Annotated in this window: 48 protein-coding genes (2 of these 48 only partly in view); 27 read left to right on the top strand and 21 right to left on the bottom strand. The window is 60.8% G+C overall.

The window, feature by feature from the left end; all coding sequences use genetic code 11:
- Positions 1–369 carry the 5' end (the start) of a S9 family peptidase gene (locus GYK42_RS17655; protein WP_166448559.1) on the bottom strand. The gene continues 1,800 nt to the left of window position 1, outside the view, so 369 of the gene's 2,169 nt are visible here — the first part of the coding sequence; its start codon is at positions 367–369; the stop codon falls past the left edge of the window.
- Between the two features lie 142 nt (positions 370–511).
- Here GYK42_RS17655 and dinB point away from each other — a divergent pair, with 142 nt between their 5' ends.
- From dinB to GYK42_RS17635, 4 genes are all read left to right on the top strand, one after another.
- Positions 512–1,696, top strand: a complete 1,185-nt coding sequence (gene dinB / locus GYK42_RS17650) for a DNA polymerase IV (RefSeq protein ID WP_277346630.1) — start codon at positions 512–514, stop codon at positions 1,694–1,696.
- 118 nt (positions 1,697–1,814) lie between these two features.
- Positions 1,815–2,711, top strand: coding sequence for a recombination-associated protein RdgC (locus GYK42_RS17645; RefSeq protein ID WP_035823026.1), 897 nt, complete (start codon positions 1,815–1,817; stop codon positions 2,709–2,711).
- A 103-nt stretch (positions 2,712–2,814) separates the two neighbouring features.
- On the top strand, positions 2,815–3,441 hold the full coding sequence (locus GYK42_RS17640) for a hypothetical protein (protein WP_166448558.1): 627 nt from the start codon (positions 2,815–2,817) through the stop codon (positions 3,439–3,441).
- Complete coding sequence (locus tag GYK42_RS17635) at positions 3,438–3,707, top strand: hypothetical protein (RefSeq protein WP_166448557.1); 270 nt, start codon at positions 3,438–3,440, stop codon at positions 3,705–3,707. The genes GYK42_RS17640 and GYK42_RS17635 overlap by 4 nt, the downstream gene beginning before the upstream one ends.
- A gap of 75 nt (positions 3,708–3,782) precedes the next feature.
- On the opposite strand, the gene GYK42_RS17630 is transcribed toward GYK42_RS17635, so the two are convergent.
- Both GYK42_RS17630 and GYK42_RS17625 read right to left on the bottom strand, forming a co-directional pair.
- Positions 3,783–6,551 carry a TonB-dependent receptor plug domain-containing protein gene (locus tag GYK42_RS17630; protein ID WP_166448556.1) on the bottom strand — a complete coding sequence of 923 codons (2,769 nt, stop codon included), beginning with the start codon at positions 6,549–6,551 and terminating at the stop codon, positions 3,783–3,785.
- Between the two features lie 521 nt (positions 6,552–7,072).
- Positions 7,073–7,558: an asparaginase domain-containing protein gene (locus GYK42_RS17625; RefSeq protein WP_071075044.1), complete on the bottom strand. Its 486-nt coding sequence runs from the start codon at positions 7,556–7,558 to the stop codon at positions 7,073–7,075.
- A gap of 139 nt (positions 7,559–7,697) precedes the next feature.
- On the opposite strand from GYK42_RS17625, the gene GYK42_RS17620 reads away from it, so the two are divergent.
- Positions 7,698–8,471, top strand: a complete 774-nt coding sequence (locus tag GYK42_RS17620; RefSeq protein WP_166448555.1) for an L-asparaginase — start codon at positions 7,698–7,700, stop codon at positions 8,469–8,471.
- Here the strand turns inward: GYK42_RS17620 and GYK42_RS17615 are convergent.
- Positions 8,459–9,472: a D-2-hydroxyacid dehydrogenase family protein gene (locus tag GYK42_RS17615; RefSeq protein ID WP_166448554.1), complete on the bottom strand. Its 1,014-nt coding sequence runs from the start codon at positions 9,470–9,472 to the stop codon at positions 8,459–8,461. The genes GYK42_RS17620 and GYK42_RS17615 overlap by 13 nt on opposite strands.
- Before the next feature lie 328 nt (positions 9,473–9,800).
- On the opposite strand from GYK42_RS17615, the gene GYK42_RS17610 reads away from it, so the two are divergent.
- Complete coding sequence (locus GYK42_RS17610; RefSeq protein WP_166448553.1) at positions 9,801–11,672, top strand: phosphoenolpyruvate carboxykinase (GTP); 1,872 nt, start codon at positions 9,801–9,803, stop codon at positions 11,670–11,672.
- A gap of 142 nt (positions 11,673–11,814) precedes the next feature.
- Here the strand turns inward: GYK42_RS17610 and uvrA are convergent, their stop codons facing one another.
- Entirely contained in the window at positions 11,815–14,664 is a 2,850-nt protein-coding gene (gene uvrA / locus GYK42_RS17605) for an excinuclease ABC subunit UvrA (protein ID WP_166448552.1), read from the bottom strand.
- Between the two features lie 381 nt (positions 14,665–15,045).
- On the opposite strand from uvrA, the gene ssb reads away from it, so the two are divergent.
- The gene (ssb, locus tag GYK42_RS17600) at positions 15,046–15,561 is read left to right on the top strand and encodes a single-stranded DNA-binding protein (RefSeq protein WP_034754418.1); all 516 of its coding nucleotides are present in this window, start codon (positions 15,046–15,048) and stop codon (positions 15,559–15,561) included.
- A 422-nt stretch (positions 15,562–15,983) separates the two neighbouring features.
- Here ssb and GYK42_RS17595 read toward each other — a convergent pair whose 3' ends face one another.
- On the bottom strand, positions 15,984–16,205 hold the full coding sequence (locus GYK42_RS17595) for a hypothetical protein (protein ID WP_166448551.1): 222 nt from the start codon (positions 16,203–16,205) through the stop codon (positions 15,984–15,986).
- A 400-nt stretch (positions 16,206–16,605) separates the two neighbouring features.
- Here GYK42_RS17595 and GYK42_RS17590 point away from each other — a divergent pair, with 400 nt between their 5' ends.
- The 11 genes from GYK42_RS17590 (at position 16,606) to GYK42_RS17540 (ending at position 27,649) form a co-directional block, all read left to right on the top strand.
- A complete protein-coding gene (locus GYK42_RS17590) occupies positions 16,606–16,800 on the top strand; it encodes a hypothetical protein (protein ID WP_166448491.1) in 195 nt (64 codons plus the stop codon).
- Between the two features lie 116 nt (positions 16,801–16,916).
- On the top strand, positions 16,917–17,519 hold the full coding sequence (locus GYK42_RS17585; RefSeq protein WP_166448550.1) for a hypothetical protein: 603 nt from the start codon (positions 16,917–16,919) through the stop codon (positions 17,517–17,519).
- Positions 17,516–19,621, top strand: coding sequence for a peptidase domain-containing ABC transporter (locus tag GYK42_RS17580; protein ID WP_166448549.1), 2,106 nt, complete (start codon positions 17,516–17,518; stop codon positions 19,619–19,621). Before GYK42_RS17585 ends, GYK42_RS17580 begins: the two co-directional genes overlap by 4 nt.
- Before the next feature lie 53 nt (positions 19,622–19,674).
- A complete protein-coding gene (locus GYK42_RS17575) occupies positions 19,675–20,412 on the top strand; it encodes a Yip1 family protein (RefSeq protein ID WP_166448548.1) in 738 nt (245 codons plus the stop codon).
- An 11-nt stretch (positions 20,413–20,423) separates the two neighbouring features.
- Positions 20,424–21,653, top strand: a complete 1,230-nt coding sequence (locus GYK42_RS17570; RefSeq protein ID WP_240943648.1) for an efflux RND transporter periplasmic adaptor subunit — start codon at positions 20,424–20,426, stop codon at positions 21,651–21,653.
- The gene (locus tag GYK42_RS17565; protein WP_205711446.1) at positions 21,650–22,351 is read left to right on the top strand and encodes an ATP-binding cassette domain-containing protein; all 702 of its coding nucleotides are present in this window, start codon (positions 21,650–21,652) and stop codon (positions 22,349–22,351) included. The genes GYK42_RS17570 and GYK42_RS17565 overlap by 4 nt, the downstream gene beginning before the upstream one ends.
- Positions 22,344–23,573, top strand: coding sequence for an ABC transporter permease (locus tag GYK42_RS17560; protein ID WP_166448546.1), 1,230 nt, complete (start codon positions 22,344–22,346; stop codon positions 23,571–23,573). Before GYK42_RS17565 ends, GYK42_RS17560 begins: the two co-directional genes overlap by 8 nt.
- A gap of 23 nt (positions 23,574–23,596) precedes the next feature.
- Positions 23,597–24,355, top strand: a complete 759-nt coding sequence (locus GYK42_RS17555; protein ID WP_166448545.1) for an ABC transporter ATP-binding protein — start codon at positions 23,597–23,599, stop codon at positions 24,353–24,355.
- Complete coding sequence (locus tag GYK42_RS17550; RefSeq protein ID WP_166448544.1) at positions 24,339–25,817, top strand: hypothetical protein; 1,479 nt, start codon at positions 24,339–24,341, stop codon at positions 25,815–25,817. The genes GYK42_RS17555 and GYK42_RS17550 overlap by 17 nt, the downstream gene beginning before the upstream one ends.
- 21 nt (positions 25,818–25,838) lie before the next feature.
- The gene (locus GYK42_RS17545) at positions 25,839–26,543 is read left to right on the top strand and encodes a thiol:disulfide interchange protein DsbA/DsbL (protein ID WP_166448543.1); all 705 of its coding nucleotides are present in this window, start codon (positions 25,839–25,841) and stop codon (positions 26,541–26,543) included.
- Between the two features lie 326 nt (positions 26,544–26,869).
- A complete protein-coding gene (locus GYK42_RS17540; RefSeq protein WP_166448542.1) occupies positions 26,870–27,649 on the top strand; it encodes an acetoin reductase in 780 nt (259 codons plus the stop codon).
- Positions 27,650–27,711: 62 nt separating this feature from the next.
- Here GYK42_RS17540 and GYK42_RS17535 read toward each other — a convergent pair whose 3' ends face one another.
- Both GYK42_RS17535 and GYK42_RS17530 read right to left on the bottom strand, forming a co-directional pair.
- Entirely contained in the window at positions 27,712–31,293 is a 3,582-nt protein-coding gene (locus tag GYK42_RS17535; RefSeq protein WP_166448541.1) for an ABC transporter permease/M1 family aminopeptidase, read from the bottom strand.
- A 9-nt stretch (positions 31,294–31,302) separates the two neighbouring features.
- The gene (locus GYK42_RS17530; RefSeq protein WP_166448540.1) at positions 31,303–32,199 is read right to left on the bottom strand and encodes an ABC transporter ATP-binding protein; all 897 of its coding nucleotides are present in this window, start codon (positions 32,197–32,199) and stop codon (positions 31,303–31,305) included.
- A 255-nt stretch (positions 32,200–32,454) separates the two neighbouring features.
- Here GYK42_RS17530 and GYK42_RS17525 point away from each other — a divergent pair, with 255 nt between their 5' ends.
- Positions 32,455–32,961 (top strand): GNAT family N-acetyltransferase, encoded by a 507-nt coding sequence (locus GYK42_RS17525; RefSeq protein ID WP_166448539.1) that lies wholly within the window; start codon positions 32,455–32,457, stop codon positions 32,959–32,961.
- Positions 32,962–32,967: 6 nt separating this feature from the next.
- On the opposite strand, the gene GYK42_RS17520 is transcribed toward GYK42_RS17525, so the two are convergent.
- The gene (locus GYK42_RS17520) at positions 32,968–33,816 is read right to left on the bottom strand and encodes a hypothetical protein (protein WP_166448538.1); all 849 of its coding nucleotides are present in this window, start codon (positions 33,814–33,816) and stop codon (positions 32,968–32,970) included.
- A 215-nt stretch (positions 33,817–34,031) separates the two neighbouring features.
- On the opposite strand from GYK42_RS17520, the gene GYK42_RS17515 reads away from it, so the two are divergent.
- Positions 34,032–34,778, top strand: coding sequence for a metallophosphoesterase family protein (locus tag GYK42_RS17515; protein WP_166448537.1), 747 nt, complete (start codon positions 34,032–34,034; stop codon positions 34,776–34,778).
- Here the strand turns inward: GYK42_RS17515 and GYK42_RS17510 are convergent.
- The 5 genes from GYK42_RS17510 to GYK42_RS17490 all read right to left on the bottom strand — a co-directional run bounded on the left by GYK42_RS17510 (position 34,771) and on the right by GYK42_RS17490 (position 43,396).
- Complete coding sequence (locus GYK42_RS17510) at positions 34,771–36,114, bottom strand: sigma-54-dependent transcriptional regulator (RefSeq protein ID WP_046683237.1); 1,344 nt, start codon at positions 36,112–36,114, stop codon at positions 34,771–34,773. The two genes, GYK42_RS17515 and GYK42_RS17510, sit on opposite strands and share 8 nt — an antisense overlap.
- Entirely contained in the window at positions 36,107–38,017 is a 1,911-nt protein-coding gene (locus GYK42_RS17505) for a sensor histidine kinase (RefSeq protein ID WP_166448536.1), read from the bottom strand. The genes GYK42_RS17510 and GYK42_RS17505 overlap by 8 nt, the downstream gene beginning before the upstream one ends.
- A 249-nt stretch (positions 38,018–38,266) precedes the next feature.
- Complete coding sequence (locus GYK42_RS17500; protein WP_166448535.1) at positions 38,267–39,259, bottom strand: porin; 993 nt, start codon at positions 39,257–39,259, stop codon at positions 38,267–38,269.
- Positions 39,260–39,367: 108 nt separating this feature from the next.
- Complete coding sequence (locus GYK42_RS17495) at positions 39,368–40,681, bottom strand: dicarboxylate/amino acid:cation symporter (RefSeq protein ID WP_166448534.1); 1,314 nt, start codon at positions 40,679–40,681, stop codon at positions 39,368–39,370.
- Between the two features lie 384 nt (positions 40,682–41,065).
- Positions 41,066–43,396, bottom strand: coding sequence for a catecholate siderophore receptor Fiu (locus GYK42_RS17490; RefSeq protein WP_166448533.1), 2,331 nt, complete (start codon positions 43,394–43,396; stop codon positions 41,066–41,068).
- 293 nt (positions 43,397–43,689) lie between these two features.
- Here GYK42_RS17490 and nudC point away from each other — a divergent pair, with 293 nt between their 5' ends.
- Entirely contained in the window at positions 43,690–44,523 is an 834-nt protein-coding gene (gene nudC, locus GYK42_RS17485) for an NAD(+) diphosphatase (RefSeq protein ID WP_166448532.1), read from the top strand.
- 78 nt (positions 44,524–44,601) lie between these two features.
- Positions 44,602–45,168 carry a GTP cyclohydrolase I FolE gene (folE, locus tag GYK42_RS17480; RefSeq protein ID WP_035822985.1) on the top strand — a complete coding sequence of 189 codons (567 nt, stop codon included), beginning with the start codon at positions 44,602–44,604 and terminating at the stop codon, positions 45,166–45,168.
- Between the two features lie 46 nt (positions 45,169–45,214).
- Here the strand turns inward: folE and GYK42_RS17475 are convergent, their stop codons facing one another.
- Positions 45,215–45,991 (bottom strand): AraC family transcriptional regulator, encoded by a 777-nt coding sequence (locus tag GYK42_RS17475; RefSeq protein WP_166448621.1) that lies wholly within the window; start codon positions 45,989–45,991, stop codon positions 45,215–45,217.
- 235 nt (positions 45,992–46,226) lie between these two features.
- On the opposite strand from GYK42_RS17475, the gene GYK42_RS17470 reads away from it, so the two are divergent.
- Positions 46,227–46,631 (top strand): hypothetical protein, encoded by a 405-nt coding sequence (locus GYK42_RS17470; protein WP_166448531.1) that lies wholly within the window; start codon positions 46,227–46,229, stop codon positions 46,629–46,631.
- A 130-nt stretch (positions 46,632–46,761) separates the two neighbouring features.
- Here GYK42_RS17470 and GYK42_RS17465 read toward each other — a convergent pair whose 3' ends face one another.
- Positions 46,762–47,127, bottom strand: a complete 366-nt coding sequence (locus GYK42_RS17465; RefSeq protein ID WP_046683244.1) for a hypothetical protein — start codon at positions 47,125–47,127, stop codon at positions 46,762–46,764.
- Positions 47,128–47,439: 312 nt separating this feature from the next.
- On the opposite strand from GYK42_RS17465, the gene GYK42_RS17460 reads away from it, so the two are divergent.
- Positions 47,440–49,086 carry a methyl-accepting chemotaxis protein gene (locus tag GYK42_RS17460; RefSeq protein WP_166448530.1) on the top strand — a complete coding sequence of 549 codons (1,647 nt, stop codon included), beginning with the start codon at positions 47,440–47,442 and terminating at the stop codon, positions 49,084–49,086.
- 16 nt (positions 49,087–49,102) lie between these two features.
- On the opposite strand, the gene GYK42_RS17455 is transcribed toward GYK42_RS17460, so the two are convergent.
- Positions 49,103–49,528, bottom strand: a complete 426-nt coding sequence (locus GYK42_RS17455) for a hypothetical protein (protein ID WP_166448529.1) — start codon at positions 49,526–49,528, stop codon at positions 49,103–49,105.
- 189 nt (positions 49,529–49,717) lie between these two features.
- Between GYK42_RS17455 and GYK42_RS17450 the strand changes: the two genes are divergently transcribed.
- Positions 49,718–50,416, top strand: coding sequence for a glutathione binding-like protein (locus tag GYK42_RS17450; protein ID WP_166448528.1), 699 nt, complete (start codon positions 49,718–49,720; stop codon positions 50,414–50,416).
- A gap of 7 nt (positions 50,417–50,423) precedes the next feature.
- Here GYK42_RS17450 and uraH read toward each other — a convergent pair whose 3' ends face one another.
- Complete coding sequence (gene uraH / locus GYK42_RS17445; RefSeq protein ID WP_166448527.1) at positions 50,424–50,834, bottom strand: hydroxyisourate hydrolase; 411 nt, start codon at positions 50,832–50,834, stop codon at positions 50,424–50,426.
- Between the two features lie 14 nt (positions 50,835–50,848).
- Positions 50,849–51,343 (bottom strand): GlcG/HbpS family heme-binding protein, encoded by a 495-nt coding sequence (locus tag GYK42_RS17440; RefSeq protein ID WP_166448526.1) that lies wholly within the window; start codon positions 51,341–51,343, stop codon positions 50,849–50,851.
- Positions 51,344–51,481: 138 nt separating this feature from the next.
- Here GYK42_RS17440 and GYK42_RS17435 point away from each other — a divergent pair, with 138 nt between their 5' ends.
- Both GYK42_RS17435 and GYK42_RS17430 read left to right on the top strand, forming a co-directional pair.
- Positions 51,482–52,192: a heavy metal response regulator transcription factor gene (locus GYK42_RS17435; RefSeq protein ID WP_166448525.1), complete on the top strand. Its 711-nt coding sequence runs from the start codon at positions 51,482–51,484 to the stop codon at positions 52,190–52,192.
- On the top strand, positions 52,189–53,607 hold the full coding sequence (locus GYK42_RS17430; protein ID WP_166448524.1) for a heavy metal sensor histidine kinase: 1,419 nt from the start codon (positions 52,189–52,191) through the stop codon (positions 53,605–53,607). The genes GYK42_RS17435 and GYK42_RS17430 overlap by 4 nt, the downstream gene beginning before the upstream one ends.
- Positions 53,608–53,677: 70 nt before the next feature.
- On the opposite strand, the gene GYK42_RS17425 is transcribed toward GYK42_RS17430, so the two are convergent.
- Entirely contained in the window at positions 53,678–57,016 is a 3,339-nt protein-coding gene (locus tag GYK42_RS17425; RefSeq protein WP_240943634.1) for a DEAD/DEAH box helicase, read from the bottom strand.
- A 190-nt stretch (positions 57,017–57,206) separates the two neighbouring features.
- Positions 57,207–57,370: the end of a methyl-accepting chemotaxis protein gene (locus tag GYK42_RS17420; RefSeq protein ID WP_166448522.1), read on the bottom strand. 1,543 nt of this gene lie beyond the right edge of the window; only the last 164 of its 1,707 coding nucleotides appear in the window; its start codon lies off the right edge, out of view; it ends in the stop codon at positions 57,207–57,209.

Raw genomic sequence — 57,370 nt, 5'->3', positions numbered from 1 at the left:
GTAGAAATTGCCCTGGCGCGCAGGCACGGACAGGTCCACTTCCTGCATGCGTCCCTTCACTTCAGCAGTCACCTTGTCGGCCAGCGGCTGGATCGGGGCCGTGACGGCGGCCGTGTAGGCGTTTTCCGCATTCAGGTAATCGATCACGGCGGGATCGGTTTTCTTTTGCAGCCAGCGGTAGTCGTCCGTGACGACCGTGCCGTGGCGCGTTTCCTGCCAGGCTGTCTTGGCGGCAATGGGTGCCGACATGGTGGCAACGGTGGTGGCGTCGGCGGCCAGCGCGGATGGCGCCAGGGTGGACAGCAGCAGGGCCGGCAGGATGGATAACCAGGCGGACCGGCGGCGCGCAGCGTGATGGGCGATAGACAAGGCGACTCCTTTGAATAGTTGTGTCAGGATTGTAATCTTGCTATTGAGAAAAGCAACCGCCTTGCGCGTGCGTTTCAACTTGCATCCACAGGCATTTCCAGCGATACTGTATATAACTACAGTATTCCGCCGCGAGGTGTCCTTGACCACATCTGCCTCCCCCCTTCCCGAGCCGCCCGCCGCCCGCCGCTGGATAGCGCACCTGGACATGGACGCCTTTTTCGCTTCCGTGGAACTGTTGAAATATCCGGAATTGCGCGGCGAAGCCGTCGTCATCGGCGGCGGGCGCTTGCAGCAGCCCGTGCTGCAGGAAGACGGCACGCGGCAGTTTGCGCGCATGCGCGACTACGTGGGGCGCGGCGTTGTCACCACGTCGACGTATGCGGCGCGTGTGTTCGGCGTGTTTTCCGCCATGGGCATCATGAAGGCGGCCAAGCTGGCACCCGACAGCATCCTGCTGCCGGCCGACTTCGAGGCTTACCGCGACTATTCGGCCCGCTTCAAGCAGGCCGTGGCCCAGCTTTGCCCCATCATCCAGAACGTGGGCATCGATGAAATCTACGTCGATCTCACCGAATACGGCGAGCAGGCGCCTGCCATGGCGGCGCGCCTGAAGGCGGCCGTGTTCGAGGCGACAGGCCTGTCGTGCTCGATCGGCCTGGCGCCCAACAAATTGCTGGCAAAAATCTGTTCCGACCTGGAAAAACCGGACGGCCTGACCATCCTGCACCCGGAGGATATCGAAACGCGCGTATGGCCCTTGCCGGCGAAAAAGATCAATGGCATCGGCCCGAAGGCCACGGCCAAGCTGGAAGCGCTGGGCGTCAATACCATCGGCGAACTGGCCCGGGCCGACATGGCCATGCTGCGCACGCAGTTCGGCGACCTGTACACGGGCTGGCTGCGCCAGGCGGCGCTGGGCATCGATGACCGCCCCGTGCAGACGAGCCGGGAAACCAAGTCCGTCAGCCGCGAAACGACATTCGAGCGCGACTTGCAGGTGGTGCGCGACCGCGCCACCCTGTCGGAAAAGCTGGAAAGCCTGTGCACGCGCGTGGCGGGCGACCTCGATAAACAGTCGCTGGCGGGGCGCACGGTGGGCATCAAGCTGCGCTTCGAGGATTTCAGCACCGTCACGCGCGACATCACCTTGCCCAGCGCCACGGCGGACGCCGCCGCCATCCTGCGCGCCAGCCGCGATTGCCTGCGGCGTGTGCCATTTGACAAGAAAATTCGCCTGCTGGGCGTGCGCATCTCGACCTTGTCCGATCCGACCGTCGTGACGCGGCAGGCGCCGGCCCAGGCGGAGCTGTTTCCCGCCCTGTAGCGGCATTTCCCATGCAGCAACAACACCGCGCCAGTCCGCGCTTTTGACGGCATTCCCGTGTCGAAAGTGTAGAATGGCGTTCCCCTGGCACTACTGAAACAAACGGAAGACAAAAACTATGTGGTTCAAGAATCTTCAGATTTACCGCCTGCCCGCACCGTGGGCTTACACGCCAGAACAACTGGAAGAGGCCTTGTCCTCGAACAAATTTACGCCGGCGACCAGCATGGATCTGATGCGCCAGGGCTGGGATACGCCACGCCCGAACGGCGGCCTGGTCCACGTGGTCAACAAACAGATGCTGATCCTGCTGGGCACGGAAAAGAAACTGCTGCCAGCGACCGTCATCAACCAGGTGGCCAAGGCCCGCGCCGCCGAGATGGAAGAGGCGCAAGGCTTTGCGCCTGGCAAGAAAGCCATGAAGGAATTGAAGGAGCGCGTGGCCGACGAACTGCTGCCGCGCGCCTTCAGCATTCGCAGCAACGTCTGGACGTGGATCGACCCCGTCAATGGCTGGCTGGTGGTCGATGCCGCCAGCCCGGCAAAAGCCGATGAAGTCATCAAGCTGTTGTTGAAAGCCGTCGACAAACTGCCGCTGGAAAGCCTGCGCGTGCAGCGCTCGCCGGTGGCGGTGATGACGGAATGGCTGCAAGCGGACGATGCGCCTGCCGGCTTCACGGTCGACATGGATACGGAATTGCGCGCCACGGGCGAGAGCAAGGCCACCGTGCGCTACGTGCGCCACACTCTGGAAGCGGACGACGTGCGCCGTCACATCGCGGCCGGCAAGCAATGCACGCGCCTGGCCATGACGTGGAACGACAAGATCTCGTTCGTGCTGACGGAGTCCCTGGCCATCAAGAGCGTCAAGCCGCTGGACGTGATCAAGGAAACGGAATCGAGCACGAAGAACGACGAAGAGCGTTTCGACGGCGACGTGATGCTGATGACGGGCGAGCTCGCCAAGCTGATGGCCGACGTGGTCGAAGCATTGGGCGGCGAAGCGACGGCGTAAGCATCAGCATGTATGCGTGACGGACGGCCCGCTGGCATTGCCCAGCGGGCCGTTTTGCATTGGGCAAAGCTGGCGCCTGCCCCTGATACAGGATGCCCGGCGCATGCGCGCCGATGATGGCGCCTATGTGCGTTCCGAAGTGCGCCTCCCCGGTGGCTCATGGCAGCCATTTGCGTCCGCCTCCGATGTGGGGGCCGGGCGCGACAAGGTGGAACGCGTATTCCTGATCGAGCCGGACGGCGAGCTGGATGGCGTCGTGCGCGTCGGCTGTTCGCTGCAGGGCGGCGTCGACACCTCCCTGTTGCGCGAGGCGCGTCCCGACATCGACGCCAGCGAGTATCCACCGCCGCCCAATGCCGCAGATGCGTTTGACAGTGCGCCGTTGCCGTCGCAGGTGTTGGCGGCGGCACAAGCTGCCCTGGCGGCGGCGCCCGTCTGGCAGCCACGATTCAAGACGCTACATTTTTCCCGGGAGTCGTCGACCCCGGGCAAGCCTGAGGAAAAGTCCGTGCTTGAGCAAGAGTGGCGCGTGCGCGATGGATTGGTCAGTTTGAGCGAGGATTACAACGTCTTTACCATGCTGCGCGTGAAGATTGCGGGCAACTGTTTCAGTTGCGGGCCGCAGAGAAGGGCGATGTCCGCAACGGTTATCTGGCCACCTCCAGCTTGTCGCTGTCGCTGTCGCTGCCGGCGAGTTTATCCCCAGGCACCCGCTTTCAGGCCAATATGACCACAACTAATGTGCCTGCCAAGCCGGGCGAGCGGCCAGAGCGCGTGACCACGCGGTGTGAAGTGCAGGATACGTTTCAGACCAGTACGATTTTCGCGAGTCTACAAGGCGAAGCGACCCGCTTTGTCTGTACCACGCAGGAAACTGCGTACGTGGTCGAGAGTGCTTTACTGCATGATCTGGGCGTCGCCGTGCAATTGCGTACGGTATCGAAAGATTACGGCGAGAGCCACTACCGTTATCTGGATGTCAAGGTGACGCAATAGCTGTGCGACAAAAGAAAACGCCTTGCACGATGAAGTGCAAGGCGCTTTCGAGACCCGCTAGTTCACGTTCTTATATTAGAACTTGTACGAGCCGGTGATGTAGAACGTGCGCAGCATCGGATCGGCGTAACGCGGATCGAAGCCAACCTGATGGCCCGACGAGGCACGCAGCGACAGCGGTGGATTGCGGTCGAACAGGTTCTTGATACCGGCACGGATCGACGTTTTGTTGTTGATCGCGTAGCGGCCTTGCCAATCGAAGGTGATGTGCGACGGCACGTTCAGGCGGAGCTTTTCCATGCCTTTGGTGTCGACGTTATACACCTCCGTCAGGGCATCGGTGTAGCCATTGCGGTAGTTCACCACCATCGTGTTGCTCAGCTTGCCGGTGTCCAGGGTGGCGGTCAGCTTGATCAGGTCGCGGAACGTCACGGCCTGGTTGATGCCGTAGATGTTCAGGCTGCTGGTCCAGTCATTACGAGTGCCTGGGACGGTGTAGTCTGCCTTGAGCATGTGGGTGCCGTTCAGGTTCACGGTCAGGTTGCCGAAGTCCAGCTTCTTGCGCGCCGTCATGTCCCAGTCGATACCACGGTTATGCATCTGGCCAATATTGACTGCCAACGATTTGAATGCATAGAACGCTTTTGGGCTGTCCACAGGCGTGATGAGGGTGAAGTAATCCTTGTATTTTTCCGGATCCGAGAAGGCCAGCGATTCGGCCACCGACGATACGGCATCAAAGATCTTCACATCCCACAGGTCGGCGCCGAACGAGAAGCTCGAGTTAGGCTCGACGCGGAAACCGGCCGTGAATTGCTTCGACGTTTCCGATTTCAGGTCAGGGTTGCCGCCGGTCATGCGGTTGTATTGCTTCTTGCTATCCTGGCAGCCTGCGGTACCCGGGAATGGGCAGTCATACGCGCTGGCCGTGAAGCCGGCGGTGTCCAGTTTCTGTCCCAGATCCAGCATGCTTGGCGCTTTGAAACCCGTGCCATAGGAGCCGCGGATCAGCAAGGACTGCACTGGTTGCCAGCGTGCCGACACCTTGTAGGTCGATGCGCTTTCGCTCTTGCCGGAGGTGGTATGGGTCAAGCCATTGTCGACTGCCGATACATTGTCCAGGCGTGCACCGATGGTCACTTCCACGGTCTTGGTGACGGGCGCCAGCAATTCGGCGAAGACGCCATACGTCTTGCGGCTCAGGTCATATGCCTTCTTGGTTTCGAAGCCATAGATGGTGTCCTTGTTGGCGCCGGCACTTGGCGATTGCTCATAGCTGTACTCGCGGTAGTCGCCGCCGATACCGATGTTGGCCATGCCGCCTGGCAAGCTGAACACTTCACGCGAACCGTGCGCATCGACACCGCGCAAGGTGGTCGACGCGGTACGCACGGAACCGTTGAATTGCGAGTCGTTGATCAGTTGTTGCACTGCAGCCGTTTGCTGGCCTGGCAGGGCGAAGGGATCGAAATCCTTATTGTTGAGCAAAGACGTGAAATCGCCGCGTCTGGCATAACCGCCAACGTAGCGCTCGTTGATCGAATTTTTCGACCAGGTCAGGCCACTGCCGTAGTTCCAGCCGGCAAACTCGCCTTCGACGCCCAGCACCAGGTGCTTGGTGTCGGTAATTGTCTGGCTGGCACGCGGCCCCCAGTCGACGAGGCGATAGTTGGCGATGACCGACGACAGGTTGTTTTCCTGATCCGTCGTCAGGCCAGGCTGGATGTGCTCTACGTAGCTAGGCAACATCGTGACCTTGCCGCTTTTTGCATCGCGGTTGAACACGGTCACAGGGACCGGGTTGGCGGCGATACGGGCCGTCAGGTCATAGTGCGACAAGGCGACTTCGGCAAATGCCGTCATGTCGTCCGAGACCTTGTAGGTGGCGCGGGTAAACAGGCTGTCGCGCTTCGATTGCGGCACGATTTCCACCATCGATGCACCGTCGAAACCGCATGCATTGGTATTCGTCGGCGTGACATAGTTTTGCGGCGCGCAATCACCGTTGGCCTTCAGGTACGGATTGTAGGTATAGCCCTTGTCGGCCTTGGTGTCGACGAAGGACAGCGAGGCATTCGCGGGAGCTGCCGACGAGCTCGTATTGTTGTAGATGTAGTTTTTACCGTTGCGGCTGAATGGGATGAAGCCGCTGCGGGCGAAGGAACGATCGGTCGCGCGCACTTTTTCTTGCTCGTCGTGACGATAGCTGACCAGCACGTTGTAGCGGTCTTCGTCCAGGTCACCGAAACCATAGGTGATGTTGGTATTCCAGCTATTACCGCCGCCGCTGTGTTCTGGCGCGGTGTAGGTCGCTTCGGCGGTGCCGCCTTGCAGGTTCTTTTTCAGGATGAAGTTGATTACGCCGGCGATGGCGTCCGAACCGTACAGGGCCGAAGCGCCGTCGGTCAGGATTTCGACACGTTCAACCGCGCTCATCGGAATGGCGTTCAGGTTGACCGTATTGTCGGCGCCTTGCGGCGCAATGCGGCGGCCGTTCAGCAGGACCAGGGTATAGCTTTCGCCGATGTCATGGATCGAGGCGCTGGTGCGGCCACCTGAGTCCGAGCCGGCTGCCGTGGCGCCGATCTGGAAACCTTGCATGGCGGGCAGATTTTGTACCAGGTCGGCAATCGTGGTGGCGCCGGTCTTGGCGATCGCTTCTTGCGACAGGCGCTGCACAGGCAGGGCGCCTTCGACAGCGATACGCTTGATGCTTGAACCGGTAATTTCAACTTTTTGAATTGCTTCGTCCGCCATGGATTGGCCGGAGAACAAGACGCTACCTGCCAGTACGGTCAGGGCCAGGCGTACGCTGCGTACGCCAATTTTTTCTTTAAATGCCATTGTAACAATTACTCCGTAGTAGTTTTAATAACGACAAGCAGTACACGAGCACCGCTCAAGCCATCGGATAGATGGCTTGCGGAGGCGTGTACGGTAGGCGTAACCACATCGGTGGGAGGTGGAAGACTACTTGGTGCAATATTGTTGTAAATGCACTTTTTTGCTTGTCGAGGCAAACATTATGTCTTCTCAGCAAGAAAAAATGCATATAAACCGTGTCAGATTTGGCAATAAATAAGGAATACTGAAGAATATTTTATATAAATGTTAAATGTGAAGTTTATATTTATAAATATCGTTGTTTTAAAAAATGATCAATGGTGTTTTTATGCAACATTAAATTAATGTATTGGCAATTTGATGTTTTACCTACAATAATTTGATGAAACCTAAGAAATCGCAGAATTTATGCCATGTGAAAAAACGTAAAAAAGCCCGTTGAAAACGGGCTGGTCGAATTGTGACAGAGTGTCAGTCAGGCCGTGTGCCGGTCTGCTCTTGCGCCCTGTCCCGCCATCGGCTTACAAGGGCTGGAATACGCCGGCGGCGCGGTTCTTTTGCACATTGTCCCAGGCGAAGATCTGGCCATTCATGGCCACGTACACGCCGGCTGGCAAGGTTTGCGCCACGCCGCAGGCAAAGCCCAGGTTGAACAGGGCATCGGAATTGGCGATTTCGTAGGGAATCATGGCACCCGTCAAAATCACCGTTTGCTGCAGGTTCGCCGCGCCCAGCACTTGCGCCGTTTCGCGCATGGTGTCGGTGCCGTGAATGATGACGATGGCTTTCTCCTGCGCCGCGCGGCACGAGGCCAGCACGCGCTGGCGGTCCGCATCCTGCATGTCGAGCGAGTCCAGCAGTGGCAATTGCTCCAGCGCCACGGGCGCCGTCATGCGCGCGCGGGCAATCGCTGCCGGCAAATGACTGTCGGAAAAGCCCAGAGTACCGTTCAATTCGTTGTAGTGCTTGTCGAAAGTGCCGCCGGTGGCGAGTATGCGCAAAGTCATGATGTGGTCACGATGTCAGTGGAGAATGACGCGCATGATATCGTGGATTGGCGCCCTTGCGTGAATGGCGCCGCATCTGGAAAATTTGGCCATCTGTGAGTACACTGGTTTCTTTGTTTGCCTGCCACCCCGACTCCGTATGAAAGCGCTCGCTCCCGGTACCGTCATTTTTCACCGCCACCGTGGTTACGGGGTGATCACGTCCGTCAATCTGCTGACGGGCTGGATCGCCGCCCGTTTCGGCAGCGAAGCGCGGACCTTGGACCTGAACCTGTCGACCGACGACGTGCAATTCGCCGATGGCGAAGCGATCCTGTTTCGCCGCGCGCCGCCCGACCGCATGCCGCACGCGCGCCTGATGGCCATGGTGCGCGAGCTGCACCAGGCCGGCTATCAAAAACTGTATTTGTATTCCTGGCCCAAGCCGTCGGGCCTGCACTGGCGCTGGCATTTGTTTACGGGGCCGCGCGACTGGATGCAGCGGCCCTGGCGCGAAGGTTGGTACGGCTCGGGCGCCGATTACAACGTCAACCCCGTGATGGGCTGGGGTGATTCCCCTGGCGCCTCCACTGGCGAGCTGATCGATGCCCTGGCCCGTTTCGACCCGCAGGGGCTGGCGCAGGCGCTGGGGCGCGACGACGACCATAGCGACTGGTTTGGCCGCGTCTGCGACGCCTTATTGCCCAACTATATGTACAGCCTGGACATGCAGCGCGCGGCAGGCGAGCCCTTGCAAGACATGCCGCCCGTGACGGTGGTGGCCGTGCGGGCCGGCGTGGCGCCGTATGCGGGACCGCAGATCGCCTGGCCGCCCGGCTGGGCCGGCCTGTGGCGCGGCCGGCACGAACTGCCGGCGCCCGCCATCCGCATCACGGGCGAGCCTGACTTGCTGAAGGGTTTTCAGCGCTCCTGAGGGCTTTGCCGCGCGTGCTGCAACGCTTCGGGATTGAGCAGGCGCGTGCATTGATTCTGCGAAAAATCGACGATGTTTTGCAAGGCGTAGCGGAAATACAGCTCATAGCTGTCACGCTCGACGTAGCCCAGGTGTGGCGTGGCCAGCACGTTCGGCAGCAGCAGCAATGGCGAGCCTGGCGGCAAGGGTTCATCCGTAAATACGTCCAGCGCGGCGGCGCCCGGGCGTCCCAGCGGCAGTGCCGCTTCCAGCGCCCCTTCAGCGATCAGTTCGGCGCGGCTGGTGTTGACGAACAGGGAAGTCGGTTTCATGCGCGCCAGGTCCTCGCTAGTTACCAGGCCGCGCGTCTTGTCCGACAGGCGCAGGTGCAAGCTCAGCACATCGGCTTGCTCGAAGAAGGCTTCGCGCGACTCTGCCGCCGTATCGCCGGCCGCCACGGCCGCCGCGCGGCTCGCTTCGCTGCCCCACACGAGGATGGTCATGCCGAAGGCGCGGCCATAGCCGGCGATCAATTGCCCGATCTTGCCGTAGCCCCAGATCGCCAGGGTGCGCCCTTTCAATACCGTACCGAGCGTATTGCGCGTTGGCTCCAGCGACGACGTCTGCCACAGCCCCTCCTGTAAATGTTGTGCGTACGGCACGATCTTGCGCTGCGCCGCCATGATCAGCGCCCACGTCAGTTCGGCTGGCGCCGTGGGCGAGCCGATGCCTTCCGCGATGGCAATGCCCAGCTCGGTGGCGGCCGCCATATCGATGTGGCCGCTGACCTTGCCGGTTTGCGAAATCAGTTTCAGATTCGGCAGTTTCGACAGCAAGGCCCGATTGAAACTGCTGCGTTCTCGGATCAGCACCAGCGCGTCGAACGGCGCTAGGCGGATCGCCAGCTGGCCCAGGCCCCGAGCCGTATTGCTGAACACTTTGACCTCGTGGCCGTCGAGCAATTGGAAGCAATCGAGGCCGCGCACGGCATCCTGGTAATCATCGAGTATGGCAATTTTCATGGTGGATGGCCGATTTTAGTAAGGATTTGGTAGGGAAATAACAGGATACGGGAAATGCTGAATAGCCTACTACATTAGTCAAGCTATTCTCCTACATTTTTGCGAGAATAGCTGTTTGGCGGGTGTACAATCGCCGGCACTTTTGAAGCTTCCTGATGATAGTGATAGCGCAAACTGTTCCTGTAGCCTGGGTGCATGATCCAGGTAAACGACACCAGAGCCCTGCCCGCGTGCACATGCCGCCGGCAGTGAGCCGCAGCCACCTCTCAACGATGCTGCCTGTCTTGCCGGAACGACCAGAATTTCTTTTATTGGTATTGGAGGTAATATGAATCAGCCCGTCATGGGTGGCGTCGCCGCACTCAACGTCCCAGCTTATATTAAACAACAGAAACTGATCAACTGGGTGGCCGACATTGCCGCGCTCACCAAGCCAGACCGTATTTACTGGTGCGATGGTTCGCAAGAAGAGTACGAGCGCCTGTGCGCCGACATGGTTGCCAGCGGCACCATGAAAAAACTCAATGCGGAAAAGCGCCCGAATTCCTACCTGGCCTGCTCCGATCCGAGCGACGTGGCCCGCGTCGAAGACCGCACGTATATCTGCTCGGCAACGAAAGAAGCGGCCGGTCCGACGAATAACTGGACCGAACCTGGCGAAATGCGCCACACCCTGAACGGCCTGTTCGATGGTTGCATGCGCGGTCGCACCATGTATGTCGTGCCATTCTCGATGGGCCCGCTGGGCTCGCCGATCGCGCACATTGGTGTGGAACTGTCCGATTCGCCGTATGTCGCCGTCAACATGAAGATCATGACCCGCATGGGCCGTGCCGTGTACGACGTGCTGGGCACCGATGGCGAGTTCGTGCCGTGCGTGCACAGCGTGGGCGCACCGCTGGCCGCTGGCCAGGCCGACGTGAAATGGCCGTGCAACAGCACCAAGTACATCGTGCATTTCCCGGAAACGCGCGAAATCTGGTCTTTCGGTTCGGGCTACGGCGGCAACGCCTTGCTGGGCAAGAAATGTTTCGCCCTGCGCATTGCCTCGAACATGGGCTACCAGGAAGCGCAAGCATCGGACAACAATCCGGGCTGGCTGGCCGAACACATGCTGATCCTCGGCGTGGAATCGCCAGAAGGCAAGAAGCATTACGTCGCGGCCGCGTTCCCATCGGCTTGCGGCAAGACGAACTTCGCCATGCTGATTCCGCCGGCAAGTTTTAACGGCTGGAAAGTGACCACCATCGGCGACGATATCGCCTGGATCAAGCCCGGTGCCGATGGCCGCCTGTACGCCATCAACCCGGAAGCGGGCTATTTCGGCGTAGCGCCTGGCACCAACGAGAAAACCAATTACAACTGCATGGCTTCCATGCGCGACAACACGATTTTCACCAACGTGGCGCTGACGGACGACGGCGACGTGTGGTGGGAAGGCTTGACCAAGGAAGCACCAAGCCACCTGATCGACTGGCAGGGCAAGGATTGGACGCCAGCGTCCGGCACCAAGGCGGCGCACCCGAACGCGCGCTTCACGGTTGCTGCCACGCAAAACCCCGTCATCGACGGGGCCTGGGACGACCCGGCCGGTGTGCCGATCTCGGCCTTCATCTTCGGCGGCCGCCGCTCGACCACCGTGCCGCTGGTCACTGAGGCGCGCAACTGGGTCGAAGGCGTGTACATGGCCGCCACCATGGGTTCCGAAACGACGGCCGCCGCCGTGGGCCAGATGGGCATCGTGCGCCGCGATCCATTTGCCATGTTGCCATTTATCGGCTATAACATGAGCGATTACTTCCAGCACTGGCTGGACATGGGCGTCAAGGTGGGCAAGGTCAACCCGGCTGCCCTGCCGAAGATCTACTGCGTCAACTGGTTCCGTACGGACGAGGCCGGCAAGTTCGTCTGGCCTGGCTTTGGCGACAACATGCGCGTGCTGAAATGGATGCTGGAGCGCATCGAAGGCAAGGCGGGCGGCGTGGAAAACCTGTTCGGCACGACGCCGCAGTATGGCGACCTGAACTGGGATGGCTTGCCATTCACGCAACAACAGTTCGACACCATCACCTCGATCGACAAGGCCGCGTGGGTGGAAGAATTGAAATTGCATACGGAGTTGTTTGAAAAACTCGCGTATCATCTGCCGCAAGAATTGGCAGATCACAAGGCCGCGCTGGAAAAGCGGCTGAGTGCATAAAGTTTAGTAGTGGGGGAGAAACACGCTGGCAAAGACTGGCGTGCGATAAATGACACGCCGGCAATGACTGGGGTGCTATCAAAAAGAGAAACGGCGCGGATTACATGAGCAATCCGCGCCGTTTTTTATTGCGCTGCCGTCGTTATTGCTTCAGCAGCGGCCCCAGGTATTTACCTGTCACGCTGGCCGGGTTCAGGGACACGTCTTCCGGCGTGCCCGTGGCGATGATCTGGCCGCCGCCGGCCCCGCCTTCCGGACCCAGGTCGACGATCCAGTCGGCCGTCTTGATGACGTCGAGGTTGTGCTCGATGATCACCAAAGTGTTGCCCTGGTCGCGCAGGCGATGGATGACTTTCAGCAGCAAGTCGATGTCATGGAAGTGCAAGCCCGTCGTCGGTTCATCGAGGATGTACAGGGTGCGGCCCGTGTCGCGCTTGGACAGTTCCAGCGACAATTTCACGCGCTGCGCCTCGCCGCCGGACAGGGTGGTGGCGCTCTGGCCCAGCTTGATGTAGCCGAGGCCCACGTCGAGCAGGGTTTGCAGCTTGCGCGCGATCAGGGGTACGGGCTTGAAGAATTCATGCGCCTCTTCCACCGTCATGCCCAGCACTTCCGTGATGTTCTTGCCCTTGTATTGCACTTCCAGGGTTTCGCGGTTGTAGCGCTTGCCGTGGCACACATCGCATGGCACGTAGACGTCAGGCAAGAAATGCATCTCGACCTTGATCACGCCATCGCCCTGGCACGCTTCGCAGCGTCCGCCCTTTACGTTGAACGAGAAGCGGCCTGCGCTGTAGCCGCGTTCCTTGGCCGTCGGTACCGTGGAGAACAAATCGCGGATAGGCGTAAACAAGCCCGTGTACGTGGCGGGATTGGAGCGCGGCGTGCGGCCGATAGGCGCCTGGTCGACGGAAATGACCTTGTCGAAGTGTTCCAGACCGCTGATCGACTCGTGTGGCGCCGGTTCCGTCTGCGAACCGTACAAATGGCGCGACAGGGCCGGATACAGGGTATCGTTGACGAGCGACGATTTGCCCGAGCCGGATACGCCCGTCACGCACGTCATCAAGCCCACCGGCAAGCTCAGCGACACCTTTTTCAGGTTATTGCCCGTCGCGCCAGTAATGACCAGTTGCTTTTCCGGATTGCTGGCATGACGCTTGGCTGGCACGGCGATTTTCAGCTTGCCGTTCAGGTACTGCGCCGTCAGCGATTTCTTGTTCTTGAGAATGTCTTGCAGGGTGCCTTCGGCGATGATCTCGCCGCCGTGCACACCCGCGCCGATACCCATGTCGACGATGTAGTCGGCCGTGCGGATGGCGTCTTCGTCATGCTCGACCACCAGCACGCTGTTGCCGATGTCGCGCAAGTGTTTCAAGGTTTCGATCAGTCGGTCATTATCGCGCTGGTGCAAGCCGATCGACGGTTCATCGAGCACATACATGACGCCCGTCAAACCGGAGCCGATTTGCGACGCTAGGCGGATGCGTTGTGCTTCGCCGCCGGAGAGCGTGTCGGCGCTGCGGTCCAGCGACAGATAGTCGAGGCCCACATTGTTGAGGAATTTCAGGCGCGAAATGATTTCCTTGACCACGCGGTCGGCGATCTCTTTCTTGGCGCCCGTCAGTTTCAGCTTTTCAAAGAATTCCAGGGTCTCGCGCAGCGGTTTTCCCGCCACTTCATAGATGGCGCGCTGCTGCTTGCCCGTGCCGACCTTGACGAAGCGCGCTTCCACGCGCAGGCGCGCGCCATCGCATGAAGGGCAGCATTTTTCATTGATGAACTTGGCCAGTTCTTCCTTGACGGCCATCGAATCCGTCTCGCGGTAACGGCGCTGCAGATTGTTGACCACTCCTTCGAACGTGTGTTCCTTGATGACGGTGCGGCCGCGTTCGTTGACATAGGTAAATGGAATCACTTGCTTGCCGGAACCGTACAACACGGCTTGCTGTGAATTCAAGTCCAGCTGCTCGAACGGCATGTCCAGGTCGAACTCGTAATACGCGGCCAGGTTCGACAGCATCTGGAAATAAAACTGGTTGCGGCGGTCCCAGCCCTTGACAGCGCCCGAGGCGAGCGACAGGTTCGGGAACGCGACGATGCGTTTCGGGTCAAAGAATTCAATGTGTCCCAAACCGTCGCATTCCGGACAGGCGCCCATGGGGTTGTTGAACGAGAACAGACGCGGTTCCAGTTCCTGCAGGGAATAACCGCACACATTGCAGGCGAACTTGTTGGAGTACACGTGCTCCTGGGCCGACTGCATTTCGTAGGCAATGGCGCGGCCATCGGCCAGGCGCAGTGCCGTCTCGAAACTTTCCGCCAGGCGCTGCTTGATCTCCTGGTTCACCTTGACCCGGTCGATGACGACGTCGATCGTGTGTTTTTCCGTTTTCTTCAGTTTCGGAAGGTCATCGACTTCATAGATCTTGGCCGCATGCGTGCCGCTCTGCACGCGAAAGCGCACGAAGCCCTGCGCCTGCATCTGCTCGAACAGGTCCACGTGTTCGCCCTTGCGGTTGGCAACGACGGGCGCCAGTATCATCAGCTTGGTGTCTTCCGGCATGGCCAGCACGGCATCGACCATTTGCGACACGGATTGGGCGGCCAGCGCGTTTTCCGGATGGTCGGGGCAGTACGGCGTGCCCACGCGCGCATACAGCAGGCGCAGATAATCGTGGATTTCCGTCACGGTGCCGACCGTCGAGCGCGGGTTGTGCGAAGTTGCCTTCTGTTCGATGGAGATGGCGGGCGACAAGCCTTCGATCAGGTCGACGTCGGGCTTTTCCATCAGTTGCAGGAATTGGCGTGCGTAGGCCGACAGCGACTCGACATAGCGGCGCTGGCCTTCCGCGTACAAGGTGTCGAAGGCCAGCGAAGACTTGCCGGAGCCGGATAAGCCGGTAATCACGATCAGCTTATTGCGCGGCAAATCGAGATTGATATTCTTGAGGTTATGCGTGCGAGCGCCGCGAATGCGGATCTGTTCCATGTGATTGCCTTGCTTTCAGTGAGTGGTGCGGCCGGCGCGTTGTGCCTGGGTGCAGATGAGGAGCCACAACGGGTCAACCTGTAACTATAGCCGGGTTTTGCTCTGCATGCCTGAGGCGTCCATGGGCGGATTGCGCCGCCAGGCGAACGTGCCCCGACAAAGTTTGATGCAGATGCGTACTGACGTTTGAATACTGTATATAATACCAGTATTCAAGTTTCTTGTTTTCCTCTGCCGTGAAAAAAACGTGCTGCCGCACGGGAGATGGCGTCCGCCAGAAAGCGGGTGCTTTGCGCCGCGTGGTCGCTTATAATCCTCGTTTAGTACACTAAACTAACGCGCGGGACACCGGCTCCCGCTGCAGTTCATCAGGAGTTATTCATGGCATCAGTCAACAAAGTCATCATCGTCGGCAATCTGGGCCGTGACCCGGAAATCCGCTACATGCCTAGCGGCGACGCGATCGCCAACATCGCCGTGGCCACTTCGTACAAATCGAAGGACCGCAACACGGGCGAACAAAAAGAATTGACAGAGTGGCACCGTATCTCGTTCTTCGGCCGCCTGGCCGAAATCGTCGGCCAATACCTGAAAAAAGGTTCGTCCGTCTACGTCGAAGGCCGTCTGCAAACCCGTAAATACACGGACAAGGACGGTGTCGAGAAGTACGCAACCGACATCATCGCGGAACAGATGCAAATGCTGGGCGGCCGTTCCGGCATGGGCGGCGACGCCGGCGGTGGCGATGACAGCTACGGTGGCGGCGGTGGTGGCGGCTACGACGCCCCGGCCCCGCGCCAGGCGCCAGCTCCGCGCCCAGCCCCGGCGCCAGCCCCACGCCCGGCACCGAAGCCAGCACCGAACTTCTCGGATATGGATGACGATATTCCGTTCTAAGACCGGTCATTTCCGGTTTATCAACAAAGCCCTGCAGATCATTGATCTGCAGGGCTTTTTTGTTTGCACAATGGTTTGCGGTATTGGTTTGGCAATCCGTTTTTGTAATCGGTAAATGAATGTATATAACTTGAGACTTCTTTACGTAACAGTGCTTCATCATTGACCTGCACGATATTCGGTAAAAACAAGCCGAGTGCGTACAGGCACGCGCATGCAAAGAGCCGGACAGCCGTTCCTGCAATCGCCATCGTCATTGACACCACTACCACTCAACGCTGGCATGACATCACGGTTGGCCTGAATTGCTTATCAGGCCATCTCTACGTGTTGCAATGCTCAAGCAACAGAGAAGAGTGCAGCATAGCTGCGGCAAAGGTAATTGGCGCGATAAAAATCTGCATCCTTCAATCCTCCATCTTTCAGAAGCGGACGCGGTTGGCAATATCGCCGGCATCGCGATTATTTGCCATGACTGCGGAAAACTTATCAGGAATTCCCTGGCCACATACTTTTGAATGAAATCGGCCAGCATCCGGTTGAGGCTGCATCGGATACTCTTCAACGGCAGCGACTCCGCTTAAAGGCCGATATCCGAGAGTACGGGCGATCAGCAGAAGGTAGGCGAAGAGGAAATCACGCATTCTGCCTATGGCATCGGATCTTGCTGAGGTACGCAAGGAAGGTGCGGTATCGTGTACCGCTATTCCTGAAATGCGATGGTCTTTTTTATGGGCATGGAAAAGAATTCCGGATTTGACGAGAAATAGTGAATGAATTCAATGGATGGGAAATGGCTGCCCGATCGCTAATGGCATAATTTTTTGAATTTGAGAAAATAATGAAACTTGGTCCATATTAATAAAAAGCATATCGTTATAAAAAAAACTCACTTGTTACTACATGGAAATGCCATTAATATCCAATTAACAGTTGGCAAAAGCAATAACAAAAAATTGAAGAATTTATGACTGGCCATCTGGTTGGTTATTAATCGGTGGAGACTTCCGTTTAAGTCTGGAACGTAATGAGATGAGGAAATTAATGGCAATTCGTGAATTGGCTGTAGAAGAGTTTGAGGTTGCAAGTGGCGCTGCTATGTGCAATGACATATATACCGCCTTCACTGGTGGATTCGGTGCGGCGCTTGGTGCCAGCGGCGGACCTGCTGGCGCTATCGTTGGCGGAACCGTCGGCGCCGCCCTCGGTGGCTGGCTTGGCGGGAAATTTTGTGGTTGATGCTCTGAATTAACATGATGGGTTGTTTTCTGATATTTCATCAGGGATCAACCCATTTGGGTAATTGATAACGCGATAAGCGCAATAGAATAATAAAATAGAAATTCTTGGAAATAATGGCGTCGGTCGCAGAAAAAAATACTTTTCGCGCTGAAGTCTTGTCGGGAAATAGCTCCGGCGACTTTGGTGAAATTCGCGTATTACATTCGATATCAGGCTGGGCCATCACGGCTGCCGCCATGAGCATGGCACTGGCGCTGTTGCTGCTCATCGCCTACGGCACGGTGGCTAAAAATGTCCCGGTCGCCGGCGTCACCGAAACGCCGGCATCCGGCCCGACAGGCGCTGCGGTCATGGCCACTGTGTTTGTCCCGGTCATGCACGCGGCAGCCATTACCCCTGGTCAACGCGTCAAGCTGCATTACGACGCCTACCCTTATCAAAAGTATGGTTTGCAGACCGGCATCGTGCGTACGGTTGACACCGGTTTTCTATACGCCAGCGGTTTACCGGCGGGCGTGCAGGCCAAACTGCGCAGCACAGCAAATAGCCGCCATCCCGACACCATCACTTACCGACGCATGACGCTGACGCTGTTAACGCCTGAAATGCGGGAAAACGGCCATGTGCAACAGATTCCTGCGGGGCTGTTGCTAGAGGTCAATTTGCCGCAAGCGCCTACCCCGCTATCCCGATGGCTGTTAGGAAATCGTACATGAAACAGCGCATCGTGCTACAGGGCGAATCCAGCGAGTGCGGTCTGGCGTGTCTGGCAATGATTTCCTCTTATCATGGGAAAATCTATGACATGCCCGGCATGCGGCGTCAATTCGTCACCAGCCAACGGGGTGCCAGTGCGGCAGAGCTGATCAGGCATGCCAGCACCCTGGAACTGGCCGCGCGCGCGCTGCGGCTGGAGCTCGAAGATCTTGCAGAATTGAAATTGCCTTGTATCCTGCATTGGAATTTGAACCATTTCGTGGTGCTGACACGCGTGCTGCGCGGTGCCCGCGGCGTCATCGTGTTCGATCCTGCGCTAGGAGAACGTCGGCTGTCGCTGGCACAGGTGTCAGCATCCTTTACCGGCGTCGCGTTGGAATTCACGCCGACCCCACGCTTCGAGTACGACGATCACACGACGTCGCTGTCGCTGCGCAGCCTGATCGGCCCGGTTCGCGGGCTGCGGCGCGCGACGTTGCAACTGCTTTTATGGTCGGCCGCACTGGAGTTGTTTGCCGTGGTGCTGCCCATCTTCAATCAAGTCGTCATCGACGAGGTCATCTTGTCGGGCAACCGCCCTTTTCTGACGACGCTGTTCTGCGCCTTTCTGCTGCTGATCGCGATCTATACAGCCATCGACTATGCGCGTTCCCGCTTCTTGATGCGCTGGAGCTTCGAGGTGAATCTGCAATGGGTGGCGCGCGTGTTTAGTCACCTGACGCGCTTGCCGGTCGCCTACTTTGAGAAGCATCACCTGGGGGATATCAGCTCGCGTTTCGAGAGCATCACGGTCATGCAAAACACCCTCACCAGCCTGATGCTGGAGACGGTACTGGACCTGATGTTGGCACTACTGTCGCTGACAGTCTTGTTCGTCTACTCCGGGCAACTGGCCCTGCTCACATTGGGATGCATGCTCGTGTATGGCGTAATGCGCGAGCTTATGCAGGAACCCTTGCGCAACGCCACCAATGATGGCTTGCTGATGCACGCCAGGGAGCGCAGCTATTTCCTCGAGACGCTACGCTCGATGACAGCGATCCGTCTATATGGGCAGGAAAGCGACCGCAGTGCGCGCTGGCTGAACCTGAAGCAAGATGCTGCCAATTGTGAGGCTCGGCGGCAACGCATCATCGCGCTGGCCAAGGTCCTCAACACGGCAATTTTCAGCGTGCAAGCGCTGGGGATATTCTATCTGGGCGCAGGTCTGGTGATGGATCAGGTCATGAGCGTCGGCATGCTGATGGCTTGCAGCATGTATGCCATGATTTTCTCGAGCCGTGCGACGCGCCTGATCAATCTGTTCGCGGATCTGAACGTGACCCGGCTGCATGCGGAACGCCTGAGTGGCATTGTCCACGAAGCAACGGAGCCAGCGCAGCCTGGACCCATCGACCTGAGTCAGGCACGCGGCGCCATCACGCTCAAGCAGGTGCGCTTCCGCTACTCGTTAGCCGACCCGTGGATTGTCGATGGCGTCGATTTGCACATCATGGCCGGCGAAAGCGTGGTGCTGACTGGGGCCAGCGGCTGCGGCAAGACCACGCTATGCAAAATACTGATGGGTTTGCTGGAGCCGACCGAGGGCGAGATGCTGGTGGACGGTGTACCTGTGACCACGCTAGGCCTGGCAAACTACCGTAAGCTCGTTGGCGCAGTCATGCAGGACGATACCTTGCAGCAGGGTTCGGTCGCGGACAACATCAGCTTTTTCGCCCGTGACGCCGAGCCAGAACGGATACGCGAGTGCGCACGACAGGCGGCGATTAACAGTGACATCATGGCGATGCCGATGACGTATCAAACACTGGTCGGCGAAACGGGGAATGTGTTCTCCGGAGGCCAGAAGCAGCGCATCCTGCTGGCGCGCGCGCTGTACAAGCAACCGCGTATCCTCGCGCTGGATGAAGCCACCAGCCATCTCGACAATGACAACGAGCGGCGCATTAGCCGGGTGGTTCGGCAACTGCGCTTGACGCGAATCATTGTTGCCCATCGCTCTGGAGCCATCGCTGATGGCGACCGCCTCTTCGAGGTACGCGGTGGCAAGCTGTACGAGCGCTCCCCAACGATCACCGGTCTGGAACCGGCCGCCAGCTAGGCGCCAATTGACCAGGCAGTTGCCCCATTTCTTTTTTTCCATGGACTAAACACATGACTACTTCCAATACCCGTACGCCGCTTTCGTTAACGCCGGAGCGCGCAACATTCAATGCCTTGTTTAGCCGGGCGATCACCGAACCGCGAAAATTGTTCGCGTCGCTGGACGCCTATCCTACCTGGCTGGCGCCGCTGTTGCTACTCACCTTGAGCACGGCGGCCGTCTCGGCCTGGTACTACAGCGTGGTGGATTTCGACTGGCTCAAGGAACAAGCACTGCTGAACATCGCCGACGTGAATGTGCGTGAAACCGCTCGCCTTGCCATCCAGCGGTCGATGCTGCTGACCAGCGCCTTGATGCACGACTTGCTGCTGATGCCGCTCGGATGGGCGCTGATGGCGCTCTACCTGTTTGGCGTTTCCAAACTGCTGTCGTTCAACCGCTCCTTCCGCCAATGGTTTGCCCTCGTGGTGTGGAGTAATATGCCGCATTTTCTGCTGCTGGTCTCCGGGGCGGCACAAATCCTGCTGAGTACCGATGGCCAGATCAGTACTTCCCAGGTGCATCCGCTTTCACTGAACCAGCTGGTGCTGCAACTGCAAAGCGGCCCGTGGATAGGTCTTGCGGAAGCGGTCGATGTGGGCCTGATCTGGAGCATCCTGCTGCTTGTGCTCGGTGTGCGTAGCTGGACGCGCCGTAACTGGCCAACCTGCCTGGCGATTGCACTGTTGCCGCCGTTCATCGTCTATGGCGGCTGGGCCTTGGTGATTTCGCAGGGCTTCATCAAGTGAAACGCGGCGTGATGATGACGGCCGTGCTGCTTGCCCTGTTTGCTGCGCCCTTTCTGACCCGGGTGCTGCGTCCGGCACATACCCAGTTGGTCACGCTGGAGCCCGCCGCGCCACGCCAGATCCGCGCTTCGGTACTGGCTTCCGGCACGCTGATGTACCAGCAGCAGGTGCAGCTGTCGTCCGAAGTGATCGGCCGCGTCACAGCCATCCTGGTCCAGGAAGGAGAGCGCGTCACGGCAGGGCAAGCGCTACTGCGCATCGATGATGCGCAGTCACGCGCCGAGGTTGCACAGCAGCAATCGGTGGTACGCCAGCAACAGATCAATATCGACAACCAGCGGCTCGCCTTGCACAATCAGGAAAGCCAGTTCCAGCGCAAACAAACCCTGTACAGTCACCAGATGATCGCTTCGTCGGCATTGGAAGATGCGCAGTATGCGCTCGACCAGGCCAGGATCCAGCTACGCAACAGCGCGGAGGCGCTGCAGCAGACGCAAGCAGTGCTCAAGCAGGCGGTCGACCGCGCCGCCAAAACTGTCGTGACAGCACCGCTGAATGGCACGGTCACGGCAATCGACATCAAAACTGGTGAGACGGCCGTGCCCAATCAGGTCGGATACCGCGGTTCCAGCTTGCTGACCATCGCCAACACCCGCACTCTCATGGCGGAAATCAGTGTCGACGAAGCTGATATCGCTCGCATTCGGGCCGGGCAGCAAGTGGCTATTTTTACGGCCGCACATCCAGACCGGGTATTGCACGGCGCGGTGCAATCCATTGCGCTTTCCCCGCAACGCAACGATGGCGCCGCAGGTAACGGCGCCTTGGCGCGCAGCTACCTTATCAAACTCTCGCTGACTGACGCCGCAGGCGTGCTCTTGCATGCAGGCATGAGCTGCCGCGCAGAAATCTACACGGCCAGCGCCGGCGCCGCGCTCAGCGCGCCGTTGCAGGCCATCCTCAGCCCAGCTGGCGACAAGAGCGATAGCGCCGAAGCCGCACTGGGCGAACGCCGCACCGTCGCATCGCGCCAGCGTGAAGCCGGCTCCGGCCAATATGTGCTGGTCGCGCGTGACGGCGTCGTCACGCGCAAGCCGGTGAAACTGGGGATTGCCGACGACGAACGGCAGGAAATCATAAGCGGCCTCCAGCTTGGGGATGCCATCATCACCGGGCCGTACAAAGTGCTGCGCCAACTCAAGAGCGGAGACCGTGTGGCGCCTTCCATGGAGGCATCGTGAGCGTGCTACTGGCATTGCACGACGTGGAGCGCAGCTTCCTCATGGGGGATGAACCGATTACCGCGCTGGACAAGATCAATTTGACGGTGGAAACCAACGATTATCTGGCGTTGACCGGGACCTCAGGCTCCGGCAAGTCGACATTGATGAACATCCTCGGTTGCCTGGACCGTCCAACGGCGGGACGTTACCTGTTCCGTGGTGCTGATGTGGCCGCCATGAGCGATGCGCAGTTGGCGTCGCTGCGCAGCCGCGAGATCGGCTTTATTTTCCAGAGCTTCAATCTGCTGACACGGGCCACCGCACTACAGAACGTCATGCAGCCGCTTATCTATCAAGGCGTGCGGCGAAGCGAGCGCGAGAGGATGGCACGCACGGCGCTGGCCAAAGTCCGATTGGAGCACCGCATGCAGCACCTGCCTAACCAGTTATCCGGCGGACAGCGTCAGCGGGTGGCGATTGCGCGCGCACTGTGCAGTGCGCCATCGCTGCTGCTGGCTGACGAACCCACCGGCAATCTGGACAGCGCCACCACCGCGGAGATCATGGCCCTGTTTGACGAACTGCACGCCGAAGGACACACGTTGATCGTCGTCACCCACGACCACCACATCGCAGCGCGCTGCCGCCGCCATGTGCGGCTGCTGGATGGCCGGATCGCCGATGCCCCCACGACTATGGAGGCGGTTGGTGCATAACCTACTCGACAGTTTTGGCCTGGCGCTGGCCAGCATTCGCAGCCATGGCTTCCGCAGTGTCCTGACCATGCTGGGCATTATTATCGGCGTCGCCTCGGTGATCGCCATCGTTGCCTTAAGCCAGGCGCTGGGTGACATTATCGCCAGCAATTTCAAGGGGCTCGGCAGCAACAGCATGAGCATACGTTCGCTGACCACGCCTGAACAAGCGCTGCAGGGCAGGTTTAACCGCCTCACCTTCAACGATTACCGCCATATTGTGCGCCACGTGGAGGACATCAGCGACATCGCGCCATCGTTTTCGCCCTTCGGTGATTACGGTACCGCGATCAAGCACGCTTCGACCACGGTGTTTGCCAGAGTCAGCGCCGTCACGCCCAACTATCAGCTTCTGAGCCAGGCCACACCGCAATATGGCCGCTATATCAGTAATGATGACGTCGCCACCCACCGGCGCGTCTGCGTGATCGGCAAGAAGCTGCGGGACAAGCTGCATCTGCCGAACAATCCGATCGGGCAATTTATCGAGCTGGGGGGACAGTGGTTCAAGGTGGTCGGCGTCACCGAACCCCACGCGGAAGCATTTGGCGGCGCCCAGGATGATCAGGCGCTGATTCCATTCTCGACCGGACAGTCGTTGGCGGCCGATCCAGCGCAAATCGATCTGGCGGTGACTTTCAATGTCATCGACAGCGAGCAGTTGGCGGCGGTGCAGGAGCGCACGGCCAGTCTGCTGCGCCAGCTGCACCGGATTCAGCCCGGCGACAAAGATGATTTCGAGATATTCACCGCCGTGCAACTGCAGGAAATCATGTCCCGCGTGGTGGGCTCGATGACGCTGGTGCTGACAGGGATTGTTGGTATTTCACTGCTGGTTGGCGGTATCGGCATCATGAACGTCATGTTGATTTCCGTCACTGAGCGGACGCGCGAAATTGGTATCTGCAAGGCACTGGGAGCACAGCGCCATCACATCCTCGTCCAGTTTCTGATGGAAGCGGCCATGCTGTCGCTGCTGGGCGGTGCCATCGGCGTGGTGGTTGGCTACCTGCTGTCACTGCTGGCGAGCGCGCTGATCCCCGCCCTGTCAGCGCCATCCATCCCGTGGTGGGCGATGACCGTTGCGCTGGGATTTTCCACCTTGGTTGGTTTGCTGTTCGGCATCCTGCCGGCCGCAAAGGCCGCCAACCTGGACCCGATCGAGGCGCTGCGCTTTGAATAAGAACCTTTTTCCTGGAGACAAACATGTCCGTCTTGAACAACCATGCCCTGGAACTGCGCGGGCTCAGCAAAAAATTTGAGCGGCCCGTCGTGGAGGCGCTGGACCTGCGCGTGCGGCGCGGCGAAATCTACGCGTTGCTGGGTGCTAACGGCGCCGGCAAGACCACCACCCTGCGCATGGCCACGGGGCTGTTAATGCCCGATGCCGGCAGTGTGCACATCTTTGGCGTCGATTTGCATGCTCAGCCAGAGGCGGCGAAACGCCCTGTGGCTTACTTGCCAGATGAACCTCTGCTGTATGGCAAGCTCACTGCGCTCGAGTATCTGGTCTTTATGGCGGGTCTGTGGAAGGTGCCTGCCGCCCAGGCAGCCGCCAGTGCGGAGGTGCTGCTGGCCCTGCTCGGACTCGCGCCTCACGCGCAGGAGCTGACGGAAAGCTATTCCCGCGGCATGAAGCAGAAATTGGCGCTGGCTGGCGCCCTGATTCACCAGCCCGAACTCATCGTTCTGGACGAACCGCTCACCGGACTCGATGCCCATGCTGCGCGCCAGGTCAAAGATCTGCTGCACCGCCATACGGCGGACGGCGGCACCGTCGTCATGACCACGCACATTCTCGAAGTGGCCGAGCGCATGGCCGATCGCATTGGCATTCTTCAACATGGACGCCTTATCGGCGAGGGCAGTCTTGATCAATTGCGGATGCAGGCGCAGCAGCGCGATGGCTCGCTGGAAGATGTGTTCCTGCGCCTGACGGAAGACAGTCATGCGACCACTGGCTGAGGTACTGTCGCTGCGCCCGGGAGGCGCACCCTGGCTGATGCGGCACGAGCTACGCCTGTTTGTCGCGGACTCGGCTGCAGCCATCAGCCGCACCCTGCAACGTGCCCCCAACCGGCGCGCGCTGCCGGGGGCCATTCTGGCATGGTTTGCAACGATCTATCTGGTACTGCACGTGGTCGCATGGAGCGCGCTACCAACCCTGCCTTACTGGAAGCCAACGGAGAGTATCGGACAACTCCATCTCGACGGTGCAGCCGCTGCCGTGCTGTTCATCCTGATGCTGTCGGCCGCGATGATACGCTGTGTACATGTGATGTACGGGCGCCATGACCTCGATCTCCTGCTGTGCGCTCCCGTGTCTGGCGCCACCATCCTGCGCGCGCGCCTGGGCGGCGTGGTGCTGGGTACGCTGGTGCTGGTACTGTTCCTGGTGAGCCCGATCATCCATATCGGCCTGTTGACTGGCCGGCCACGGTTGTTGGCACTGTATCCGGCGCTCGTTGCGATGGCCACTATCGCAGCCAGTTGCGGGATGATCATCACCCTCCAGCTTGCCCGCTTGATCGGCCCACGCCGCACCGCCATTGTTGCGCAAGTGCCAGGCACCGTCGTCGTCGTGGGACTGTATTTCATGCCCGCATTACGGCATACCATCCCTGTCAGTATCAAGACCGCGTTATGCCAACTGCTGGAGGACGGCGCCATGCTTGGACCGACAAGCCCGCTGTGGCTGCCAGTGCACGCGCTGCAGGGCAGTCCGGCTGCGCTGATGCTGTTTTGTCTTGCAGCGCTCGGACTGGCACATCTTGCCACCGTGCGCCTCCAGCACAGCTTCCTGCACGCATTGCAGCTGGGACGCGAGCTGCCGCGCCGCAGACCCGGCTTTGCGTTCGGCATACGCCTGCGCTTTGGCCACAGCATGGGCAAGCTGGCGTTGTACAAGGAGTGGCTGCTTATTTTGCGCCAGCCCATGTTATTGAGCCGATTGGCCGCCAAGTCAGCTTGGTTGGTGGTGGCCTTTGTGGCCGCCGGCACCCACAGCCTGCATCCCGTCATCATTGCCGCCATCATTGTGTATGCCACTGCCGCATTGGCCGGTATGCTGACGCGCCTGATTGTCTCCGGCGAACAGGCGTGGGACTTGCTGGCATCCTCACCGGCGGCGCCAGCCACGATCAGCGCCGCCAAGCGCTGGGCGGCTTTGATACCGGCACTGTTGCTGAGCCTGCCTGCGTTGCTGTGGCTGGGTGGCACCGATCCGAAGCTGGGGGCATGGACCGCCATCGCCCTGGCCGGCGCATGCTGCTCGGCCAACCATCTCAACAGTAGCGGCCGGACGCGCACCATGGCTGCAAACAAGCAGGAGCATGCCTCGGCCCTGCACATGGTGACCTCACTGAGGGAAGTGCTGAGCAACGCCGTATGGGTGCTCATGCTGATGATCGCCCACGCGGTCTTTTGAATCATCCAGGAACGATCACACATGTCCATACCGTTACGCCAATATCGGGCACTTGCCATCATCACCTTGCTGCTGGGCGCCTGCGCACCGACCGACCGGCCGGACAAGCAGGCAGGCTATACAGTATTAAACGCCGCCCCTGGCCACGCCACAGCGACGCGCGATTCCGTTGAAGTTGTCGAATTTTTCATGTATTCATGCAGCCATTGCCATGCTTTCGACGAACCCCTGAACGCCTGGTTGCAGGAGCGGCCGGCAATTCACTTTCAACGGTATCCGATAGCGTTCAGTGCACGCGACGTGCCGCTGCAACGTCTGTATTACGCGGTGCAGACGCTGCCCAATCCGGCACAGCTGCATCGCAGTATTTTTGCCGCGATCCATCAGCAAAAACTGACACTCGACAGCGAAGCCGCGATTGTGGATTACATGGTCCAGCTGGGCATCGAGCGGGGCGCTTTCCTTGCCGCCTATCACGCTCCAGCTGTGCAGCAACATATCGATCATGTGCTGGCGCTGCGCCACCGCTACGCGATCAGGGCGGTACCCACCCTGATTGTCGCTGACCGCTTTCTGACTTCGCCGGCCATGGTGGAAGGCAGCTCGCCGGCAGCAGACAGTTCACAGGCAATAGAACACGCCACCATCCGCATGCTCGACCAGTTGGTGGCGCAAGCGGAGACGGCCGTCACGCCGCCACAGGCAGGCCAGCATGCTTCACCATGATTGCCCGTGAGTGTGTATTCGGCCGTGGCGTAGCCCTTGATCTTGCCTTCGATGCCGTGCGCGGTTTTGCCGGCCGCCAGTGCCACGGTTTCTTGGCGGATGGGGGCGCTCCAGGCGGGCGTGATCAAGCAGAGTGGCGCCAGCAGCACGCTGGCGCGGATGGGCACGTGGCAGGGCAGCGCTCGTGCCGCGTGGGCCGATGCGCTTTTTTTCCATTTTTCTTGACCTGTGCGCTTTTTCCGGGCGCGCACGTTTCAATGCGCTGAAAAAGACGAAATTCAGGTAGGCTGAAGCGTCTCTTCTCACTACATTGAAAGGAACGCAGCATGGGTATTTCCGGAAAAGTCGCGCTGGTCACGGGTGCCGCGCAAGGTATCGGCAAGGCCATCGCCTTGCGCCTGGCCAAGGATGGCGCCGACATCGCGCTGGTGGATTTGAACCAGGAAAAGCTGGACATGGTCGCCGCCGAAGTGCGCGCGCTGGGATGCCGCGCCGTCACGTTCATTGCCGACGTGTCGCAGCTCGCTCAGGTGAGCGAAGCGGTGGCGTTTGCCGAGCAGGAACTGGGCGGCTTCGACATCATCGTCAACAACGCCGGCATCGCGCAGGTGCAGCCGCTGCTCGACGTGACGCCGGAGGAGGTCGACCGCATCATGCGCGTCAATGTGCAAGGGACGCTCTGGGGCATCCAGGCGGCCGCCAAGACCTTCAAGAAGCGCAAGCAGAAAGGCAAGATCATCAATGCCTGCTCCATCGCCGGGCATGACGGTTTTGCCCTGCTGGGCGTGTACTCGGCCACCAAGTTTGCCGTGCGCGCGCTGACGCAGGCGGCGGCCAAGGAACTGGCAGCCGACGGCATCACCGTCAACGCGTATTGCCCTGGCGTCGTCGGCACGGACATGTGGACCGAGATCGACAAGCGCATGGCCGAAGTGACGGGCGCCGAGCTGGGCGCGACGTATAAAAAATATGTGGACGGCATCGCGCTGGGACGCGCCGAGACGCCGGACGACGTGGCAGGGCTCGTCTCCTTCCTGGCTGGGCCGGATGCCGATTACATGACGGGCCAGGCGCCGCTGATCGACGGAGGATTGGTGTACCGTTGATGCTGCAATAAAACCGGGGTCAGACCCGGCGGGATTTGGCGTCCCCGTCTGACCCCAATCGGCTAGGGAATGCTGACCTCCTTGCGGTTGTCGCGCGGAACCCGGTCGATCATCTTGTTGTAGGGATCGACGCCCACTTCGAACGGTTTGTCCTTCACCGTTATCGTCACCACGGGGTCGCTGCCCGACAATATGCGCTTGTCCGTGAACAAGACTTTTTCATCCTTCTCTTTGCCGCCCGGCGGGCGCGCGAAGATGGCGATTTCCACCGGCTCGTCGTAGGCGCGCGCGCTTTCCTTGCCCTTGCCGTCGGATTCCAGCTTGGCCAGGTGCAGCTGCATGGTGACATCCCACTGGCCATCCGGGCGTTTCACAGCCGTCGCTTGCGTGACGCGGTTGTCGTAGAAGACGATCTTCTCGAACAGGTCCGTGATCAGCGCCTGCTTGCCCTGCGGCGCTTCGGCGCGGATGTAGGCCAGCAGTTCCGACGAGGTGGTAAATGGCGCCTGCTGGTAGCCCTTGTCCTGCAGATAGCGTTTCAGGGCACGGTTCAGGGCCTCTTCGCCGAGCTCGTCGCGCAGGCGGTAGAACACCAGGCTGCCCTTGTTGTAGTGGATGTATTGCTGTCCCTCCACGCGCGCCAGCGGCAGTTCCTCGATGGCTTCGCCGCCGCGTCCGCTCAGGTAGCGGTCCAGTTCATAGCGCAGGAAGCGGCGCATCTTGTCGCGCCCGTATTCCTTTTCCATCACCATCAGGGCCGAGTATTGCGCCAAGGACTCCATCAGCATGGTGGCGCCCTGCACGTTGGCGCCGATCACTTGATGGCCCCACCACTGGTGCGCCATTTCATGCGCCGTGACATAGAACACATAGTCGATGTCATCCTTGTCGCGCAGATCGGCAATGAAACCGATGCCTTCCGAATACGGGATCGTATTCGCAAACGACTGCGCAAAGCTCTGGTAGCCGGGGAATTCCAGGATGCGCACCTGCTTGTGCTGGTAAGGCGTGAACTCGGTGGTGTAATAGTCGAGCGACTTTTGCACCGAGGTAATCATGCGCTGCGTATTGTAGCCATGCTTTTTATCGAAATAAATTTCGATCGGCAAGCCGCGCCACGCGTCTTTCTTGACTTCCCAGCGCGCCGACAGATAGGCGAAGAACGGCATCATCGGCTGGTCCATCTTGTAGCGGTAATAGCGGCGGCCATCCTTTTCCCAGCTCTTCTGCAGATAGCCGGGCGCCAGGGCGATCTGTTCGCCGCTGGTGGACACCGTCGTGTCGAAATGGATCCAGTCCGCTTCACCGCCAAAGACCGTATTGCCATAGGCGGAGGTGTCTTCCAGCCTGGCCATGCGCTGCGGCTCGCCCAGGCCCCGCTTGCGGCGCTCATTGCGGTCCGTCAACTCCATTTCCTTGGCATAGCCGAAGTGCGGGAAATACGCCTGGTTGTTGAAGAAGCTGCCGTTCAGGTTGACCTGGTCCGGCGCGCCGCTGTTGGTAAAGCCTTCATGCGTGACGGCCACCGTGAAGTCCAGCGGCAGGGTGGCACCGGGCGCCACGGGACGGGCCAGCTTGAGGATGCTGAAGCCCAGTTCCTCGTCGTTCAGCGTCGCCTTGTGCTCAGGCAAGTTCAACCAGTGTGTGTCCAGGTCCGGATTGAGCTGGATGCGCAAGGTGTCGAGCGGCTGCTGCGTCTTGTTTTGCAGCACGTAGTGGCCCTTGATCAAGACTTTGCGTTGCTCGGGATAGATATCCACATCGGCCTGGATATCGGTGATCTTCAGTTGCGGCAAGTCCTTGTACTGTTTGTACAATTTCTCGTAGCGCGCCTGCTTGTCCATGCTGACATTCGCCGTTTCGTACTGGTTCAGCACATTTGTGTTGTAGAAGATCCAGCCGCCCGTGCCGGCCCAGCACAGCAGCACCACGGCCAGCGCGGCGCCAGCTTTGCCGCTCAGGCGCTGGCGCGCCAGACGCACGCGCGCACGCCAGTCGGCGGACAGGCCGCGCACCCAGAATGCCTGCGCCAGCATGACGAGGGCCACGGTGAACAGGCTCCAGTACAGCGCGAACCAGGACCAGCCGGCCAGGAAGTGGCCATAGCCATTCATGTCCGAATACTTGATGGCCGGCGTGCCGCCGAAGGCGTACAGATTGTGTTCGAAGTGCAGCATGCCCAGCACCATTTGCGCCACCATCAGCAGGATCACCAGCAGGTAGCCGATGAACTTGTTATTCGACAGCACTTGCAGGGTGAGGGCGCACAAGGCCATCAGCACGAAGAAGAGGGCGCCCAGCAGGGTACCTTTCAGGTACAGCCCCAGTTCCGCGGGCGCGCCGCCCTTGTAGAGCTGGAAACCGATGGCCGCGATGACGCCCACCAGCAGATAGCCGGCGATGACGCCGACCAGGGCCGTGCATTTGGCCAGCAGAGGCACCCAGCTGGGCACGGGCATGGCGTCGCTGACGTCGGCGATCCTGACCTGCCGCTCCTTGAAGATCAGTTCGCCCGCATAAAAGGTGACGATGATGATCAGCATGAAGCTGAAGCTGTTGTTGATATTTTGCAGCATCAGGTGCGTCATCGGATATACGGCCGTGCCGTACATGTTCTTGCCGATACTCGCCCCGGCGATCAGGTTGATCACGGCGAACAGCAGCATAACGAGGAAGGGCACGCTCTTGAACACGCCGACGGCGTCGAAGCGCAGGATTTGCCACCACTGGCGCCAGGCTGTCGCGGCGGTAAAGGCGGGGACGCTGCGCGGCAGGTGCAGCGGCGCCGTCACGGCGGGTGCGGCGGCCTCGGCCTTGTGCTTGCCGAACAGGCGTTTTCCCGTGCCCGTGCGCTGCGGCTTGAACAGGATCACGGTGGCGGCGAACAGCACCACCGTGATGGCCAGCCACAGCAAGCGGTTGGCCAGCAGGAAGCCGGAAAACGGCGGCAAGCCCGCGTTCGCTTCGGCGGACGTGAAGTAGCGCGTCATGCGGCCGAACGCGCGCATGCCGAACGGGTCGAGCAGGACGGCGATCCATTCGTTGTTGATGTCGCGCGTAAAGGCGCCAGCCATGCCCCACAGCACGAAAAAGCCCAGCACGCCCACGTAGACGAGCAGCATCGAGCGCGTGGTGGCCGCCAGCAGCATCAGCAGCGCGCCGATGAACAGCAGGTTCGGGATCACCATCACGCCAAAGCTCCACGCATACGCATGCAGCGAGAACGCGCCCACGCGCTGCGGGTCGACCCAGGGCATGAGGGGGCCGAGCATGATGGCCAGGGCGATGGCGGCAAAGATCACGAGGCAGGCGACGAAGCCGGCGGCGAAGCGGCCGAACAGGTAATCCCACTTGCGCATGGGTGTGGCGAACAGCATGTCGGCCATGCCCACTTCGCTGTCGCGCAGCACGGCGCCCGCGATGAAGATGGTGATGAGCAACATCGACAGCAGGCTGAACATCGTCAGCAGCTGCGCCACCACGGTGGGCGCATTGCGGTTGATGTTGCCGATGGCGCCGCCGACCTGGATCGAATCGCTGCTGCTGGCGCCAAACGCCATCAAGGCGAGGATGACGGCAAATATCCACAGCAGCGGCTGTTTCAGCTGATAGCCGAGGTCAAACTTGAAAAATTCCTTCCACATGGCGGCTCCTTACGCTGCAGCTGCGGCGGCGCCGCTGCGGGCGGCGTTGCGCACGTTCAGGAAGTACACGTCTTCCAGGTCCGGCGCGATCTGCGCGAAGCCGCTGTCGGGCTGGCTGTCGGCAAACACATTGATTTGCGGCTTGCCGCCCACCAGGCGCGTCGACAGCACATTCAAGGTTTGCTGGTACTGCGCCAGCTCGTCCATGCTGACGCTGCGGCGCCAGACCTTGCCGTGCAAGGTGTCGATGGCCGCCTGCGGTTCGCCCTGCACCAGCACTTGTCCCTTGACGATCATCGCCATGCGCGGGCACAGGTCCGTCACGTCGTCGACGATGTGCGTCGACAGGATGACGACCACTTGCTCGCCGATCTTCGCCAGCAGGTTCAGGAAGCGGTTGCGCTCGTCCGGGTCCAGGCCGGCCGTCGGCTCATCGACGATCACCAGGCGCGGTGCGCCCAGCAGCGCCTGGGCGATGCCGAAGCGCTGGCGCATGCCGCCCGAATACGTGCCCAGGTTGCGCTTGCGCGCTTCCCACAGATTGGTTTGCTGCAGCAACGCTTCCACGGCTTCCTTGCGCGGCCCCTTCTCCGTCAAACCTTTCAAGACGGCAAAGTGGTTGAGCAGGGTTTCCGCGCTGACCTTCGGATACACGCCGAAATCCTGCGGCAGGTAGCCGAGCTGGCGGCGCAGGCCGGCCTTGTCCTGCAGTACATCGACGCCATCGAAATGGATGCTGCCGCTATCGGGATCTTGCAATGTTGCAATGGTGCGCATCAGCGAGGACTTGCCCGCGCCATTCGGTCCCAGCAAGCCGAACATTCCGTTGGGAATGTCCAGGCTGACATTGTTGATGGCCTTGACGCCATTGGCATACGTTTTGTTCAGCTGTTTGATCGATAGCATGTGCAGCACTCTCCAGAGCTTGGGTATGAAAGCCGGCAGATGCATGTCTGCCGGTCTGTGGAAGGGGATCGCCCTTGTTTTGCAGCCGCGATGGCGGATGTTACTTAAAAACAATAATATATAGCCAATTGGGAGAAAATTAATGTTTTTGCGACCAAGGGTGGAAATACCGGGCTGGAATGCAGGAAGAAGCGATGAGTGACGTGGTGCTACACTCGCCAACTCAACGACGCCATGCGGCGGAAAGGCGGGACCATGCCGGTAGCACAGAACATGACATTGCGCGCCGTTGCGCCCGGTGAAGAAGGGGCACTGGCGCAGCTGTTCCAGCTGTACTGCTATGACAATACCGCCTGGAGCGGCGAGGACGTGCTGGCCGACGGCCGCTACGACGTGTGCGGCGCCGGGCTGGCCGAGTATGTGCATGCGCCTGGACATACGGCCGTCTGGATCGAGGTCGATGGGGCGCTGGCGGGCTTTTTCATCACGGAGCCCGGCATGGCCGGCAAGCTGCCGGTGCAGGAGTTCAGCGACTTTTTTATTTTGAAGAAGTACCGGCGCCGTGGCGTGGCGCTGGAAGTGGTACGGCGCATCCTGCTCGACAGTGCGCAGACGTGGATGGTGGCGACGTTCCGCGCCGATGCGGATGCCTGCGCGTTCTGGCGGCAGGCATTTGCGTGCCTGCCGTTTGCCAGGGTCGAGGCGTACGACGATCCGGACTTGCCGCAGTTCCAGCTGACTTTGCTGAAACCGGCGGCCTGAGCTGGATTAGAAGCGTACTTTCACATACGCCGACGGTCCCGTCAGGCGGATGTTCAGGTCGGCATCGCGTTCGCTGTCGCGGTGCAGCTTGATTTTCGAGATGCCGTAATCGGCCACGAAACCGATATTTTTGAACGGGAACCATTCCACGCCGACATTGCCGCCGTAGATGTGGCCATTGATGCGCCCGCCGTTTTTCTTGATGCCCGATGCTTCCGCATACATGCGCAAGTCTGGCGTAAAGGCGTGGCGCCAGCCCACTTCCAGCAGCGGCGCAAACGCGTGCTCGCCGATGGAATCGCGTGCCGTGGCCGTTTCGCCATTGACGATGCCGGTGGCCGTGCCTTTCAGGTTGGCATGGTAGTAGGCGGCGCCCAGGCCGATGCCGAAGGTGTCGTTGCCGCTGCCGAGCCACCATTTATAGGCCAGCTTGGCCAAGTCCAGCTTCAGGTCGGCATTCGCCGTGGCCGTGCCCGTGACGGGCTGGCCATTGATGATGGTTTCGCCCGTCAAGGTGGGCGTGTAGGATTTGTCGTAGCGGTAGTAGTCGAATGCCAGGCCATGGCGGTCGCCGATCAGCAAGTCCGCTTTAACGCGGGGAATCGTGGTGTGGCTTGGCTTCGATTCGGGCGCGTCGATGCGGCCAAACTGCGTGTCGGCGCCGATATTGATGCGCGGATCGGCGGAAAACGCGCCCACCGAGATGCTGACGCGGTCCAGTGCCGGCGACGGCTCGGCCCGCGCCGTGGCGGCCGCCGTGGCAATACCCAGCACGCCCAGCATCATGGCGCCGCGCAAGGCGAGGTGGTGCGGGCGTGGTGGGGACAGGCGGGTGGACACGGACATGGCAGACATGGGGCAACTCCTCAAAATAAAGTGAAAACTGTCGCGACGCTTTGGGCAACAGTGCAATGAGGAAATGGTAGCAATTGTTACTTTTAAATTACGTAGCCGCACGGCGCAAGTGGCCGTCGGACTTGTCCTACCGTGTGTAACAGCCGGTAAACATAAGGGCATTGCCTGCCATGCAGGACGCGGGCAGAATGGTGCGCACAAGGAGGAGACCTCGCATGAGAATTGCCGCCATATCCGATATCCACGGCAACCTGGACGCGCTTGACGCCGTGCTGGCCGACATCGCCCGGCGTGGCGTGGACGTGACCGTCAACCTCGGCGATATCGTCTCGGGCCATCTGCAGCCGCGCACCACGGCGGCGCGCCTGATGGGGCTCGGCCTGCCCACCATCCGCGGCAACCACGAGCGCCAGCTGCTGGGCGATCCGGCCCGCATGGGCGTGTCCGACGCCTATGCGCGCGCGCAATTGCTGCCGGAACAACTTGCGTGGATAGAAGCGCTGCCGGCCACCTTGCGCCTGCGCAAAGACGTGCTGCTCGTGCATGGTACGCCCACCAGCGATCTCGTATATTTTCTCGACAGCGTCACGCCGCAAGGCAGCCGCGCCGCTACGCCGCAGGAGGTGGCGCAGCGGGCAGGCGAGGTGGATGCGGCGCTGATCCTGTGCGGCCACACGCACATGCCGCGCCAGGTGCGCCTGGCCGATGGGCGGCTGATCGTCAACCCGGGCAGCGTCGGCTTGCAAGCCTATGACGACGATCACGGCTATCCGCACGTGATGGAAAACGGCACGCCGCATGCGCGCTATGCGATTGCCGCACAGGGCGCCGATGGCGGCTGGACGGCGCAGTTGCACGCCGTGGAATATGACTGGGAAAAGGCGGCCCGGCTGGCGCTGGCGAACGGGCGGCCCGATTGGGCCACGCCCTTGCGCACGGGCCGGGTTGGCGTACTTACCTGAACTCTTCCGCCACCAAGTTGTATTTCTGCATCTTGTGATACAAGGTCTGCTTCGGCAAGCCGAGCACCGCGCTCACTTCGCTGACGTTGCCTGCGTATGCGCGCAGTTCCTGCTCGATCAATGCGCGTTCGAAGCCGTTGACCTGTTCCGCCAGCGACAAGGGGCTGGCCTGACCGCTCGCCAGCAGGCTCGATGCGCCACCGGCGATGCCGAGCACGAAGCGGTCGGCGATATTGCGCAGTTCACGCACGTTGCCGGGCCAGGAATGGGCCATCAGGTTGCGCATCTGCGCGCTGGAGACGACGGGCGCGGCGCGGTTGTAGCGGGCGGCGGCAGCCAGCACGAAGTGTTCGAACAGGATGGGAATATCTTCGCGCCGTTCGCGCAGCGGCGGCAGGTGCAGCACGATCAAATTCAAGCGGTAGTACAGATCGCTGCGGAATTTCTGTTGCTGCGACAAGTCTTCCAGATCCAGCTTGGCAGCCGCGATGACGCGCACGTCGACGGGCGTGGGCACGTTCGAGCCCAGCCGTTCGATATAGCGTTCCTGCAGCACGCGCAGCAATTTCACTTGCAGCGACAGGGGCAGGCTTTCGATTTCGTCGAGGAAGAAAGTGCCCTGGTCCGCGTGCTCGATCTTGCCCACCTGCCGCTTGGCCGCGCCCGTAAACGCGCCCGGTTCGTGGCCGAAGACTTCGCTCTCGAATATGCTTTCGGGAATCGCGCCGCAGTTGACGGCGACAAAGTTATGTTTGCGGCGGTGGCTGAAATCGTGCAGGCAGCGGGCCACCATTTCCTTGCCCGTACCCGTGTCGCCATAGATCAGTACGTCAGCCGGTTCGTTCGCAACGTCGAGGATCAAACGCCGTATGTCGCGCATCGCCACGGAATTGCCCAGTAAGCGCGCTTCGATGCCGCCGCCGTCCTCGAGCTGGCGGCGCAGGCTGTGCACTTCCAGGGTCAGGCGCCGGGTTTCCAGCGCGCGCAGGATGACGTCGACCAGCTGGTCGGACGAATACGGTTTTTCGATGAAATCGTAGGCGCCCGTGCGCATGGCGTGCACGGCCATGGTGATGTCGCCATGGCCCGTGACGAGGATCACGGGCAGGTTGGCATCGAGCGTCTTGACCGCTTGCAGCAATTCCAGGCCGCTCATGCCGGGCAGGCGTACGTCGCTCACGACGATGCCGGGAAAATCCGGGGTCAGCAGTTTATAGGCCAGCTCGGCCGAGTGGAAGGCCAGCACGTCCAGGCCGGCCAGCTGTAAAGCCTGCTCGCTGCCTTCGCGTACGGTGGGGTCGTCTTCAACCAGCAAGACCTTCAAGCCGTCAAACATGTTTTTCCTCCTGCGTTGCAATCTGTAGTTCGATGGTGAAGATGGCGCCGCCGCCGGGGGCGTTTTCAGCGCGCAGCACGCCGCCGAACTGGCGCGTGATCTGTTCGGAAATGGCCAGGCCCAGGCCCAGTCCCAGGCCTTGCGGTTTGGTCGTGAAGAACGGTTCGAACAGGTGTTCATACACTTCCGTCGACAGGCCCGGCCCCGTGTCGGCCACATGGATCAGCACGTGCTCGGGAGTGCATTCGACGGACACGCGCAGGCTGCGCACGTCGCTGCCATTCATGGCGTCGAGCGCATTGGCGTACAGGTTGACCAGTACCTGTTCCAGGCGGTTGCTTTCGCACATGGCGAAGATGTCTTCGGGCGGCAGTTGCAGGGTGAAACGCACATTTTCCACCTGCAGCCGGCGTTCGACAAGGAACAGGGCGTTGCTGATCGCCGTGGGGATCGAGACGGAGGTCAGGCTGGTCGTCGACTTGCGCGCAAAAATCTTCAATTGGCCCGTAATAGTCCCCATCCTGGCCGCAATTTGCGATATCTTTGCCAAGTTACGCCGTGCATCGTCGAGCCGTCCCCGCTCTAGCAGGATGACGGCATTGTCGGACATGGTGCGCAGCGCCGTCAGCGGCTGGTTCAGTTCATGCGTGATGCTGGCCGACATTTGCCCCAGCACGGCCATCTTGCCAGCTTGAAACAGTTCATTTTGCGTGATGTGCAGCTTTTGCTCGGCCTTGCTGCGCACGTCGATTTCCTGGCTCAGGCTTTGCGTCATGGCATTGAGTTCCGACGTGCGTTCCTCGACCATGGCTTCCAAGTTGTCGTAGGCATGCTGCAGGTCTTCGCGGGCGCGCAATTTTTGCGCCACGGCCGCGCGGCGCTGGCGCAGGTAAAAGAACAGCAGCATGAAAAAGCCCAACAGCACGCACGAGAAGGCGGCCGCCGCGCGCGCGCTGGCCTTGGCCTGCGCCAGGTCGGACAAATAAATAAAAGTCCAGCCTTGCGGCGACTTGAGCTTGATCTGCGTCATCACGCTCGAGCTGGTCTTCGGCGGCGTGTCGGCATGTTCCTGCTCGCGTACGCTGATCACGCGCGCGCCATTGCCCAGTTGGCGGTCGGAAACGAAGGGGATGGCGGCCAGCTGCTTCGAATAGTACTGGCGCGTGCGGTTGAGCTCTTCGACGATGGCGGGTGACAGCGGCGCCAGGGTCTTGTACTTCCAGTCCGCCATGGAACTGAGAAAAATCACGCCGTGCTCGTCGGCCAGCATCACCTTGTCGGCGCCCTGCACCCAGCGTTTTTCCAGGTTTTCCAGGTTCACCTTCACCGTGGCCAGGCCCAGCATGTGGCCATTCTGGTAAATGCCATGGGCAAAGAAGTAACCGGGTTCCAGCCGCGTCGTGCCCACGCCATAGAAGCGGCCCGGCGTGCCGCGCAGGGCGTCCTGGGCATAGGGGCGGAACGAGATATTGTCGCCAATAAAGCTGTCGGGTTGCTGCCAGTTGCTGGCGGCCCGCGTGTTGCCGTCGAGGTTGCTGATGAAAATGGTCGACGATTTCGCCTGGGCATTCATCTGCTCCAAGTAATGGTTGACCGTATCGACCAGCACCGGGTCTTCCGGGTGCTGCAGCAGGCGGATCACGTCGCGGTTCAGTTCCAGGGTCTTGGGCAGGAAGTCGTATTTCTCCAGCGCATTTTCAAGACTGCTGACATACACCTCCAGGCGCTGCGCGCCGCTCGCTTGCAGTTTGCCGATGGCGATGCGTTCGGTCCAGAAATACACGAGCCAGACGGTGGCCAGGCAGGCGGCCAGCACCACGCCCCAGGCCAGCGTTTCGCGGCCCGACCGTTGCGACAGGCGCTGGCGCCAGGAAAGGGAGGATTTGGTAGTACTGCTATTCATAAAATCAGCTGCCAACTTGCAAGAACCCACAGTATCGCATTTAAATATTGCGTAAAAAGAAAAAGCCGCCGGATATGCATCCGGCGGCCCACACTTCTATTTTACGGACATCTCAACGTCCGACAAAATCGTAGCGAGCGGCAGTGATTTCTGGCCGAGAAGCGCAACCGTACTTTAGTACGGGGGCGCCGAGCCGGTGAGCATCGCCGGCCGCAAAGCGCGCCGCGCAGTAGATTTTGGCCGACGTCCTTAGAACGTATGACGCATGCCCAGGTTGAAACCGCTGTTGCCGGTGCCATCGTCGGTGGCATTGCCAATCTTGTAGGTAGCGCCGTTCTTGTTGCTGATGTGGCCGTAACCTGTGTACAGGTCGCTGCGCTTGGACAGGGCATAGAAGGCGCCGATGGCCCACTGCTGGGCGTCACGGTTGGCATTGCTCTTGTCGTTGTGGCGGATGTACGAGGCGACCAGCTTGGTGGCGCCGAACGGGGCGCTGAAGCCAACGAGGATGTCATTGCTCTTGCTGTTGTCGAGGGCGCGGTTGTCGGCGTAGCCGAAGTTGCCTTGCAGCACGCCAAAGTCGTAGCGCGTGGCCAGCAGGGTGTTGCGCGTTTGCTGGGTCGCCAGCGCATTTTCCTGGCGGTGGTGCGTCAGGGTCACGTTCAGCGGACCGTCGATGTAATGCACGGCGCCGCCCATGCTGCGGTTTTTCGCATTGTCGCCGGCCACTTCGCCAAAGCCATACGCCAGGTCGGCCGACAGCTTGCTCCAGGTCGGCGTGCTGTATTGCACCATGTTGTCGATGCGATAATTCGTCGCCATAATGTTTGACGCCGTGCCGGCCAGGCCGATGACAAACGGATCGGCCACGTCGCGCAGTGCCAGGTAGTACGGCGTATATTGGCGGCCCAGGGTGACGGCGCCGGCGCTGCCGGTCAGGCCCACATACGCCTGGCGGCCGAACAGCCGGCCGCCCTGGCCCGAGGTACCGGTATCGATATTGAAACCGCTTTCCAGCACGAAGGTGGCGGCCAGACCGCCACCGAGGTCTTCCTTGCCCTTGAAGCCGATGCGCGAGCCGGAAGCGACGCCGGAAGCGACGCGGTTCAGGCGGTCTCCAGCCGCATCCTTGTCGAACACCAGGCCGGCGTCAGCCACGCCATACATGGTCACGTTCGATTGGGCCATGGCGCCGGTGGAGGCTGCGCCGAGGGTCAGCAGGGTAAACAGGACTTTTTTCATGAAAATCTCTCTAATAAGTTGGAATGACTACTGATCGCACTACCTGACTGCTTGTTACTCAACATCGACAACAAATAAATGGCCCGCTTGTGGCGGGCCATGGCGCTATCAGGCTTTGCTAGCGTGATCCGCTTCGCCCCAATGGCTTTCCGTGTTCTGGCTGGCCGCGTTGGCCGCAGCGGCTTCTTCCTCGGTGGCCAGGCCACCTTCCCACTTGGCGACGACAGCCGTGGCGACGGCATTGCCGACCGCGTTGGTGGCCGAACGGCCCATGTCGAGGAATTGGTCCACACCCATCAGCAGCAGCAAGCCTGCCTCTGGAATATTGAATTGGTTCAGGGTAGCGGCAATCACCACCAGCGAGGCGCGCGGTACGCCGGCCATGCCTTTCGAGGTCAGCATCAGCAGCAGCAGCATGGTGATCTGCGTGCCGATCGACAGGTCGATACCGTAGGCTTGGGCGATGAACAGCACGGCAAAGGTGCAGTACATCATCGAGCCGTCCAGGTTGAAGGAGTAGCCCATTGGCAACACAAAGCTGGAAATCTTGCGGTCCACGCCGAACTGGTCGAGCGCCGTCAGCAGTTTTGGATAGGCCGCTTCCGAGCTGGCCGTCGAGAATGCCAGCAGGAATGGTTCGCGGATCAGGCCGACCAGTTTGAAGACGCGCGGGCCGATGACGACGAAGCCGGCGGCGATCAGCAGTGCCCACAGGCACATCAGGCCCAGGTAGAAGCCACCCATGAACTTGGCAAACGTGACCAGCACGCCCAGGCCGTGCGTGGTGATGACGGAAGCCATCGCAGCGAACACGGCCAGTGGGGCCAGGTTCATGATGGTGCCGGTGATGCGCAGCATGACTTGCGCCAGCTGGTCGACAACGGCCGTCAGGGTCTTGCCCGATTCGCCCAGGCCGGCCAGTGCGCCGCCGAAGAAGATCGAGAACACCAATACTTGCAGGATTTCATTGTTGGCCATGGCCTCGATCGGCGACTTCGGCACCAGGTGCGTGAAGAAATCTTTCAAGGTGAAGGCGGCCGTTTTCAAATTCGTTGAAGCGTGTACGTCCGGTAATGGCAAGCCCAGGTTGGTACCCAGCTGCATCAGGTTCGACAGCACCATGCCCAGCGCCAGCGAGACCAGTGAGGCAACCACGAACCAGCACATGGCTTTCAGGCCGATGCGGCCCGCCGTCTTGCCGTCGCCCATGTGGGCGATGCCGACCGTCAGGGTGGAGAACACCAGCAGCGCAATGATCATCTTGATCAGGCGCAGGAAGACGTCGGTGACGATGGAAATATTACCAGCGATTTGCTTGCTCATGTCCGCATCGGGGAAAGCGGAATGGCATCCATAGCCCACGGCAATGCCGAGGACCATGGCAATCAGGATGTACAGGGTTAATGGCCGTTTCTTTTTCATTTTGACTCCTCCAAATGAAGCGCCGCTGTGAGCGGATTATTGATAGCGAGCAACTCAAGCTTGGAGTCAATATTTCTCAAAAACAAGCCCTTGCGTGCTAGCGATTATTTGCAGCAAAACCTGTACATAGCAAAGGATATGCCTGAAATTGGCATTTGACGCATAACTTCTTAAGTTGTTGATTTAAGGAAGCTTTTTTGTTGTCAGGATGTTGCAATTTGACAGGCTTGCGCGAAATATTGGACGCGGCGGGGCATCGCTGTATGACTTTTCATACGCTAGTCGCGTCAGGGCGGCAGTGCGCCAAAAAGGCAAGATTATCAGGACAATAAAAAAGCCCCTCCGAAGAGGGGCCGATGTTGCGTAATACTTGTTTTCTTGACGTTAGAACTTGATATTGGCCGTCAGGCTGAACGAACGTGGCTGGCCCGGGGTGTAGCGGAAGCCGGACTTGTTGATGGCTGCCACATAGGTCTTGTCGGCCAGGTTGTAGGCGTTCAGCTGCAGGTCGAGGTTCTTGTTGACGGTATAGGTTGCCATGGCGTCGAAGACCCAGTAGGCATCCACGCGGGCAGGCGTGCCGACGGCGCCGTCGGTACCGCGCAGCATTTCACCCACGTAACGCGCGCCGCCGCCGATCTTCAGGCCGAATGGCAGGGTGTACGACGTCCAGCCCGTAAACGCCTGTTTTGGCGTGTAGCTGAGGTTATTCACGCCGCTGGCGGTGACGACCTTGCCCGACTTGACACTGGTATTCATGCGCGTATAGCCGGCGCTGACCAGCCAGTTAGGCATGACTTCGCCCACCATGCCGATCTCGATGCCCTGAACGCGCTTCTTGCCGGTCTGGTAGTAGATCAGGTCGATGGGATCTTGCTCTACTTCATTTTTCACTTCCGTCTGGTACACGGCTGCCGACAGCGACAATTTTTGTTTCAGGAAATCCCACTTGGTGCCGATTTCCTTGGTGGTGGTTTCCTGCGGATCGTAGATCGGATTTTGCGCGCTGCTGGCGCCCGTGCTCAGCGTGAAGTTGGTGCCTGGCGGCGCCTTCGACGTGGCCCACAGCGCATACACGCTGCTGTCCGGCGTCGGCTTGTACAGGGCCGAGATCTTGCCGTTGGCGAAGGTGTCGCTCAAGGTGATGTGGACAGGAATAGGTGTGCCCACCGGCAATTTTTGCACCTGGCCCGCGGCGACGGCCGTTTGCAGCGTGACGGCGTCATACGTGGTGTTGAAATGGTCGAAACGCACGCCGCCGTTGAAAATCCACTTGTCGCCGAACTTGACGGTGTCGAACACATACGCGCTTTGCGTATTGACTTCGCCTTCGCTGTAGGCGCCGCTGCGCACAGGGTTGTGGCCGGTGACGGTGTCACGCGGATTCGGGTGATACAGGTTCGCTGCCGGCAAGGTGCCCAGGCTGGCTGGCACATAGCTGTAGTTGGTCTGTTTTTCGCTGGTGAACTCGGCGCCGGCCACCAAAGAGTGCTTCAGCACGCCCGTGTCGAATTGCGCGCTGACCACGGTCTGGTTGGTCAGAATCGTGTTTTCCTGGTCCTTCACGGTGCGCAGCGAGCGCGCCAGGGTCCAGGTCGACGGATCGGCGGGCACCGGCGTCATCAGGTTGGCGGTGCTGCCCATGAAAGCCGTCAGCAGGTAGTCCTGCTTGGTCTTGCCGTAGCGCGTGGTGTTCTGGATTTGCACGTTCGGCGAGAAATCATGGTCGATGCGCAAGGTGCCCATGTCGGCCTTGACCTTGTCGTGGTCCGTGGTGGAGCCGTAGAAATTCTTCGGGTCGACCTTGGCGGCGCCGTTCAGGAAGGTGCGGATGACCTTGTTCGTCGGCGTGATGGTGTCGGGCGTCGAATAGCCGGGCAAGCCGATGGTCGGCACGCCGCCGTCGGGGATGTTGTTCTGGTCCACGTGCAGGTAGCTGGCCGTGATGCGCGTCGGTTTGCCGATGCCGAAGGTGACAGTGGGTGCGAAGGCCCAGCGCTTGTTCTTGACTTCATCGCGCGCCGGATTGCCGCTGTCCTGCGTCATCAGGTTCAGACGCATTGCCGTGCCGGAATCGGCGTCGATGATGCGGTTCCAGTCGGCCGTGGCGCGTTTTTGCTTGCCGCTGCCGGCCGTCAGCAGGGAATTGAATTTGTTTTCCATGGTCGCCGTCTTGCTGACCAGGTTGATGGAACCGGTCGGCGAACCGCGGCCGCTGTCGGTGCCCGCCGGGCCCTTCAGCACATCGATCTGTTCGATGTTGAAGACGTCGCGCGAGATGGAACCCACGTCGCGCACGCCATCGACATAGATGCTGCCCGAGGCATCGAAACCGCGCATGTAGACGGCGTCGCCCGTGTTCGTGTTGCCGTTCTCGCCGAGGAAGAAGGTGCCGACGCCCGGTGTGTTGCGCAGCGCGTCCGTCAGGGTCAGCGCGCCTTGCTGCTCGATCAATTCCTTCTTGATCACGACGATGGTTTGCGCCGTATTGACCAGCTCTTCCGTATATTTCGGCGACGAGGCTTTTTCAGCCTTGAAATCATTTTCCTTGGAGCCCACGACCTTGATTTCGTTCAGGGTTTGCTGCGATGCCGGGGCGCTTTGGCCGGCCGGATCGGCCGCCTGGGCGGCGACGGGCAGCAGCATCACGGCCAGGGCGGCGCCGATGTGCTGGTTGAAACGGGTGGGGGCGTGTTTGCGGCTCTTGATTGCCATCTTGCTCTTTCGAAAAGGTCAGGGTAGTGGTTCCTGGCTGGCTCTGCGCCGCTGTGCTTGGGCACGCGGGCAAGTGGCTGGCGATGGAGACGGAATAGGCCGTATTGTAATAACTGGGCGCTATTTCGTAAATGAGAATCGTTATCAGTATCATTTACGCAACGGATTGGACGTGTCACAAAAAAAACACTGTCATGGCTTATGAATGCTTGCTTTGCGGCCCAGCCGCTGCTATGCGCGCAAGCGTCCGGCAGCGGGAGTATGATGAGCAACCTTTACAAATTCCACCGAGCATGCTGCAGACTCCCGATGCCTTTGTCCCCCTGATCGATGCGCCCGAACCGGCCCCGGCCGCAGACCAGACGCTGACCTTTGTCTTTCACCGCGGGCGTCTGTTGCTGCGCATGCCCGAGCTGGCCTTGCCCACTGCCGCCGAATTGGCCGCGCTCGATATCGACTTGAGCCGCGCACAACCCGTGGGTTTGTGGCAAGACCGCTATTGCCAGACGGTCTGGGTCGACGAGGAGCTGCCCGTCGGCGCCGGCCTGGCCTGGCACGGCATGCGCTCGCTGTTCAATGCCGTCGACGACGCTTTCCTGGGTTTGGCCAGCCGCGCCGTGCAGCTGGCCGAGTGGGCGCGCACGCACCGCCATTGCGGCGTGTGCGCCACGTCCATGCAGCGCACTCGTGGCGAGCGCTGCTTCACCTGCGCCGCTTGCGGCATGCTCGCGTATCCGCGCATTTCGCCGGCCATGATGGTACTGATACGCAAGGGCGAGCAAGTGCTGCTGGCCATGCACAAGCACTCGCCGTCGCAGCGCTTCAGCCCGCTCGCCGGTTTCCTGGAAGCGGGCGAATCGATCGAGGAAGCCGTGCACCGCGAGGTGATGGAGGAGGTGGGCTTGCGCGTGCATAATCTGCAGTACTTCATGAGCCAGTCCTGGCCGTTTCCCCATTCGCTGATGATCGCGTTTACGGCCGATTACCTCGATGGCGAGATCCGCCTGGACGAGAACGAGATCGCCGAGGCGCGCTGGTTCGGCCCCGGCGATGCGTGGCCGGAAGCGAGTTCGAGCGTGTCGATTTCCGCGCTGCTGGTGGGCGCGCACCGTCCGCCAACGGTATAGGCAAAGAGGAGGCTGCTCGGGCAGCTTGCCGCATTTTCTATATACTGACGGCAATTGAAAATTTTAGGGTGGTGTAGCATGTCTCAAGAAGAATTCTCCGAAAACGACTGGCGCCGGCTGATCAGCAGCTTTGGTGAAGATCCGCAGCGTCCTGGCTTGCTGGAAACGCCGGCGCGCGTGGCCAAGGCGTGGAAGCACTGGACGTCCGGCTATGGCCAGGATCCGGTGGACTTGCTGAAAGCGTTTGAAGATGGCGCGGAACAGTACAACGAGCTGATCGTCGTGCGCGGCATCCCCGTCTACAGCCATTGCGAACACCACCTGGCGCCGTTCTTCGGCAAGGCCACCATCGGTTACGTGCCCAACGGCAAGATCGTCGGCCTGTCGAAACTGACGCGCCTCGTCGATTGCTTTTCGAAGCGCCTGCAAGTGCAGGAACGCATGACGATGCAGATCGCCAATGCGCTGATGGAAGTGCTGGAACCGAAGTCGGTGGGCGTGGTCGTGCGTTGCCGTCACCTGTGCATGGAAAGCCGCGGCATCCGCACGCCGGGCGAAGAAACCATCACCTCGGCCATGCTGGGCGAGATGCAGCCGAACCTGGCGCTGCGTACGGAATTTCTGGCCCTGGCGCGCGAAGTCTGATTTTCGGCGACGATGCGTGACGAAGGCGGCGCAATGCCGCCTTTTTTTATATTCTTCCCGATTCCCGTTCCGCCAGGTAGCGCGCCGGCGGCTTGCCCACGGCCTTGCGGAACATGGTGACAAAACCGCTGGCGTTTTCATAGCCGAGTTCCAGCGCCACCGCTTTCACGCTCCGCCCTTGCGCCAGCCGTTGCAAGGCCAGGATGACGTGCAATTGCCGGCGCCAGCGTCCCACGCTCATGCCCAGTTCCTCCAGTGACAGCCGGGTCATGCTGCGCTCGCTCATGCCGATGCGGCGGGCCCACTCGGCCAGGGTGCTCTTGTCGGCTGGCTGCGCCAGCAGCAGGGCGGCCAGGCGGCGCAAACGCGCGTCGCGCGGCATCGGTAGATGCAAGTCTTCCACGGGCGCGGCCGCCAGCTCGTCGAGCAAGGTAAGCACCAGGCGCTCCTGCGCGCCATGCAGCGCGGCCAAGGTGGGAAAACCGGCCGCCTTGGCGATCAGTTCGCGCAGCAACGGCGACACGGCCACGGTGCAGCAAACGGTGGGCAAGGCCGGCGCCATGGCGGGTTCGACAAACAGGCAATAACATTCGGCCTCGCCCACGCCCTGCGCCGAATGCCTCAGGCCGCCCGGTATCCACACGGCGCACTGGGGCGGCACGATCCACACGCCGCTTTCCACCTCGCAATGCATCACGCCCCGCGTGGCATACAGCAACTGTCCCTTGCGGTGCTGGTGCGGCGCCTGCTCCGCGTCCTCGGGCACGCTGGCCAGGCCCACGGCCAACAGCGGGCGCAACACGCCATCGACGTCGAAATCCATGAGGGAGGCGCTGGCGTCCAGGCCCAACTCGGTGGTGAGCATGCTGGGCTGCAATGGATGGGGCATGGATGCGCTTTGGCTGGATTGAATAATATTGTGGCTATTTTATGCAATGACGTCCGGCGGCGCCATCGGTATCGTGTACTGATCCGCAGCCCCGCTTCAACGGCAACCGCCGCCGCCAGTGTTCTGATGAAGGTAAGGAGGAACGGCAACCCCCTAAGGAGTCATCACCATGCAGCTTGATCTATCCACTTTTCCCCTCGTCTGGATGCGCCGCGAGGCAGCGCCTGTCCAGCCCGATATTCTGTTTGCCCAGTTTGACGCCCTGCTGGCGCGCCGCCAGGCGTTTGTCATTCTCAGCGAGGAAGGCTTTGACGAGGAGGGGCATGAACACCCGCAGGAAGAGCGCAAGCGGGCTGCGCTCTGGATGAAGCGGAACAAGACGGCCATCCGCGCGTATATCCAGGGCATGGTGCTGGTCGAACCGAGCGCCGTCAAGCGTCTGGCCGGCAAGGCCTTTGCCGTGACGTTCGGCAAGTTCTGGGGCTATCCCCTGCATTTCGGCACCAGCCGCGACGATGCGCTCGACATCGCGCAGCATTTGCTGCACGCGTGGCTGCCGCCAAGGGAAGACTAACGACATGAAGACCACCTGACAAAACCGTCGCGAGCGGCAGTGATTTGTGGCTAAGAAGCGCAACCGTACTCTAGTACGGTGAGCATCGCAGGCCGCAAAGCGCGCCGCGCAGTAGCTTTGGCCAGGTGTTTTAGTAGCGGTAGTCGTTGATGAAATGCTTGGTGAAGTTGTACTTGCTGCCGCCGTCGAGCAAGTCGACCAGGCGTTTCGGCGCCGAGGCCGACATGAAGGCGTCGGCCGCGCCGCCCGTGCTGCGGAACTTCATGCCGGGGCTGAGGATCTGGTTGGCGCCGATTTTCAGGTGCTGGAAGCTTTTCGTTTTCTCATTGTTGAGGATGAAATGCAATTCCTGCTTGAAGGTCAGGAAGGGGATCTTCAGCCACCAGCCTTCGTCCGTGCCATAGCTGGCGACGCTGGCAAAATGCGTGTTCTTGTCCGTCAAGGTGGGTTTTCCCAGGCGGTCGTTGATGCGTTTCATGGCTTCATTCTTGGTCATGCTGTGCTTTCGTGATTCATCTTGTATCCGGCGTGCATTTTGACACAGGCACGCCACCCCCGCTGCCTTGCCGCCCCTATCTGCATGCTTTTTTACTGCAATGCAGCATCAATTCTCATCAATTGTCGCAACGCATTAACAACACCAAGCAAAAATCATTGCCTCCCGGCATTGTAAATATCGGTCGTTCGAGCGTATGCTGGAGTCGTCTGAACGGTGCCGCCAGAGCACCGTCGCCGCCGCATTCCTGGCCTGCCGGGCTGGAAGCGGGCCACGCCCCATCGCCGCACAATAGAGAGTTGGAGACACAGCATGAAGAAATTGACGTTCCAGCAGAAGTTATGGATCCCCCTGATTTGCAGCCTGTTGTGCATCACCGTTATTTTTGTCTATAACGCCCTGGAAGTGCGCAAGATCCGCATCGAAGAACGTAGCGCCGACCTGAGCAATGCCGCCGACCTGGGCCTGGGCGCCGTCAAGATGTTCGGCGACCTGGCCGCCAGCGGCGCCTTGACGAAGGAAGAAGCGCAGAAGCAGGCCACGGCCGTCATCAAGAGCATGCGTTTCGGCGAGACCGGTTATTTGTCCATCATCAACCTCGATGCCGTCGTCGTGATGAATCCCGCCGCGCCGCAAACGGATGGCAAGAACATGTCGGATTTCAAGGATGCCAACGGCACCTATCTGTACCGTGACATCGTTACCGTCGGCAAGAGCGATGCGGGCAAGGGCTTCGTCCACTATTATTTCCCACGTCCCGGCCAGAAGACCCCCGAACCGAAAATGAGCCGCGTGGTGGCCTACAAGCCATGGGCCTGGACCCTGGTGGTGGGCGTGTACATGGACGATATCGACGCGGCCTTCCGCCAGTCGCTGCTCACCTCGCTGGGCGTGCTGGTGCTCGTGTGCGCGTTGCTGGCCGCCGTCGTCGTCGTGATCAACCGCAGCTTGCGCCATGCGCTGGGCGGCGATCCCGAGTATGCGGCCGACGTGGCTGAAAAGATCGCGAATAACGATTTGAGCGGCGTCGTGCGTACGCATGCCAACGACCGCCACAGCGTGCTGTACGCGATGAAAACCATGCAGGCGAACCTGGTCGATGCGATCAGCGAAATCCGCCACAGCGCCGAGACGATCGCCACGGCATCGAGCGAGATTGCCAGCGGCAATATGGACTTGTCGGCGCGCACGGAAATGCAAGCCAGCTCGCTGGAAGAAACGGCCGCCTCGATGGAGGAATTGACTTCGACCGTGACGCAAAACGCGGGCAACGCCGTGCAGGCAAATGAACTGGCGCAGTCCGCTTCCGCCGTGGCCCGCCAGGGCGGCGCCGTGGTGGCGCAAGTGATCGGCACCATGGATACGATCAATGCTTCGTCGCGCAAGATCGTCGACATCATCGGCGTCATCGATGGCATCGCGTTCCAGACGAATATCCTGGCCTTGAACGCGGCCGTGGAAGCGGCGCGCGCCGGCGAGCAGGGACGCGGCTTTGCCGTCGTGGCATCGGAAGTGCGCAACCTGGCGCAACGCTCCGCGGGCGCAGCGAAGGAAATCAAGGAACTGATCGGCGCTTCCGTCGACAGCATCGCGGCCGGCAGCACGCTCGTCGCACAGGCGGGCACGACCATGGATCAGGTGGTGGCCAGCGTTTCGCGCGTGACCGACATCATGGCCGACATCACGGCCGCGTCGCACGAGCAAAGCACGGGCATCGGCCATGTCAACCAGGCGATCACGGAAATGGATAGCGTGACGCAGCAAAATGCGGCACTGGTGGAAGAGGCGGCGGCAGCGGCGTCGAGCATGCAAGATCAGGCGGCCGTGCTGGCGCAACTGGTGGCGCGCTTCAAATTGTCGGCGCAGGAATCGGGAACGGCGCCGCGCCTGGCGGCAAGTTCGGCTGGCGCACCGCGCGCTGCGGCGAAAAAGCCGCTGCGCAGCCTGGCGGCGCGCTAAGGTCTTTGCGAAGGACTTATCGGGCTGGCGCCGCCGCTTGCGGCGCCGGTTCGAATTCCAGTTTGCCATCGACGACCACGAATTGCCCGATCGGCTGGCCCAGGTCGGCTTTCGGGTCGTTTTCCATTTCCGTCAGTTCATTGCAGGTATTCGTTTCCGCCTGCCACAACTGTTTGCCCATGCGAATATTCCACAGGCCATCACCGGCTGCAAACAGCTCGACGGTGATGTCGGCCGGCGCATCCGTCGACAGGGTATGCAGGCGCTGGCATTGCGGCAGATTGGTCGCCATCAGCTGCACTTCCACGGTATCTTGCCAAAAATAACGTTGCTGGCGGCGCACGGTCAGGGAGTGGTCTTGCCCATCGAACATGTAGATGGCGAAGTCCTGGACACAGCCTGACAGCAGGACGGACAGCGTGACGATCAGGAGTTTGCGCATGGTCGGCTTTCGTTGATGGTTCTCGGGAATGGCGGCGTTCAATTCTTGCGGCGAGAGTGGGCACTTGCGCTGCCTGGGCGCCGTCTTGTTTTTCGCTTACGTGGCATTATATCCATGCATATCAGTTGCGGCGCGACAATAGTTATGCCAAGTGCGCCTGCCCCTACTTATCTACCTGGAAAGACCACGATGATCGACCTGTATTACTGGACCACGCCCAACGGGCACAAAGTGACGATGTTCCTGGAAGAAGCGGGCATCCCCTACAACCTCATTCCCGTGCATATCGGCAAGGGCGAGCAATTCAAGCCCGAATTTCTCGCCATCGCGCCGAACAACCGCATTCCCGCCATCGTCGACCAGGCGCCGGAAGATGGCGGCGCGCCGCTGTCCCTGTTCGAATCGGGCGCGATTTTGCAATACCTGGCCGAGAAAAGCGGGCAATTCCTGCCGGCGGACGTGCGCGGCCGTGCCGAAGTCATGCAGTGGCTGTTCTGGCAAATGGGCGGCCTGGGCCCCATGGCAGGGCAGAATCACCATTTCGTGCAATATGCGCCCGAACCCATCGACTACGCCATCACGCGCTACGTGAATGAAACGAACCGTTTGTACGGCGTGCTGAACAAGCGCCTGGCCGACCGCGAATTCGTGGCCGGCGACAGCTATTCCATCGCCGACATGGCGATCTACCCGTGGATCGTGCCGCACGAACGCCAGCGCCAGAAGCTGGAAGATTTCCCGCACCTGGCGCGCTGGTTCGCGGCCATTGCCGCCCGCCCCGCCACCGTGCGCGCGTATGCCCGCGCGGCGGAGATCAATGTGCAGCCTACCGTCAGCGGCGACGCGAAAAGCGTGCTGTTCGGGCAGACGGCGAAGACGGTGGCCTGAGCAACGGTTAATTGCCCCGGTACGTGGAAAAGCCGAAAGGGCTGAGCAGCAAGGGAATGTGATAGTGCTGGTCAGTCTTTTTCACGTGAAATTGCACGGGGATTTCCGGGAAAAAAGTTTCCTGTTTCAGGCGCGCATAGTGTTCGCCTGTCTTGAACACGATACGGTAGTCGCCCGCCTGCATGGGCGCATCCACCGGATACATGGCCGCGATGCGTCCCTGCGCATTCGTCACGCCACTGCCCAGTTGTTGCCAGCCTTCACTGTTCTTTTGTTCCAGGGTGACCGTTACGCCGGCCGTCGGTTGGCCGCTCTGCAAGTCGAGGATGTGCACGCTCAAGGGATTGGCGGCGGCCAGGGCCATGCTGGACAGGCTGGCGAAGGCCAGGGCGGCCGTGATTTGTTTCAGTGTAGTCATCTTCATATCTTTCTTTACAGGGTAGGGGAATCGAGTTCGGGGATGGCGGCCAGGGCGGCATGGGCGCAGGCCCTGTCTTGCAGGGCGCCACCGCCACCGGCCACGCCGATGGCGCCGACTACTTCGCCTCTGGTTCGCAAGGGCAGGCCGCCGCCCAGCAGCAACAGTTCCGGCACGGTCGTCAAATTGGCCATGTCGGGATTGCCGCGCGCGGCCACGGCCAGCGCCTGGGTATCATTCTTGGTGGACAGGGCCGTGTAGGCCTTGCGCCGGCTGGCATCCGTGTTGTGCGGCCCGACGCCATCGGCGCGCTGCACGGCGACAATATTGCCGCCACGGTCCAGCACGGTGACGACGATATGCCGGCCTTGCGCCTGGCAAGCGGCCATGGCCGCGCCGGCCAGCTTGTTGGCCGCCGCCAGCGAAAGGTCATCGACCTTGCGCAGCTGGGCGTGGGCGGGGCTGGCCAGCAGGCACAGCAGAGTAGTACCAAAAAGAAGGGTTTTCATGTGGCGTCCAGGAAACAAGATGGCGCCAGTATGGCCAGTCTTGCCCTACGAGAAGATGATCGCCGCATGACATTTTTATCATCCGCGGCGATCTGCACGCGGCGTAAAATGGTTTTATATTCTCTTTAGAAAGTGGCCATGCGCATCCTGGTAATCGAAGACGAACCGAAGACGGGCGACTATCTGCTGCGCGGCCTGGCCGAGTCCGGCTTTACGGTGAGCCTGGCGCGCAATGGCCGCGACGGCTTGCACATGGCAAGTACGGAGTCACCCGATCTCATCGTGCTCGACGTGATGCTGCCCATCATGGACGGCTGGCAAGTCTTGCGCGCGCTGCGGCTGCAGGAGGGCGGCGCGGACGTACCCGTGATCTTCCTCACGGCGCGCGACGAAGTGCAGGACCGCGTGAAAGGGCTGGAACTGGGCGCCGATGATTACCTTGTGAAACCGTTCGCGTTTGCCGAACTGGTGGCGCGCATCCGCACCCTGCTGCGGCGCGGGCCGCCGCGCGAAGACGATGTCATCCGCATCGGCGACATGGAAATCGACGTGATGAAACGCAAGGTCAGCCGGCAAGGCCAGCGCATCGCCCTGACGGCGAAGGAATTCGGCTTGCTGCATTTATTGGCGCGGCGCCAGGGCGAGGTATTGTCACGTTCCATCATCGCCTCGCAAGTGTGGGATATCAATTTCGAGAGCGACACCAACGTCATCGACGCGGCCATCCGCCGCCTGCGCAGCAAGCTCGACGACCCGTTCGAACCCAAGCTGATCCACACTTTGCGAGGCATGGGCTATGTCTGCGAATTACGCTCGCCCACGATACCTGACAACGGCGCGGCCGCATGAAGCTGGCGCAACTCCGCCGCTCGCTGACCCTGCGCGTCACGCTCGTCTTCGTGCTGATCGTTGCGCTCGTGTCGGCTGGGCTGGGCATGCATTTGTACCGCTCGTTCGTGGCGGAAATCGAGCGCCGCGACGATATTTTGTTGCTGGGTAAACTGCGGCAGATCCAGCAATTGCTGGGCAATGCGGGCACCCTCGACATCATCCGCGAACGGCCCCAGTATTTCCGCGACACCATGAGCGGACAAGAGAATTCCCTGGTGCGCATCGTGCGTGCCGATGGCACGCGTTTGATCGATGTCAACCCGAACGGCGAGACGGTGGCGCATCCTGTTCCTGTCGCCGTCGATGCGCCCGTGACAAACAGCGACATCGTCAGCTGGACCAGCCGCGACGGCTATCCCGCACGCGTGGTGGCGGCCAGCGCACGCATCGGCGACCCGGCGCAGATGGCGGATATCTCTGTTGCCAGGGTCTACGGCGACCGCACGGCCATGTTCGCCGCCTACCGCTGGCAGATTGTTGTCTCCGTTGCCGTCAGCGCGCTGGTGGCGGCCCTGTTGGCGAGCCTGATGCTGCTGCGGGGATTGCGGCCGTTGCGCAATATCGCCGCCCACGCGGCCCTCGTGCGGCCAGGCAAGCTGGAGCAGCAACTCGATGCGCGCGGCGCGCCCACCGAATTGCTGCCGCTGATCCAGGCCTTGAATGCCATGCTGGCGCGGCTGCAGGAAGGCTATGCGCGGCTGTCGCAATTTTCCGCCGACCTGGCGCATGAATTCCGCACGCCCGTCACCAATCTGCTGGGGCAAAGCCAAGTGATGCTGGCCCGTCCGCGCAGCGCGCATGAGTATGAACAGCTGGTATCGTCGAATGTGGAGGAGCTGGAACGGCTGTCGCGCATGATCGACAGCATGCTGTTTCTGGCGCGCGCGCAGCAGGATGAAATGGTGCTCGTCAAGCAAGTCTTGCCCGTGCAGGACGAGTTTTTAAGGCTGGCCGATTTCTTTGAAGGACTGGCCGAAGAGCGCGAGCTGGCGCTGGCTTGCCACGGCAGCGGCAATGTGACGGCCGAGCCACAACTGCTGCGCCGCGCGCTGGGCAATTTACTGTCGAACGCCATCCGCCACGCGGCGCCGGGCAGCACAATTTTATTACGCTCGCATGCGATGAGCGAGGGCGTGGAACTAAGCGTGAGCAACCTCGGTCCCGCCATCCCCGCGCGCCACTTGCCCCATTTGTTCGAGCGTTTCTACCGCGCCGACCCGGCCCGCAGCGACTCGGCCGCTTCCACAGGCTTAGGGCTGGCCATCGTCACGGCCATCATGCAGTTGCATGGCGGCAGCGCGACGGTCGCGTCCGATGCGGCCGCCACGACGTTTACTTTAGTGTTTCCGCTTGAGGACAGTAGGTCGGATTAGCGCGCAAGCGCGTAATCCGACATCACCGCAGCGCCAACAATATTGTCGGATTACGCTGCGCTAATCCGGCCTACCCCATCTCCACCAAAAACTCATGCATGCCCGTATGCGGCAATTGCGCGCAGGCCGGTGCAAAGTGCGGCAATTGCCCCCACAGCAGCGGGTTGCCGACGATGTACACATAGTGCTGCGCGCGCGTCAGGGCCACGTTGAGCAGGTTCGGCGTGGCCGCCGCCCATTGCGCGGCGCCAGCCGTGCTGTCGTCGGCGCCGAGGACCAGCATCACGACGCTTTGCTCCTTGCCCTGAAAGGTGTGCACTGTGCCCACCATCTGTCTGCTCCACTGGCGCAATTCGCGGGCCGTCGGCGCCTTGCCATAGCCGAGGCGGCGGTCCCAGTCCATGTCGACGATGCGCGAACGCAATTCGTTGCGTACGGCCTTGAACGGCGTGATCACATACATCTCGGGCAGCTTGCCGTCGCGGCGATACAGCTTCAGCAGCACTTCCAGCACGAAATCGAGTTGCACGGGCACGACCTGCTTGTAGCTGACAGGACCGGCGGCGTCGATCCAGCAGCTGGGACCACGCGTGAGTCCCCGCGCGCCGGCCGGCGGTGTGCGCTCGCTCAAGCCGTAGACCATCTTGTCTTCGTAGGCGATGGCGTTGGCCAGCGAAAACATCGGTTCCACGCAGCGGCGGTGTACGCGCAGGGGGCTGCCTATCCACAGCGGTTGCGTGCTATTGGTGCCGACAGTTGCGCCATAGCGGTTGGCCTTGTCGGCCAGCGTCTGCACGGACACGGAAGTCGGCGCATAACTGCCATCCTGCGTGTGCGGCGACAGGGCCGACAAGGTTTGCACGAGGCGGCTCGGCACCGTGAACACGGGCTCGATCTGCAGCGGGTCGCCCACGACGACAGCACGTTTCGCGCGCCACAGGCTGCCCAGCGCCGCTTGCGGCACGGCCTGGCCCGCTTCATCGATGAACAGCCAGCCCAGCGATTCGGGACCCATGCCCTGGAACTGGCGCGCGAACGAGGCAAACGTCGTCGACACGACGGGCACGACCATGAACAGGCTGTGCCAGACCATGGCGATGTGCGACTGGTCATAGGCGCGCTTGTTTTTCAGCAATTTGGAGACGGCCAGCAAGTTGCCGCCAAAGCCGGGACCGCCTTTCTTTGCCACTTCCGCCAGCCACGCTTCATGCAGGGCCAGGGCCTTGGCGAACAGGCGTGAGCGCAGGCGGGCCAGGGCCGGTTCATGCCACAGGCCGCCAATTTGCAGGGCGTCGCCGTCCAGCTCGTCCAGGGTCGCTGGCGCAATGATGGTGGGAAAGCGCATGCGCGCGCGGCGCAGCAGTTCCGTGCTGTCATCCCATTCGCGCTGGCGCGATTGCGCCGTGCGCAGGGCGACGTGCAGGCTGTTGCGGGCGCGTTCGCAGCGCGGCTCCAGTTCTCCCTTCAGCAGCAGCTTGATGGCGGAGACATCGCGCGCGGCCTGGCGTTGCGCTTCGGCATTGGCGACGACGGCATCCTTGTAGGTGCGCGCCGGTGCCGTGCGGAACAGGCGGGCAAAGAAGCCGGGCTGCGTCAGCGCCACCAGGCGCTCCTCTTCCAGCAATTCCTTCTTGCTGGCGAGCAGGGTGTCCTGCTGCGCCAGCGCGCCGGACAGGGCGCCATTCGCCGCATCCATCTCCTGCTCGGCAGCAATCAGCGCCTGCTGGCTGGCCTGCATGAAGTCTGCTTCCGTGCAAGTGCCCACGGCTTGCCACAAGGCCGCGTACTGGGCGTGCTCGGCCAGGGCTTTTTCCACCACGTGTTCCGTCTCACGAAACTCGCGCGCCGCCTGGGCGAAGCTGACGCCCTGGTAGCTGGCCAGCCACTGGCGGATATTTTGCGCGTTCGGCGTCTTGCGCGCCGTGGTCTTGTCCCAGTCGTCGTCATAAAAATTGCTGACGAAGCGGCGGCGGTTCGCGCTGTTGCCCAGTGCACAGGACATCAAGCCCCATGGCGCTTCCGCCTCGTCCAGGGCGCGATTGGCGCCATTGCCATCGGCCACGACCCGGCGCGCCACGCTTTCAAAGTAGCGCGTGCGCGCCCATTCCTTGCCCAGCTGCTTAGGTTTTGGCAGGTCGCCGGAAATATTTTCCACCGCTGCATTGTTCGACGAGGCGACGACCATTTCAAAGCCCGTCAGTTCCGGGCGCAAGCGGGCGATGGTGATCGGGTCGCGCACGCCTTCGAAGGCCACGGCCACCTTGCCGATGAAGGCGTCGCCGGCGCGGTCCAGGCAGGCCAGCACGCTGGCGCGGCGCACGATGTTGTCGGCGAATAATTCGCGCAACAAGGTCGTCTTGCCCGTGCCCGGCGGACCGTTGACGGAAAAGATGCCCCGCTCGCTCAAGCCCGTGCGCGCGCCGTGGATGGCGAACTGCTGCATCAGGCTCATGGCGTAGCTGGCGTCTTCCAGCCAGTGTCCCCGGTTCATATTGCCCGGATTGAGCATGGCGGCCAGCGCCTGGCGTCCGGCCGGACTGTACAGGTCGATGCGCTCATCCTGCGCCAGCGGCGTCAGGTAGGCTGCGACCGTCGCGGGCAGCTTGCCGCCACGCAAGGCGCGGATGATCTGTTCCAGGTCATCCAGGTAAAAACTGTTGAGGATATCGATCGACGGTTCCGCGACGTCGCCAAAGTCCAGCGTGCGGTTCTGGCTGTTCTCAAGCGCATCGGCCGGGTCGGCAGCGGCGCGTTTCTTGCGTGTGCGCAATTCCAGCACGGCCAGCGGCTGGCCGGCCAACGGGTGGAAGCCGGCCCAGTCGCGCATCAAGTCGGCCAGGGCCGCGATTTCCATGCCGGACAGGGGAGACGAGACATTGCCTGCCTCGTCCGTCACTTGCTGTGGCGTGCGGCTTGCCGCGAAGTTGCGCAGGCTGTCCTGCAGCGCCAGCTGGCTGTCGCTGAAGGCGTCCAGGCTCAGGCCCGACCAGTCCGGCGTGCGGGCACGGCCCAGCGCCCACGGCAACGTTGACACGGACACGGGGTCGAACTGCGGCTCGCCCAGCGCATTGAGATTGATGCGGGCAAAGCACGAGCGTCCCAGCAGTTCTGTTTTTTCTGTTTCGGCAATGTTTTCCGGGCCGTTGGCCGGCGGGCAAGCTTTGTTGATTTCAGCCTTGTCGAAGACGCCGAGGAACAATGAGAAGCCATCGATCTCGCGGTCAGACGGTACTTGCCATTGCGTGGAGAACTGCGGCGGCAATTGCGCCAGCTGTTCGCGGTGCAGGAGACGCACGGTGGACTGGTCTTCAACGTCCGTGATTTGATTCAGGTCAAACGGGATAAAGAATTCGATCTTGTGCCAATACTCCAGGATAGCCAGGAGGCGCTGCTGTTCTGCCTGATTCATGATGACCAATATTTTGTAAAAGCGAGCGAGGATTGTAAAGCGTATGCGCGCTGCACGTTTTGCACTTTTATCTATTGCGCGGGCTTTGCCGCAAAAAAAAGTGGTATTGGCAGACGAAAAAAAGCCAGGCAGCAACTTCCTGCCTGGCTTTCCCTTGGGGAGGGTGCTGTTGGGTGTTAAAGCTCGTGCATTAAAACTCTTCCCATTCGCTCTCTGCAGCCGCATTGCTGCGGCGTGCCGGCGCGGCGGCCACGGCCTTGCGCACGGGGGCGGGCTTGGCCGCAGGTCGTGCGATGGCGGGCGCTGCCGGTGCTGTGCGCACAGGCGCCAGCTTGGGTGCGCTGGCCACATGGT

Source organism: Janthinobacterium lividum, from assembly GCF_011601275.1.
Lineage (GTDB): Bacteria > Pseudomonadota > Gammaproteobacteria > Burkholderiales > Burkholderiaceae_D > Janthinobacterium > Janthinobacterium lividum_E.
Note: the sequence above shows the minus strand (reverse complement) of the source record. Positions and strands in the feature narration are given on the sequence as shown.

What these genes read in the sequence shown, in the direction of transcription:
- GYK42_RS17645 (WP_035823026.1), top strand. Translation starts at nt 1,815, where the DNA reads ATGTGGTTCAAGAATCTTCAGATTTACCGCCTGCCCGCACCGTGGGCT.
- GYK42_RS17640 (WP_166448558.1), top strand. Translation starts at nt 2,815, where the DNA reads ATGCGCGCCGATGATGGCGCCTATGTGCGTTCCGAAGTGCGCCTCCCC.
- GYK42_RS17635 (WP_166448557.1), top strand. Translation starts at nt 3,438, where the DNA reads ATGACCACAACTAATGTGCCTGCCAAGCCGGGCGAGCGGCCAGAGCGC.
- GYK42_RS17630 (WP_166448556.1), bottom strand. Translation starts at nt 6,551, where the DNA reads ATGGCATTTAAAGAAAAAATTGGCGTACGCAGCGTACGCCTGGCCCTG.
- GYK42_RS17625 (WP_071075044.1), bottom strand. Translation starts at nt 7,558, where the DNA reads ATGACTTTGCGCATACTCGCCACCGGCGGCACTTTCGACAAGCACTAC.
- GYK42_RS17620 (WP_166448555.1), top strand. Translation starts at nt 7,698, where the DNA reads ATGAAAGCGCTCGCTCCCGGTACCGTCATTTTTCACCGCCACCGTGGT.
- GYK42_RS17615 (WP_166448554.1), bottom strand. Translation starts at nt 9,472, where the DNA reads ATGAAAATTGCCATACTCGATGATTACCAGGATGCCGTGCGCGGCCTC.
- GYK42_RS17610 (WP_166448553.1), top strand. Translation starts at nt 9,801, where the DNA reads ATGAATCAGCCCGTCATGGGTGGCGTCGCCGCACTCAACGTCCCAGCT.
- uvrA (WP_166448552.1), bottom strand. Translation starts at nt 14,664, where the DNA reads ATGGAACAGATCCGCATTCGCGGCGCTCGCACGCATAACCTCAAGAAT.
- ssb (WP_034754418.1), top strand. Translation starts at nt 15,046, where the DNA reads ATGGCATCAGTCAACAAAGTCATCATCGTCGGCAATCTGGGCCGTGAC.
- GYK42_RS17595 (WP_166448551.1), bottom strand. Translation starts at nt 16,205, where the DNA reads ATGCGTGATTTCCTCTTCGCCTACCTTCTGCTGATCGCCCGTACTCTC.
- GYK42_RS17590 (WP_166448491.1), top strand. Translation starts at nt 16,606, where the DNA reads ATGGCAATTCGTGAATTGGCTGTAGAAGAGTTTGAGGTTGCAAGTGGC.
- GYK42_RS17585 (WP_166448550.1), top strand. Translation starts at nt 16,917, where the DNA reads ATGGCGTCGGTCGCAGAAAAAAATACTTTTCGCGCTGAAGTCTTGTCG.
- GYK42_RS17580 (WP_166448549.1), top strand. Translation starts at nt 17,516, where the DNA reads ATGAAACAGCGCATCGTGCTACAGGGCGAATCCAGCGAGTGCGGTCTG.
- GYK42_RS17575 (WP_166448548.1), top strand. Translation starts at nt 19,675, where the DNA reads ATGACTACTTCCAATACCCGTACGCCGCTTTCGTTAACGCCGGAGCGC.
- GYK42_RS17570 (WP_240943648.1), top strand. Translation starts at nt 20,424, where the DNA reads ATGATGACGGCCGTGCTGCTTGCCCTGTTTGCTGCGCCCTTTCTGACC.
- GYK42_RS17555 (WP_166448545.1), top strand. Translation starts at nt 23,597, where the DNA reads ATGTCCGTCTTGAACAACCATGCCCTGGAACTGCGCGGGCTCAGCAAA.
- GYK42_RS17550 (WP_166448544.1), top strand. Translation starts at nt 24,339, where the DNA reads ATGCGACCACTGGCTGAGGTACTGTCGCTGCGCCCGGGAGGCGCACCC.
- GYK42_RS17545 (WP_166448543.1), top strand. Translation starts at nt 25,839, where the DNA reads ATGTCCATACCGTTACGCCAATATCGGGCACTTGCCATCATCACCTTG.
- GYK42_RS17540 (WP_166448542.1), top strand. Translation starts at nt 26,870, where the DNA reads ATGGGTATTTCCGGAAAAGTCGCGCTGGTCACGGGTGCCGCGCAAGGT.
- GYK42_RS17535 (WP_166448541.1), bottom strand. Translation starts at nt 31,293, where the DNA reads ATGTGGAAGGAATTTTTCAAGTTTGACCTCGGCTATCAGCTGAAACAG.
- GYK42_RS17530 (WP_166448540.1), bottom strand. Translation starts at nt 32,199, where the DNA reads ATGCTATCGATCAAACAGCTGAACAAAACGTATGCCAATGGCGTCAAG.
- GYK42_RS17525 (WP_166448539.1), top strand. Translation starts at nt 32,455, where the DNA reads ATGCCGGTAGCACAGAACATGACATTGCGCGCCGTTGCGCCCGGTGAA.
- GYK42_RS17520 (WP_166448538.1), bottom strand. Translation starts at nt 33,816, where the DNA reads ATGTCTGCCATGTCCGTGTCCACCCGCCTGTCCCCACCACGCCCGCAC.
- GYK42_RS17515 (WP_166448537.1), top strand. Translation starts at nt 34,032, where the DNA reads ATGAGAATTGCCGCCATATCCGATATCCACGGCAACCTGGACGCGCTT.
- GYK42_RS17510 (WP_046683237.1), bottom strand. Translation starts at nt 36,114, where the DNA reads ATGTTTGACGGCTTGAAGGTCTTGCTGGTTGAAGACGACCCCACCGTA.
- GYK42_RS17505 (WP_166448536.1), bottom strand. Translation starts at nt 38,017, where the DNA reads ATGAATAGCAGTACTACCAAATCCTCCCTTTCCTGGCGCCAGCGCCTG.
- GYK42_RS17500 (WP_166448535.1), bottom strand. Translation starts at nt 39,259, where the DNA reads ATGAAAAAAGTCCTGTTTACCCTGCTGACCCTCGGCGCAGCCTCCACC.
- GYK42_RS17495 (WP_166448534.1), bottom strand. Translation starts at nt 40,681, where the DNA reads ATGAAAAAGAAACGGCCATTAACCCTGTACATCCTGATTGCCATGGTC.
- GYK42_RS17490 (WP_166448533.1), bottom strand. Translation starts at nt 43,396, where the DNA reads ATGGCAATCAAGAGCCGCAAACACGCCCCCACCCGTTTCAACCAGCAC.
- nudC (WP_166448532.1), top strand. Translation starts at nt 43,690, where the DNA reads ATGCTGCAGACTCCCGATGCCTTTGTCCCCCTGATCGATGCGCCCGAA.
- folE (WP_035822985.1), top strand. Translation starts at nt 44,602, where the DNA reads ATGTCTCAAGAAGAATTCTCCGAAAACGACTGGCGCCGGCTGATCAGC.
- GYK42_RS17475 (WP_166448621.1), bottom strand. Translation starts at nt 45,991, where the DNA reads ATGGATTTCGACGTCGATGGCGTGTTGCGCCCGCTGTTGGCCGTGGGC.
- GYK42_RS17470 (WP_166448531.1), top strand. Translation starts at nt 46,227, where the DNA reads ATGCAGCTTGATCTATCCACTTTTCCCCTCGTCTGGATGCGCCGCGAG.
- GYK42_RS17465 (WP_046683244.1), bottom strand. Translation starts at nt 47,127, where the DNA reads ATGACCAAGAATGAAGCCATGAAACGCATCAACGACCGCCTGGGAAAA.
- GYK42_RS17460 (WP_166448530.1), top strand. Translation starts at nt 47,440, where the DNA reads ATGAAGAAATTGACGTTCCAGCAGAAGTTATGGATCCCCCTGATTTGC.
- GYK42_RS17455 (WP_166448529.1), bottom strand. Translation starts at nt 49,528, where the DNA reads ATGCGCAAACTCCTGATCGTCACGCTGTCCGTCCTGCTGTCAGGCTGT.
- GYK42_RS17450 (WP_166448528.1), top strand. Translation starts at nt 49,718, where the DNA reads ATGATCGACCTGTATTACTGGACCACGCCCAACGGGCACAAAGTGACG.
- uraH (WP_166448527.1), bottom strand. Translation starts at nt 50,834, where the DNA reads ATGACTACACTGAAACAAATCACGGCCGCCCTGGCCTTCGCCAGCCTG.
- GYK42_RS17440 (WP_166448526.1), bottom strand. Translation starts at nt 51,343, where the DNA reads ATGAAAACCCTTCTTTTTGGTACTACTCTGCTGTGCCTGCTGGCCAGC.
- GYK42_RS17435 (WP_166448525.1), top strand. Translation starts at nt 51,482, where the DNA reads ATGCGCATCCTGGTAATCGAAGACGAACCGAAGACGGGCGACTATCTG.
- GYK42_RS17430 (WP_166448524.1), top strand. Translation starts at nt 52,189, where the DNA reads ATGAAGCTGGCGCAACTCCGCCGCTCGCTGACCCTGCGCGTCACGCTC.
- GYK42_RS17425 (WP_240943634.1), bottom strand. Translation starts at nt 57,016, where the DNA reads ATGAATCAGGCAGAACAGCAGCGCCTCCTGGCTATCCTGGAGTATTGG.